We start from the raw sequence: 57,671 nt of genomic DNA, 5'->3' as shown, positions 1-57,671 counted from the left end.
ATCGTTGTCGTTGTCGTTGTTGGCCACGAAGTAGATGTGGGTCAGGTAGCGCCGCACCGGCACCAGGGTTCCGGCGTTGGTGGCGCTGCAGTCGCGCCCGTGGCGGGTCAGGCCGCTTTCCCTGGTATCGAGGTCGAACGATTTGAGCGGGTCGGCCGAGGCCAGCTCGTCCGGATTATCGAAGCACAGCGAGGCCTGGAAAAAGGCGCCGCCCTCGCTCACCGGATCGCAGCTGAGCTCGCCTGGCAAGCAGGTTTCGACGCGGCGGATCACCAGCACGTCGGTGCCCACCTTCAGGTCGCTGATGCACGAGAGCTGGGTCGCCGTGGCATTGTCTAAGCCCTGCACCGGCACCGGCAGGGCGGCGCGCACCAGGGTCAGATCGGTGGCGCACGGGTCGGGCATGGTCGCAGGACTGATCAGGCGGCCCGGATCGAATTCGCCGAAATAGCCGGCATTGCGGATATCGCCGGCCAGCGTCTGCACGCCATAGCGCCCATTTTCGATCTTGCGGTTGGACGCTTCGATGTCGATCTGGCTGCGGCTGTTTTGGACGAACAGGCCGGCCATGCCGGCCAGCAGTATCAGGCTGATGGTCATGGCGATCATCAGTTCAACCAGCGTGAAACCGCGGCTGTGCAGTATTGGGGTGCGGTTCATGGTGGCCACCTCAATTCACGGGTGTAGGGTTGCACAAAGGCAGGCCAACCGTGATCTGCACCGCGATGGCGCGGCGGTGGGTGTCGGCGCCATACCGGTCCTTGCCGCACGCCAGGCTAGGAGCCTTGATCGGATGTAACCCCTGCCACGCCACGCTGACCATATAGATGCCCGGGCTGCACACGCCGCGCGCGTTGTTCATCGCCTGGACCTCGGTCACGCAACCGCGCGCGCCGGTCATGGCGCCGATATTCGACGAGCCGCTCGAACCCGTCTTGACCTCGGCCGCGCCCTTGAGCGCACGGCTCCACTCGCAGCGGTCGCGGTTCGCGCCCACCGCCTCCAAGCTGCAATCGACATCGGCCGCGAAGTCGTCGCCGGTGCCAAGCGGGGTGGTGGTGACGAACAGCGGCACGTCGGCTAAGGTGCTGCCGTGCATGCGCCCCTGGATGTCTTCCAGCAGCACCACGGCCTGGGCGCGGTGGTATGCTTCGATCGAGCCGACCTGGGCTTTCGTTTGAAAGGCGCCCAGGCCGAGCAGGCCAAAGGCCAGCATGAGCAAGGTGACCAGCACTTCGATGAGGGTAGTGCCGCTCTGGCGGCGCGGGGAGGAGGTGGTGTTCATGATTTGCAGGCGGTTTTTTTCTGGACCGGGCGGCCGCTCAGGTCGAGCTGCAGGCACAGGTGCGAGGCAACCCCGTTGGCCGAAAATTCGAAGCTCGGCCTCTGGCCGGGGCGCAGGCGGCCGTTGGCCTTGAAGGTCACGCTGGCCGGTCCGCTGATGGTGGCGTTGACCACCGGCTTGTACGATTCGATCAGGCCGCCCGGCTTGCTCGGATCGGAAATCGACCAGCCGCTGTGCCAGGCGCCTTCGGTCGTGGCGCGTACCGTCACATCGACCCGGCGGTCGATCGCCTCGCTGCGCGCACGCAGCATGGCGGTAAACAAGTCGGAGCTGGCACTGCGCAAACGGCTCTTGCCCAGCATTTCGCTGAAGGCGGGCGCGGCTATCGCACTAAGTACCGCAAGCATGGATATCACGGCCATTAACTCGAGCACAGTAAAGCCGCCTTGGCGCGGCTGCGCCCGGGCTACCATTTGTCGTTCGGCGTTTTGGCGCCGCTGCTGGTGAGGGTTAAGACTACGTCGTTCGCCTGCGTACCGCCGACCTTGGGGGTGGCGGTGATGGTATAGCCTGGCGGCGGGCCATCGCTCAGGGTCACGCTCAGGGTGTAGCGCGTGGCCACGGCCGGCGGTACCTCCACCAGTGCGGTGATCTCGGCCAATGTGCCGAAGGTTCTGCTGGAGGCGAGGTAATCGGTCTGTTTGGCGGCCATCTGCAGCAGATGGGTCTGGGCTGCGCTGCGCTGGGCGGCCACCACGTGCCGCGTGTACGAAGGATAGGCGATGGCGGACAGGATGCCGATCACCACCACGCAAATCATCAGTTCAATCAGGGTAAACCCGTCGCTGCTGCGTTTCCCAGGCTTGCTTGGTGAGGTCATTTTCGGCTCCTCTGAAGTGAATAAGCACTCTGAGGTTGCTGAGTATAGACCTTGATTCTCTTCCATTGAAGAAATATCCGCTGACAGTTTGCTGACAATCGCACAGATAAAGTTGCTTTTGGTGCAATTGTATTTTGGCTAATTTTTCCCTTGATTAAACAATTCAGGCTCATGCGCGCGGGCCCGAAGGCACTGAAAAGGGAGGGGCGCGCGCGGGCGTCGGTGGCCGGTGCCCCGGGGTGCCGGTCCAGACCCGCATATGCGGCGCGGCCGGCATCGGCCGTGCCGCTGAACGCAGGCGTCTTGCGCAGCTGGTTGAGCGCGATATGCAGCCATGAGCCAGCGCCGAATCGCACGCTGTCGGAGAGGGTCGCGCACGAGCGGACGCAAGCGGCATGTGTGGTCGAGCCAGTCGATGCCGCTCTCGTTCAGATTGGTAAAGAAATGGTTGCCGGCGTGCTCGGTGGCGGCGCCATCGGAGACTGGTTTGCCCCCCATCAGGCGCACCCCGCGCGGTGCCCTCGCTGGTCACGGCCCTTCGCGCAGCAGCGCCGTGGCCAGCGCGTGCCATTCATGGCGCCGTAATGAACTGTGTCGCCTCTTTTTTTGACAGGGTTAGCGGATTGAGGCCGGTGCTGGTCGGCTTGCAGTGGGAATGTGTGAGTATTCCATCGACCCGCATGCGCGCGTCCGGCTCGGCCTGCAGCGACGGTTGGCCGCTGAAGTGGCGCACCTTGCCGCTGTCGATATGCACCGACAGAATCGTGGCGGAGGCCACATCGGTCAGGTAAACCCTGCCGCGCTCGGCGTCGACCACCAGGTCTGGCACAACGCTGCCCTTGGGCACTGGCGACTATCCTGAGCAGTCCCGATCAGACTGTCGATGCGCCGTGTCGCTGGAACTTGCAAGCGCCCAATGGAAGATCGCCCTGAACGATGGCAGGCGCGACAAGCGGCCGTGAACACCGTGAGCGGCATCGCTCCAGGGCTGCGGCTGCAACACGTTGTCGACAAGATCTTAGAGCCTACTGGAATGGCGCTTAGTGGAAGAACAGCGCCGCGGCGTACTCGTTCAATACATCGGTGGAGCACAGCAGATACGTGGCGGCGCTGGCCAGGCCGACGTGCAGGGCAGCCCAAGTCAGTGGAAATAAGCGCATCATGATGTCCTCCGGTCGTGCGTTAGATAAATTGCTACTGGTATGTGATCATCTTAGCCAAGGTTCTCGATAGTAACTATCGGCAAAACGTCCGACGCCATGTAGGACGTTGGCTCGCCACCTCGGCTGTTGTCTTCCTCCTACGAAAAATGTAGGCGGCGTCCTATGGCGCACCCTGTGCGTGCGTCTTAAAGTTGTGACATGACTACTCACAACCGACAACTCCTCAACAACGGCGCCCGCGCCGCCCGCCGCCACACCATCAAGAAACTGCTGCGCTCGATTTTCGGGGTGGAGAGTCTGCGCGATGGCCAGCAACAAGTGATCGACAGCGTCCTCGACGGCAAGGACACGCTGGCGATCATGCCGACCGGCAGCGGTAAATCGCTGTGCTACCAAATTCCGGCGCGGATCCTGGAAGGGACCACGATCGTGGTCTCGCCACTGATCTCCCTGATGAAAGACCAGCTCGAAAAGCTCGATGCGCTTGGCGTGCGCGCCGTGCAGGTCAACAGCAGCCTGACACGCGAGGAGGAAGACGCCGCCATCGAGGGCATCGGCAGCGGTTTTTACGAGATCGTGTTCTGCACGCCGGAGCGCTTGTCGATGCCGTCCTTCCTCGACACCCTCAAGGAAATCAAGATCGCGCTGGTGGTGATCGATGAAGCGCACTGCATCTCGCAGTGGGGTCACGATTTCCGCCCGGCCTACCTGGAAATGGCGGCCGCCATCGATGCCTTGAAACGTCCGCCCGTGCTGGCGCTGACCGCTACCGCGACCGATGACGTGATGACCGATATCGCCCGCCAGCTTGGGCGCGCGCGCATGAACGTCGTCAATACGGGCATCTATCGCCCCAATCTGCACTACCGCGTGGCCCAGGTCACCAACAACGACGAGCGCTATGCGCGCGCGCTGGAATACGTGCAGTCGGCGCAGGGCGTGGGCATCGTCTACGCCGCCACCGTCAAGGCGGCCGAAGAGATGCTCGCCATTCTCGTCGGCGCGGGCGAGAGCGCCACGATCTATCACGGCAAGCTGCCCGCAGCTGAACGCAAGCGCAACCAGGATGACTTCATGTCGGGCGAGAAGCGCGTCATGGTCGCCACCAACGCCTTCGGCATGGGCATCGACAAGCCGGACACCCGCTTCGTGCTGCACCTGCAGCTGCCCGCCAACCTCGAAGCCTACTACCAGGAGTCCGGCCGCGCCGGGCGCGATGGCCTCGACGCCGAATGCACGCTGCTGTACTTCCAGGACGACAAACGCCTGCAGCAGTTCTTCCTCGTCAAGCACTACCCGACCGCCAACGACCTGAAAGCGATTTATGACGCCATTTGCGCCATGGCCGAGGAAGAGAAGGTGGTGTTTGACCGCCTCGACGACCAGCTGCCGGATCTCGCCTCGGGCAAGCTGAAAATCTGCCTCAAGCTGCTCAAGGACGGCAAGCTGCTGCGCCAGAACCGCAAGCTCGAATACATCGTCACGTCCAAAGAGGCCAGCGCCGACCTGTTCGAAGAGCTTTCCTCCATCTACGCGCGCAAGCAGGAGCGCGACCGTGAATGCCTGGAACAGATGGTATCGTACGCAGTGAGCGGCTTTTGCCGCTGGAAGGTGCTGCTCGATTATTTCAAGGACGAAGTCGAGGGTTTCGACAAGTGCTGCCGCTGCGATAACTGCAAAAATCCCCCGGCGGTGGCCGAGATCGAAATCCGCGACGACGAATTCGAACGCGACCCCGAACCGGCGCCGGCGGACCCGCACTTCGAGCCCGGCGCCCAGGTGCGCGTGCCCAAGTTCGACGTCGGCACCGTGGTGTCGATGGCGGGCGACCAGGTCACCATCGCCTTCCCCGAACATGGCGAAAAGACCTTCCTGGCGGATTACGTCGAAGCGGTCTAGGAGAGCACGCATGTCGGACATGGTAGTGGTACGCAAGGAGGGACTGTTTTGCGTCCCGGGTCAGTTCTACATCGACCCGTGGCGCCCGGTGGATCGCGCCGTGATCACCCACGCGCACGGCGACCACGCGCGCGTCGGCCACGGCCACTATCTGTCGGCGGCGAGCGGCGTGAACGTGCTGCGTTCGCGCCTGGGTGACATCCACATCGACGGCCTCGAATACGGCGAGCGCATCGTGCATAACGGCGTGACGGTCTCGCTGCACCCGGCCGGCCATGTGCTCGGCTCGGCCCAGGTGCGCATGGAGCATCGCGGCGAAGTGTGGGTGGCGTCGGGCGACTACAAGGTCGAACCCGACCGCACCTGCGTGCCGTTCGAGCCGGTGCGCTGCGACACCTTCATCACCGAATCAACGTTCGGCCTGCCGATCTACCGCTGGCAGCCGGAGCAGGAGATTTTCGACGACATCAACGCCTGGTGGCGCAAGAACGCCGATGAAGGCCGCGCCAGCGTGGTCTTCGCCTACTCCTTCGGCAAGGCGCAGCGCATCCTGTCGGGCCTCGATCCCTCGATCGGCACCATCATCTGCCACGGCGCGGCCGAGCCGATCAACCGCGTCTACCGCCAAGGTGGGGTGGCGCTGCCGCCCACCGTGCTGGTGACCGATGTCGACAAGGCTGCCATCAGGCGCGCGATCGTAATCGCGCCGCCGTCGGCGGGCAATTCCACCTGGATGAAGCGCTTCGGCGACTACAGCGATGCCTTTGCCAGCGGCTGGATGCAGCTGCGCGGCGCGCGCCGCCGGCGCGGCGTGGACCGTGGCTTCGTCTTGTCCGATCACGCCGACTGGCCGGGTCTGATGACCGCCATCCGCGCCACCGAAGCGCCGCGCGTCATCGTCACGCACGGCTCGATTCCGATCATGGTGCGCTGGCTGCGCCAGGTCGGGCTGGACGCCTCCGGTTTCGACACCGAATACGGCGACGAGGATGAAGCCGTGGAAGCTGCCGCTGCGCCGGCGCCCGATGGCACCCCCGAGGTGACGGATGCGTGAGTTTGCCCGCCTGTACACCGAGCTCGATGAAACCACCGCCACCAACCGCAAGCTCGAAGCGCTGCAATCCTATTTCGGCAGCGCGGCGCCCGACAACGCCGCCTGGGCGGTCTACTTCCTGGCCGGCGGCAAGCCGCGCCAGGCGGTGCCGACCAAGCTGCTGCGCCAGTACGCCATCGAATACGCCCAGCTCGACGAATGGCTGTTCGACGAGTCCTACAACGCCGTCGGCGACCTGGCCGAAACCATCGCCCACATCCTGCCGCCGCCCGAACAGCAAAGCGACATCGGCCTGGCCGAGTGGATGCAGGAGCGGATCGGCCCCTTGCGCGGTGCCGATCCGGCCGCCATCCGCGCTGCCTTGTTCGGGTTCTGGAACGAACTCGATTGGCGCGAGCGCTTCTTGCTGACCAAATTGATCGGCGGCGGCTTTCGGGTCGGCGTGTCGAAACTGCTGGTCACGCGCGCGTTGTCGTCGCTGTCGGCGGTCGACAGCAAGCTCATTGCCCAGCGCCTGATGGGCTGGACCGACGGCAGCGTGCGGCCCACGGCGGCCGGCTTCCTGCAATTGATCGCGGCCCAGTCGGACGAAGAACACAAGCTGCGCGGGGGCCATCCGTACCCGTTCTTCCTGGCGCACCAGTTGCAGGGCGAGCCGGAAGGGCTGGGCGAGGTGGGCCACTGGCAGGTGGAATGGAAGTACGACGGCATTCGCGCGCAGCTGGTGCGGCGCGGTGCGCAAAACTATCTGTGGTCGCGCGGCGAAGACCTGATCACCGAACGTTTTCCCGAACTGGCGGCGCTGCATCTGCCAGAAGGCACCGTGGTCGATGGCGAAGTGCTGATCTGGACCGAGGACGACACGCCGGCCGCCTTTGCGGACCTGCAAAAGCGCATCGGCCGCAAGACCTTGTCCGCCAAGCTGCTGGCCGAACTGCCGGCGGTGCTGGTGGCGTACGACTTGCTCGAGCAGGACGGCGTGGACCTGCGCGCAGTGCCGCAGCACGAGCGCCGCGCCCTGCTGGAGGTGCTGGTGCGCGAGACCGATAAACCCCAGCTGAAATTGTCGCCCTTGATTCATGCCGCCACCTGGCATGAGCTGGCCACCGTGCGCACCGAGGCGCGTGCGCGCGGGGTCGAGGGCATGATGGTCAAGGCGCGCGACGCCCAGTACGGCGTGGGCCGCACCAAGAATGTGGGCACCTGGTGGAAGTGGAAGGTCGACCCGTACACCATCGACGCGGTGCTGATCTACGCGCAGGCGGGCCACGGCCGGCGCGCCTCGCTCTACACCGACTACACTTTTGCGGTGTGGGACGGCGAGGGCGGGGAGCGCAAGCTGGTGCCCTTCGCCAAAGCGTATTCGGGTTTGACCGACGCCGAAATTACGGTGGTCGACAACGCGATCCGCAAGACCACCATCGAAAAATTCGGCCCGGTGCGCTCGGTGAAACCGACCATGGTGTTCGAGATCGGCTTCGAAGGCATTGCGCTGTCGAGCCGTCACAAGGCCGGCATCGCGGTGCGCTTTCCGCGCATCCTGCGCAAGCGCGACGACAAAACCATCGACGACGCCGACACGCTCGATACCTTGAAAGGCCTGCTGGCCGCCGCCGGCGCATGAGAAAGAGCCAATGAGCAAAAGCCAGATGGCGCAGGCCATCGACGACTGGTTCGCCGCTCGCAAATGGAAGGTGTTCCCCTTCCAGCGGGCGGTGTGGCGCGCCGCGCTGGCCGGCGAATCGGGCCTGCTGCACGCCAACACCGGCGCCGGCAAGACCTACGCGGTGTGGCTGGCGGCGCTGCTGCGCGGCGCCCTGGCCGGCAAGCGCCGCGCCTCCGGCCTGCGGGTGCTGTGGATTACGCCGATGCGCGCCCTGGCGGCGGACACCCAGCGCGCGCTGGAAGAGTCGGGCGCGGTGCTGGCCCCCGGCTGGACGGTCGGCGCGCGCACCGGCGATACTGGCTCGGCCGAGCGCGCGCGCCAGTCACGCGCCATGCCCTCGGCGCTCATCACCACGCCGGAAAGCCTGTCGCTGCTGCTTAGCCATGCGGCGGCGCAGACCCAGTTCGCCAGCCTCGACATGATCATCATCGACGAGTGGCATGAACTCATGGGCAGCAAGCGCGGGGTGCAGGTGCAGCTGGCGCTGGCCCGCCTGCGCCACTGGAAAGCGCAACTGGTGGTGTGGGGCCTGTCGGCCACGATGGGCAACCTGGTAGAGGCGCAGGAGGCGCTGCTCGGCGAGGGCAAGGGTACGCTGGTCGAGGGCGACCTGAAAAAGGAAATCCGGGTCGATACCCTGATTCCGGCCAATGTGTCGCGCTTTCCGTGGGGCGGGCATCTCGGCATCGCCATGCTGCAACCGGTGATTCAGGAAATCGAGGACTATAACGCCACCCTGGTGTTTACCAATACCCGCTCGCAGTCGGAGCTGTGGTACCAGAACATCCTGGAAGCGCGGCCCGACTGGGCTGGCGTGATCGCGCTGCATCACGGCTCCCTGGCGCGCGAGGTGCGCGAGTGGGTCGAAAATGGCCTGAAGAAGGGCGAGCTGAAAGCAGTGATCTGCACCGCCAGCCTGGATCTGGGTGTGGATTTTTTGCCGGTCGAGCGGGTGCTGCAGATCGGCAGCGCCAAGGGCATCGCGCGACTGTTGCAGCGCGCCGGGCGCAGCGGCCACGCGCCGGGACGGGTCTCGCGCGTGACCCTGGTGCCGACCAACAGCATGGAATTGCTGGAAGCGGCCGGAGCGAAACAGGCGGTGGCCGCGCGCCGCATCGAAGGGCGGCTGGTGCCCAACAAACCGTTCGACGTGCTGGTGCAGCACCTGGTAACGGTGGCGCTGGGCGGGGGCTTTCGCTCCGGGCAGCTGTATGAGGAAGTGCGCAGCGCCTGGTCGTACCGCGCGCTCACGCCCGAAGAATGGCAATGGGCGCTCGACTTTGTGGCGCGCGGCGGGCAAAGCTTGACCGCGTATCCGGAATACCAGCGCGTGATTGCCGACGAGGAGGGCGTGTACCGCGTGCCGAGCGTGGCGCTGGGGCGGCGCCACCGCATGGGCATCGGCACCATCGTGTCCGATTCGACGATGCAGGTGAAGTACATGAGCGGAGGGCGCATCGGCAGCGTCGAGGAATCGTTCATTTCGCGCTTGAAGGCCGGCGACCATTTCCTGTTCGGCGGGCGGATACTCGAATTCATCCGGGTGCACGAGATGACCGCTTTTGTAAAGCGCGCCACCGGTGCCCGCGGGGCGGTCACGCGCTGGCAGGGCGCCAAGATGCCGATGTCGTCGGAACTGGCGCACGCCGCGCTGGACGAATTGCGCCACGCCGCGCGCGGCGAGTATCGTGGTCCCGAAATGGAAGCGATCCGCCCTTTGCTGGAGATCCAGCAGCGCTGGTCCGCGCTGCCGACCATCGACACGCTGGTGGTCGAAGCGATGACCAGCCGCGAGGGCTATCACCTGTTCATGTACCCGTTCGCGGGCCGTTCGGTGCACATGGGACTGGCCTCGCTGTTCGCCTACCGGATCGCGCGCGTGCAGCCGATAACGTTTTCGATTGCGATCAACGATTACGGTTTCGAATTGCTGTCGGCCGAACCGGTGGACTGGGCGCGCGCCTTCCTGGCCGCCTCCAGTGATGTGACAGGGATCGATGTGCCGCTGTTTTCGACCGAACCACTGCTCGAAGACGTGCTGGCCAGCCTGAACGCGACCCAATTGTCGCAGCAGCGCTTTCGCGAGGTGGCGCGCATCGCCGGGCTGGTGTTCCAGGGGTATCCGGGCCAGCCGAAAAGCACGCGCCAGATCCAGGCGTCGTCGTCGCTGTTTTTCGAGGTGTTCCGCAAACACGACGCCGCCAACCTGCTGCTCACGCAGGCGCAGCGCGAGGTGATGGAGCAGGAGCTCGAACTGACGCGCCTGCGCGAGACGCTGGTCGAGCTGCATGCGCGCGGCGTAGCCTATCATGAGGTCAAACGCGCCACGCCGTTCGGCTTTGCGCTGATGGTCGAGCGCTTCCGCGAAAAACTCAGTACCGAAAAATTGTCCGACCGCGTGGCGCGCATGCTGCGCGAACTGGAGAAGGCAGCCCTTCCATGACGTACCGCGAAATGCGGCTGGCCGATGAAGCGGTCCTGCTGCTGCCTGAAAAGGCCTTGTATTGGCCGGCGCGGCAGATGCTGGTCATCGCCGACATCCACTTCGGCAAAGCCGCATCGTTCCGTGCGCAGGGCGTGCCGGTGCCGCGCGGGACCACCAGCGACAACCTCGCCGCGCTCGACGCGCTGCTGGCCGCGCACCCGACCCGCGAGATCGTCTTCCTGGGCGACTTTTTGCATGCGCGCGCCGCCCACGCCTCGGCCACGCTCGCCACCATGCTGGCCTGGCGCGCGCGCCATCCGAACCTGATATTGACGCTGGTGCGCGGGAACCACGACAAGCACGCCGGCGACCCGGCCGCATCGCTGGCGATCGGCATGGTCGACGAGCCGCACACGGTGGGGCCGTTCGCGTTTTGCCACCATCCCGACATCGGCGCGCCGGGCTACGTGCTGGCCGGGCACGTGCATCCGGTGTACCGGCTCTCGACCCGGCTCGATTCGCTGCGCCTGCCGTGTTTTTTGATCGGACCGACGCGCATGGTGCTGCCCTCGTTCGGGGCGTTTACGGGCGGCTTCGCGGTCACGCCCGGGCCTGGGGAGCATGTGTGCGTGAGCTCGGGTGAGGCTGTGCACTGCGTACGCTAGCGCACCGACGCCCACGGGCGGTCAGCGTAACTTGACATGACTGCTGGAAATATCCGGCGCCGCTGTCCAACCTCCAAGGAGATCATCATCAAAACTACAACAATGCTTGGCGTTGCGTCGCGCGCCGCGTTCCTGGCTGCGATGCCACTGTTTACCCTGACCATGGCCGCACCTGCCCACGCGCAGCAATACAACAACAATGCCGCCGCCTACAACCCGGTCATCCGCGGTTTCGACGTGGAAGAAGTGCGCAAGCTGCGCCCGGGCGTGGAACTGAACTTCAACCTGTACGGCACTCCGGGCGGCCGCGCCACCCTCAGCATTGCCGGCGCCAACCGCAACCTGAACCTGACCGAAACCGAACCGGGCCAGTACGAAGGCACCTACACCCTCGGCAGCCGCGACAACATCACCGGCCGCAGCGCCGTGACCGCCAACCTGCGTGTCGGCAACCAGGTCACCAGCGGCGTGCTCAGCGAATCGCTGCTGCGCGACGTCGGCCATCATCCACGCGACAACCAGGGGCGCGAGCGCGCCGCTGACGTGCCGCGCATCGCGCGCTTCGACGTCCAGGCCAACGATGACCTGACGCCGGGCAACGAACTGGTGTTTTCCGTGTACGGTACGCCGGGCGCCAAGGTCGACATGGCCATTGCCGGCACGCGCGGCGTGTTCTTCCTGCCGGAAGTCAATCCAGGCGAATACACGGGCGGTTATACCATCCGCCGCGCCGACCGCATCGCGCCGAACAGCGCCGTGACGGCCAATATGCGCGTGGGTAACCGCGTCTCGACCGCCACCCTGAACAAGCCGCTGCGCATCGCGGCCGCCACGCCGACGCCGACGCCGCGCGAAGTGCGTTATTGCACCAACTGCGCCACGGTGGACGCGATCAACGTGGTCGAAGTCAATGGCGACGGCAACTACCTCGGCACCATCGGTGGCGGCGTGGTTGGCGCGGTGCTGGGCAGCCAGGTCGGCAAGGGCAGCGGCCGTACCGCCGCGCAGATCGCCGGCGCGCTGGGCGGCGCCTACGTGGGCCGCAATATCGAGCGCAATGCCAAGAAAACCCAGCATTACGAAGTGGTGATCCGCTTTGCCAACGGTGGCACCCAGACCGTGACGTACGAAAACGATCCGGGCCTGCGCGTGGGCGAAAAGGTCAAGATCAGCGATGGCGTGTTGTCGCGCGATCAGTAAGCTGGTGTGAACAAGCAAAAACGGCGCCCCGCGGGGCGCCGTTTTTGCTTGCTGAAAACGTTCAGACGGTGGTCGTGGCCAGCACTTTGGCGTCGGCCGCTTGCCCGGCTTCGGCTTCGGCCTTGGCTTTGGCGGCGGCGCTGTTTTGCTTGGCGCGCGAACGCGACGGCGGCAGGCGGCGCAGGGTTTTCAGGGCGTCGGCGTCCTTGATGCCGATGGTGCGCTGGTCGACCGTGATCAGGCCGATTTCGTTGAACGCCGACAGGGTGCGGCTGACCGTTTCCAGGGTCAGGCCCAGGTAGCTGCCGATTTCGTGACGCGTCATGCGCAGGTTGAACAGCTTGCTCGAATAGCCCATGGCGGCAAAGCGGTCGGCCAGCGACACCAGGAAGCGCGCCACGCGGGCTTCGGCGCTGAGCGCGCCGAGCATGCCGATCATGGCTTGTTCGCGCACCAGTTCGCGGCTCATTACGCCGTACATCACGTTTTCGAGTTCCAGGTGCACGCGGCCGAGCGCGGTCAGCTTTTTGAACGGCAGCAGGATCAGGTCGCAGTCGGACAGGGCCACCGCTTCCGAGGCGTAATGGCGGGTGTGGATGCCGTCGACGCCGAGCATGTCGCCCTTCATGGGGAAGCTGAGCACTTGTTCGTTGCCGAATTCGTCGATGAGCACGGTTTTGAGGAAGCCGGAGTTGACGATGTAGAGGGTGTCGAAGGCCTGGCCGATGGTGTGGACGCGCTGGCCGGTCTTGAATTGCACATGCTGGAACAGCAGTTCTTCGCTGTTGATCGAGACCGCCGCGCTGATGTGCAGCAGGTCGCAGACTTCCTTGAGGTTGGACCAGAGACGGCCCTGACGCTGCCGGCCAGCTTCCATTGGCGAGGAATGCATGGTCGAGGTGGTGGTGTTGCGGGTGTCTTGCGGGGGCGTGGTCAGCATGCTCATCTCCAGGGGTAGGAAAATTCGAAGTTTCAGGCTGCGGGTATCAGGCTTGAACAACGATCTGATCAACCTGCGACCGGAGCTTCAAAAGTGATGTACAGCACGGCTGGCTAGCTTGCGTAAGAACAATTTGTGAACCGCAGGAAAGCCGAATCGCTGGATTTAAGTATGCCAACACGAGTCCGGCATTGATATCAGCGAACGCTGAATCTGGGAGTAGGATTGGGCGCGCTCTTGTAGGACTATTCCTAGTCGAAGCGCCGTCCTACAGAGTGAAAACAGGGGTGCGGCGGGGTGGTGCGGCGAGTGCTACTGATGGGTACAGAATCTATCTACTTGAGGTTTCTCGGCACGAAACCGGCGCACCGGTGTCTAAAACTTTTCACCCTCGCCAGCGTGAGCTCAGGTCTTGAATGGCGACAGCAGGCGATGGGCCACGGCGTACTGCACCATTTCCGACAGCGACGTCATGCCCATCTTTTGCATGATCCGCGTTTTATGGGTGCTGACGGTCTTCACGCTCAGGTGCAGGCTGTTGGCGATCTCGGTAATCGACTTGCCGCCCACCAAGAGCGAAAACACTTCGAATTCACGGTCCGACAATTGCTTGTGCAATAACTGCTCATTGGGCGTCATGATGTTCAGCGCCAGTTGCTCGGCCACTTCGGTACTGATGTACGGCCGGCCCGAGGCCACCTTGCGGATCGCCCCCACCAGCTGGGTGCCGGCGCTCTCTTTGGTCAGGTAGCCCTGGGCCCCGGCCCGGATCGCGCGCACGGCGTACTGCTCTTCCTCGTGCATGGTGAGGATCAGGATGGCAAGCTTGGGCGCTTCGCTGCGGATCTGGCGGATCAGGTCGACGCCGCTGCGTCCCGGCATCGACAAGTCCAGCAGCAACAGGTCGAAACCGCCCTGGCGCACGTGCGACAGGACTTCAAAGCCGTTGATGGCTTCCCCGACGATATCGATGTCGAGGGCGCCGTCGAGGATGCGCTTGAGGCCCTCGCGCATGATCGTGTGGTCGTCGGCTACAACAATGCGTATCATAAAATTGCAATCAAATAAGTAGGCGGTAAGTCGATGGACGGCCGAAGCAGCGCTGAAACAAACAGGCGGCAAGCAAGCCGCGCCGCACCGGCGCGAACGCCCCGCGGTCCATCCAAGGGTACGGCAAAATTGTCAGTAGCGCCATATTCAGAACTGCTAGGTGCCAGCTAGGTTCCTGGCTCCGCGATCAGCCGGTGCACCAGGACCGGCTTGCTGGTGTGCGACAGCACCTTGTTCGTCACACTGCCCAGCAGCAACTGGCCCCAGCCGCTGCGGCCGTGCGAGCCCATGAAGATCAGGTCGCACTGGCGCTGTTCGGCCACCGCGACGATTTTCAGCGCGGCGGCGTCGGCAAACTCGGTCAGGCACTCGCAACGCACCCCCGCCGCCTGCGCCGCCTGCAGGATCGAGGCCAGGTGCTCGTTTCCGATGCGCTTCATCTGCGCCACGTATTCCTCTTCGCTGGGGTAGGAGGGCGGGACGATTTCCACGTACACCGGGTATTGATAGTCGGGCGCCACATACAGGGCCAGCACGTCCGCCCCCATCTGGCGGGCAAACTTAACGCCGGCACAGGCTGTGTGCTTCGATATCGCCGAGCCATCCGTCGTAATCAGAATTTTCCGATACATGATGAGTTCTCCCACGCAGCAGGTCGTATTCTGTATTGTAGTGCGGGATTTCACGATTGATAGATCGCAAACCTTTGATCTTGATCAAACCGCAGGTCGAGCCGGCGTCCGGTCCGATCGCGATTTTTAACCTTTTGGTTTTCGCCTGCCCGCCTGCGCCGCGCCCTGCTTACGAAATACAACACTCCACAGTATCAATTGCACATCAAAGACGCGTTTTAATTATCGATGGCACAAGTTTCGCGTGCCATTTTGCCGCGCACCATGCACAGTGATTTACCAAGGGCACTTCACACTGCTAAACTCGCGTAAACCCGGCGATGTTGCCGCGCATCATGCTTTGCCCCGAACTTGCATGGCAGGACCAGACACCAGCAACTTGATTGCGAACACCTTACAAACATGGAGAAGCAGGGACTATGACCGACGCCGCTGATGATTTCGACGCACTATTCGATGAAGTGTCCGCGCAGCGCAGCAGCGAACCGGCGCCCGCAGTTGCGCCGGCGCCCGCCGCCGCTGCCGAAGACGACATGGAAGCACTGTTCGACCAGGTCGCTTCGACCCGTCCGCCCGAGCCAGCGCCCGCCGCCGCGCCGCTTGTCGCCGCCGTCGCCGCCGCCGCACCGGTTGCGGAAGGCAGCGCCGTCGAAACCGACGAGCACGGCAAACCCATGTTCGAACGCCTCGGCGGCATCGTGCGCCTGCTGCACGACTCGCTGCGCGAACTGGGCTACGACAAGGCCCTGTCGGAAGCATCGACCCAGATCGTCGACGCCCAGGACCGCCTGGAATACGTCGCCAGCCTGACCGAGCAGGCCGCCAACAAGGTCCTCAACACGCTCGACGAAGGCATGCCGGCGCAGGACGTGCTGTCCAAGAAAGCCAAGGCGATGGACACGCGCTGGGCCGACCTGTTCGCGGGCAAGCTCAGCATCGACGAATTCAAGACCCTGGCCGGCGACTCGCGCGCCTTCGCCCAGACCGTCACCGACGCCACCGAAGCCGAAAAAGCGCGCCTGCTCGACATCATGATGGCGCAGGACTTCCAGGACATCACCGGGCAGCTGATCAAGAAAGTCGTGCTCATCACCAAGACCGTGGAACACGAACTGGCCGAGCTGCTGCGCGACAACGCGCCGCCGGCGGTGCGCGAAAAACTGCTGCACAAGCCAGCGCTGATGTCGGGCCCGTCGGTTCCCTCCGTCGCACTCGATCAAGACAATGTTGACGACCTACTTGCCGATCTGGGATTCTAATGGACGATATGCTCAAGGATTTCGTCGTCGAGGCGATGGATCTTGCAGTCAACGTAGAAGAACACCTGCTCGCCCTCGAGCGCGATCCGAACAACAAGGAAACGCTCAATGCGGTGTTCCGCTCGTTCCACACGATCAAGGGCGGGGCCGGTTTCATGGGCTTGCCGGCCCTGGTGGCCGCCTGCCACCTGACCGAGAACCTGTTTGACGCGCTGCGCACCGGCGCCGCCCCGGTCACGCCGATCGCCATCGAAGCGGCGCTGCAAGCGTCCGGTTTCGTGGCCGACCAGCTGACCGACCTGTCGAACGGCGCCCGGCCCGAACAATTGGCCTCGATGCCCGACTCGCTCGAACGCATCCTGGTCAACGCCATCGAAGGCAAGGGCGATGCCCCGGCCAAGGTGGCTCCCGCGGCCGCTGCGGCGCCCGCGCCGGTAGTGGCGGCGCCAGTGGTCGCCGCGCCGGCCGCCGCCGTTTCCGCCAGCGCCCCCGGCGCCGATGGACTTGACTGGGAAGCGATGTACGTCTCGGTGATCCCGCCCGGGACCTACACGCCGGCCGAAAAACCGGCCGCCGCTCCCGCCGCCGCCGCCGCCGCCGATCATGCAGCCGCGCCCGCAGCCGTCGCCCAGGCCGCCGCCCCCGCCGCCAAGCCGGCCGCCGACGCCGGCGCCGACCGGCGCGAAGAAAAGGTGCAGGAATTCCGCGCCGCCTCCGCGCCCGCCAAGGAAGACAGCATCCGGGTCGACGCCGTCAAGCTCGACGCGCTGCTCGAAGTGGCCGGCGAATCGGTGCAGGCCGCCAACCAGGCCGCCGTGCTGCTCGAACGCCTGCTGCAATTCAAATTCGAAGGCCCGGCCGCCACCCTGATGGCGACCCTGACCGAAACGCTGGAACGCGCCTCGCGTTATTCGGCCGAACTGCAACGCGCCACCCTGGCCACGCGCATGCAGCCGGTCGGGCGATTGTTCCAGAAATTCCCGCGCCTGGTGCGCGAGCTGGCCAAGGACCTGGGCAAGGACGTCGAACTGACCATCGAAGGCGCCGAGACGGAAGTCGACCGCGTGGTGGTCGACAGCCTGTACGACCCGCTGGTGCACATGCTGCGCAACGCGCTCGATCACGGCGTCGAGTCGCCCGAAGACCGCCTCGCCGCCGGCAAGCCGTCCAAGGCCTTCATTTCGCTCAAGGCCTGGCAGGAAGCGAACAGCGTCATGATCGTGCTGCAGGATGACGGCAAGGGCATGGACCCGCACGCGCTGCGCCGCAAGGCCGTGCAAAAAGGCCTGATCGGCGAAAACGGCGCCCCGACCGACGAAGAAGCTTACCAGCTGGTGTTTTTGCCGGGCTTCTCGACCAAGGAAGTGGCGTCCTCGGTGTCCGGGCGCGGAGTCGGCATGGACGTGGTCAAGACCGCTGTGGAAAAGAACCGTGGCGCGATCCACATCGATTCCTCGCTCGGCCACGGCACCAAGTTCGCGATCCGCCTGCCGATCGAACTGTCGATCGTGCCGACCATGCTGGTGTCGACCTCCGGCGCCGCCCTGGCGCTGCCGATGGCGGTGGTCCAGCGCGTGGTCGAATTGCCCGACAATTTCATGAACGTCGGCGGCGCGCCGGTGCTCAAGGACCAGGGACGCCCGCTGCCGGTGCGCTCGCTGGCCAGTGCGCTCGGTTACGAAGCCTGTTCCGAAAAAGTCGGCATCGTGGTCGCCGCTCCCCAGCCCTACATCCTCGCGGTGGAAGCGGTCGACGGCACCGCCGACTTGGTGATCAAGCCGATGACGGCCATCAGCGTGGACGGCATCACCGGCACCGCCCGTTCGGCCGAGGGCGAACTGGTGCTGGTCGTCGGCCTGTCCTTCCTCATGGACGGCTGTCGCGGCACCCTCAAGGTCGCCGCCTGATCTTCCTCACGACGCGCCGTCCCGGAGCTACTTCCGGGCGGCGCGGCTCGCCTTGTTTCTCTTCTCATATTTACAACAGTCAAGTTGTGTTGCCAGTCAATACATGGCACGATGGCGGGCACTGTTCTTGCAAAATGAAAACTTATATTGAGAATTGTTAATAATGGCATTGGAAACATTCGAGCAGGTGCTCGGCGCCGTGCAGGCGGGCGAATCAATGAACGCGGCATGGAAAAAATTTGTCAATACGACGTTCTTCGTCCCGGTCGCCCAGCCTGGCGGTGCGGGCGGCGTCACGCTGCGCACGCGCGACATCCAGGGCGACGGTAGCCGCGCCATCATGATTGCGGAAGTGCGTGAAGCGGCCCATGATGGCCAGGGCAGCTTGCTGGTCGCGCTCCTGGGCGCCGACGTGGTGTGCCTGCTGCAGCCCGACGCCGCCATCGTGGTGGCCTTGAGCGAGCGCACGTTCGAGATCGCCCACGACCGCGTGGCGTGGCTCAGGAAGAGCATCGAAGTGGCGCGCGCCAAGAGCGCGATGGCGCGCGACGCCGCGCCGGCACCTGCGCCGGCGCCCGCACCGGTCGCCACGGCCAAGGCGGCGCCGCCACGGCGTCCCTCCAACGCCCCGCTCGACGTCGCCGCGCTCAAGCCACGCAACGTCGTCATCTCCGACATCTGCCTCGAGTTCTTCGTGCCGTCCGCATGGCGCGAGTCGGGCATGCCGCGCGGCTTGCGCTATCACGACGACAGCGGCACCGTGCTGGAAGCGAGCGGCCATCTGCGTCCCGACGTCCCGCTCGGCAAATGGGTCGAGATGCGCCTGGCCCTGGTCAAGCACGAAATGCGCTACCTGACCCTGGTCGGCGAGCCGACCGACATCCACGGCGACGACTGGCGCGACCGGGTCAAGGGCAGGACGATCGAATTTAGCGGCACCATTCCGGGCGACGACTTCGAGAGCCGCTACCTGCTCGCTTGCGTGCGCACCGACGATGTGGTGGCCGTGATCGCGATTCGCGCCCCGGCCGACGTTTTCGAGCGCGACCGTTCGCTGTACAAGTGGTTCCTGAGCCGGGTCAACCTCAGGCCGATGAGCGCACCCGCGCCGTACCGCGCGCCCGGCGCCAGCGCCGGCTTCGGCTCGGGCAACGCGACGCCGTTCGAGCCTGGCGTGTTCGGCATGTCCATGGAAGGGCGCATCGGCCGCCTGCGCGCGCTCGCCTATTCCTTGCCGTTGCTGCTGGCCATGGTCTTGCTCGGCATCGCCGCCGCCGTCATCATGCCCAAGGCCAAAATACTCGGGGGTGGCTTGTTCCTGGTCGGTGGGCTGTATGCCATCTATTCCAGCGTGCGGCTGATGGTCTTGCGCCTGCACGACATCAATGTGAGCGGCAAGTGGCTGCTCGGGTTCCTGCTGCTGATCGGCCTTGCCGGGGCGCTGCGCAACAGCAATTTCGTCATGATCGCGGCGGGTATTTTTTGGATCGGAACGATGCTCATTTATTGCCTGGTTCCAGGCACCGGCGGCGACAACGATTATGGCGCCGCGCCCGGCCCGAATTCCACCATGGTCAAGATCGGTGCGACCCTGGTCATCATCGGCCAGCTCGGTTCGATCGGCGGGCAGTCGCAGATGCAGGGCATGGGCACTGGCATGGGCACGGGCGCGGGCGCCCACAAGCCCATTCGCGCCGACCCAAGCGCATGGCATTCGCCCGATGACGGCCTGTTCATCCGCTTTCCCGGCAAGCCGGTGGAAGATCCGAATCCGGGCACGATGTCGAGCGGCACGGGCAGCATGCGGCAGTTCAGCGCCGAAGTGGCGGGGGCGGCCTACGTGGTGCAGGTGTACAGCCTGGGCGTGATGCCGGAAGACGAAACCGCGGTCCTCGACAGCGTGCAGGCAGCGCTCATCGGCAGCGACGGCAAGCTGCTGTCGGGCAGGATGGCGATGCAGTTCGACGGCCATCGCGGACGCGATATGCGCATCGGCATACCGGGTAACATGACGCGCTCGGCCAAGTTCGCCGTGGCCGGCTCCAAGGTATATGTGGCGATGGCGGTATCGGATTCCAGCCCGGCCTCCGAACAGGCGGTCGAAGCTTTCCTTGAGTCGTACAGGGTGACCCGTTAACATGAAATTTGTAGAAGGTTGTCGAACATGATGTCCGAAACATTCGAGCAAGTGCTCACCGCCGCGCAAGCGGGGGAATCGCTCAATCCAGCGTGGAGCAAGTTCGTCAAGACGACCTTCTTCGTCCCCGTGCTCGCACCCGCCGGCGGCGCAGGCCACGCCCTGCGCGCGCTCGCCGGCAAGCCAACGATCCGCATTTCCGAAGTGCGCGCGCAGGTCGACGGCGACGGCGGCGTGCTCGCCGCGCTGTCCGGCGCCGACGTGGTGCGCCTGGTGCAGGGCGACGCCGCCATCGAAGTGGTCTTGAGCGATCGCAGCTTCGACATCACCGGCCAGCGCGTCGCCTGGCTCAGGAAGAGCATCGAGGCATCGCTGGCCAAAGCGGCGCAGGCGCGCGCCGCCGCTGCCGCCACCCCGGCCGCCGCCACGGCGGCCGCTCCCGCCCGCGCAGCAGTCGTTCTCGACAAGCCCGCTCCGGTGCGGCGTCCCGCCGGCGGTCCGCTCGATGTCGCCGCGCTCAAGCCGCGCAACGTCAGCATTGAGAAGATCGGCTTGCAATTTTTTGTGCCGGCCGAATGGCGCGAATCGCCCATGTCGAACGGCTTGCGCTTTCACGACGACAGCACCGGCACGGTGCTTGAAGCGGTCGGTTATGTGCGTCCCGACGTCTCGCTCAACAAGTGGGTGGAAACGCGCCTGGCCGTGGTCAAGCACGAAATGCGCTACCTCAAGCAAGCCGGCGAAGCCTACGCCATCGACGGCGCCGAGTGGGGCGACCGGGTCACCGGCAGGGCCATCGAATTTACCGGCACCGTTCCCGGCGACGCGTTCGAGAGCCGCTGCCTGGTCGCCTTCGTGCGCGCCGAGGGTATCGTGGTGGCGATCACGATCCGTGCGCCGGCCGACGATTTCGAACACAACCGCGCCATGTACAAGTGGTTCCTGACCCGCGTCGAACTCGATGAGATGGCCGCGCCCGAGCCTTACAGCGCGCCCGCATCGGGGCGTGGCTACGCCGACCTGGACCAGCCGCGCGACGAACCGGGCGTGTTCGGCTTTTCGATGCAAGGCCGTATCGGCCGCCTGCGCGCGCTGGCGTATTCGCTGATGGTGTTCATGCCGATGATCGTGCTCGCCGTTGCGTTGCCCATCTTGTCGCCGAAAGGTAAGTTCGGTGCGCTGTGGCTGGTCGGCGCCGGTGTCCTGGTCTCGATGTTTTTCTGCCTGCGGCTGATGGTGCTGCGCATGCACGACGTGAACCTGAGCGGCAAGTGGATTCTCGGCTTCATGCTGGCCGTTGGCGCGGGCGGCGCCGCCGGCGGCCCCAATTTCACCACTATCGGCTCGATCATTTTCTGGCTCGGCCTGATGATCATCTACTGCTTCATTCCCGGCACCGATGGCGATAACGAGTTCGGCGAGGCCCCCGGCCCGGATTCCACCCTGGTCAAGGTCGGCGCCGGCCTGTTCATCGTCGCCCAGGTCTTCTCGCTGGTGGGGCAGTCGAAGATGCGTAGCATGGACACGCGCAAGGGCCCGGACGTGCCGTCGACAGCCACGTCCGGGCGCGGCACGCCGGTGGCGAACAAGGTGTGGACCTCGCCCGATGGCGGCATGACGATCGAGTTTCCCATCAAGCCGGACGAAGAAATCGTGCGCACCCATGTGCGCGAGCGCATGGGCGCGGCCACCATGCGCCAGTTCGGCGCGTGGTCCACAAATAGCGAAAACTACCGCATCCAGGTGCTCGACATCGGCTTGCCGCCCCTCGATCCGGACAAGACCATGGTCGATCTGCAGGCGGCGCTGCTGGACCATAACGCCGTGCTGACCGTTCCGCCGACGGCGCTGGTGTTCAAGGGCTATCCGGGACGCGATATCAAGGCTGGCCGGCGTTTGATCAGGATGGCCGTGGTGGGCTCCACGGTGTATATCGCCATGGCCGACGCCAGCGCCACGGCGGAGTCGATGCAGCGCGCCAGCGCCTTCGTCGAATCGCTGGCGCTGACCCAGTGACAATCGGTTCGTTCGCCAATGCGATACGTTCAGTGAATAAACTTCAGTAAAGGCGTATCGAAAGCGGCAAAAGTATCAAAATGGCGCGAGGCTTACTGCGGTGCACAAATATGGCATAATCAAATGCGGTACTTGATTCATGCAGTCGCCCACTACCCACCATCATGATAAAAACGCTCTACGACAAACTCTGGGAGTCGCACATCGTGCGCTCCGACGACGACGGAACGACGGTGCTGTACATCGACCGCCACCTGCTGCATGAAGTAACCAGCCCGCAGGCCTTCGATGGCCTGCGCGCCGCCAACCGCAAGCTATGGCGCAATTCGGCCAACCTGGCGGTGGCCGACCACAACGTGCCGACCACCGACCGCAAGGACGGCATCCTTGACCCCACCTCGCGCCTGCAGGTCGAAACGCTCGACGCCAACTCGAAGAGTTACGGCCTGACGTACTTCAACATGAACGACAAGCGCCAGGGCATCGTGCACGTGATCGGCCCGGAGCAGGGCGCGACCCTGCCCGGCATGACGGTGGTGTGCGGCGACTCGCACACATCGACCCACGGCGCGTTCGGGTGCCTGGCGCACGGCATCGGCACCTCCGAAGTCGAACACGTGCTGGCCACGCAAACCTTGCTGGCCAAAAAATCGAAATCGATGCTGGTGCAGGTCGACGGCGCGCTGCCGTTGGGCGTGACCGCCAAGGACATCGTGCTGGCCGTGATCGGCAAGATCGGCACCGCCGGCGGCACCGGCTACGCCATCGAATTTGGCGGCTCCGCGATCCGCGCGCTGTCGATGGAAGGGCGCATGACGGTCTGTAACATGGCGATCGAAGCGGGTGCGCGCGCCGGCATGATTGGCGTGGACGACACCACCATCAATTACGTCAAGGGCCGCCCGTACGCGCCCGCCGGCCCGCACTGGGACCGCGCGGTCGATTACTGGCGCACCCTGCACACCGACCAGGGCGCCCAGTTCGACATGGTGGTGCTGCTCGACGCCGCCGGGATCAGCCCGCAGGTCACCTGGGGCACCTCGCCCGAAATGGTCACCTCGATCGACGGCCGCGTGCCCGATCCCGACCTCGAAAAAGACGCCGTGCGGCGCGACGCCATGGAAAAGGCGCTGGTCTACATGAACCTCAAGCCGAACACCCCGATCGCCGACATCCGCATCGACAAGGTGTTCATCGGTTCGTGCACCAATTCGCGCATCGAAGACTTGCGCGCCGCCGCCGCCGTGGTGCGCGGCAAGCACCGGGCCTCGAACGTGCGCCTGGCGCTGGTGGTGCCCGGTTCGGGACTGGTGAAAGACCAGGCCGAGCGTGAAGGGCTGGACAAGATTTTCAAGGACGCGGGCTTCGAATGGCGCGAGCCGGGATGCTCGATGTGCCTTGCCATGAATGCCGACCGGCTTGAGCCGGGCGAGCGCTGCGCCTCGACCTCGAACCGCAATTTCGAAGGTCGCCAGGGGCAGGGCGGGCGTACCCACCTGGTATCGCCCGCCATGGCGGCGGCGGCCGGCATCACCGGCCATTTCGTCGACGTGCGCGCACTGCGCTAACATTCATCGTCTGTGAGTTTGCAATGAAAAAGCTGTTTGCCCTGTTCGCCATCGCCCTGCTGCTTGCCGGTTGCAACACCGTCTCGGGCTTTGGCAAGGACATTCAAAAAGTCGGCCAGAAGATAGACGGCGCCGGCAAAAAATAACAGGCGGTCCGCAAACCGCCGCGCAGCCCACGCCCCGGCGCGGGCTGCGCCCACACTGCTAGAGACCATGGATAAATTTACGATATACGAAGGCCTGGTGGCCCCGCTCGACCGCGCCAACGTCGACACGGACGCGATCATTCCCAAGCAGTTCCTCAAGTCGATCCTGCGCACCGGCTTCGGCCCCAATCTGTTCGACGAATGGCGCTATCTCGATCACGGCGAGCCGGGCAAGGACAACAGCGCCCGCCCGCTCAATCCCGACTTCGTCCTCAACGAGGCGCGCTACCAGGGCGCCTCGATCCTGCTGACCCGCAAGAACTTCGGCTGCGGCTCCTCGCGCGAACACGCGCCGTGGGCGCTCGACCAGTACGGTTTTCGGGCCGTCATCGCGCCCAGTTTCGCCGATATCTTCTTCAATAATTGCTACAAGAGCGGCTTGCTGCCGATCGTCCTGACCGAAGCGCAGGTCGAGCACCTGTTCAATGAAGTCAAGGCCTTCCCGGGTTTCCGCCTGGTGGTGGACCTGGAGCAGCAGCGCATCTCCACCGCGGGCGGCGCGCTGAGCTACGAATTCCAGATCGACCCGTTCCGCAAGTACTGCCTGTTAAATGGCCTGGACGACATCGGCCTGACCTTGCGCCACGCCGACGAGATCCGCGCCTTCGAAGAGCGCCACCTGGCGGCCCAGCCCTGGCTGGCCAACGTCATCTGAATACAATAGAAGAAAAAGAGAGCACATGAAGATTGCAATCCTGCCCGGCGACGGCATCGGCCCCGAAATCATGGCGCAAGCGGTCAAGGTATTGAACGTCCTTGGCGAACAGTTCGAGATGGAGAGCGCCGACGTCGGCGGCGCCGGCTACGCGGCCCACGGCCACCCGCTGCCGCCGGCCACGCTGGCGCTGGCCAAGAGCGCCGACGCGGTGCTGTTCGGCGCCGTCGGCGACTTTAAATACGACACCCTGGAGCGCTCGCTGCGCCCGGAACAGGCCATCCTCGGCTTGCGCCGCGAGCTGGCGCTGTTCGCCAACCTGCGCCCGGCGATCCTGTACCCAGAACTGGCCGGTGCGTCCACGCTCAAGCCCGAAGTGGTGTCCGGCCTGGACATCCTGATCATCCGCGAACTGACCGGCGATATCTATTTCGGCAAGCCGCGCGGCGTGCGCGAATGCCCGGACGGCCCGTTCAAGGGCGAGCGCGAAGGCTTCGACACGATGCGCTACGCCGAAACCGAAATCCGCCGCATCGCGCACGTGGCTTTCCAGGCGGCGCAAAAGCGCAGCAAGCGCGTCACCAGCGTGGACAAGGCCAACGTGCTCGAAACGTTTCAGTTCTGGCGCGACATCGTCACCGACGTCCACAAAGAGTATCCGGACATCGAACTCGATCACATGTATGTCGATAACGCCGCCATGCAGCTGGTGCGCGCGCCGAAAAAATTCGACGTCATGGTCACCGGGAATATGTTCGGCGATATCTTGTCCGACTGCGCGGCCATGCTCACCGGTTCGATCGGCATGCTGCCATCGGCCTCGCTCGATGCGGCCAACAAGGGTCTGTACGAGCCCTCGCACGGCTCCGCGCCCGACATCGCCGGCAAGGGCATCGCCAATCCGCTGGCGACGATCCTGTCGGCCGCGATGATGCTGCGCTTTTCACTGAACAAGGTGGAGCAGGCGGACCGCATCGAAAACGCGGTCAAGAAGGTGCTGGCGCAAGGCTTGCGCACGGCGGATATTTTTGAAGCCGGTACCACCAAGGTCGGTACCGAGGAAATGGGCAATGCAGTGGTCAAGGCGCTTGGTTAAAGCGGTCAATTAACGTTACATGTAGAAAGCACTGAGGAAAGAAGATGAAATTAGTTGGCTTGGTAGGTTGGCGCGGTATGGTTGGTTCGGTCCTGATGCAGCGCATGCGGGACGAGGGCGATTTCGCCCACATCGAACCGGTGTTCTTCACAACGTCGAACGCGGGCGGTACAGCGCCTGCGATGGCGAAGAACGAGACTACCCTGAAAGACGCAACCGACATTACCGAGCTGTCGAAATGCGAGATCATCATTTCCTGCCAGGGCGGCGACTACACCAGCGAGGTGTTCCCGAAGCTGCGCGCGGCCGGCTGGAACGGCTACTGGATCGACGCCGCTTCGACCCTGCGCATGAACGACGACGCCGTTATCGTGCTCGACCCGGTCAACCTCGATGTGATCAAGAACGCCATGACAAAAGGCGTAAAGAACTACATCGGTGGCAATTGCACGGTGTCGTGCATGCTGATGGGATTGGGCGGCCTGTTCCAGCACAATCTGGTCGACTGGATGAGTTCCATGACCTACCAGGCCGCGTCCGGCGGCGGCGCGCAGCACATGCGCGAGCTGCTGACCCAGTTCGGCACCATCAACCAATCGGTCAAGGCGCTGCTGGACAACCCGGCTGCCGCCATCCTTGAAATCGACCGCACCGTGCTGGCCACCCAACATGGCATGTCGGCTGACGAAACCCGCCAATTCGGCGTGCCGCTGGCCGGCAACCTGATTCCATGGATCGACAAGGACCTGGGCAATGGCCAGTCGAAGGAAGAGTGGAAGGCCGGCGCCGAAACCAACAAGATCCTGGGTCTGGGCGAAGCCTTCGGCAGCAAGGAGATCCCGGTTGACGGCCTGTGCGTGCGCGTGGGCGCGATGCGCTGCCACTCGCAGGCGCTGACCATCAAGCTGAAAAAGGATGTGCCGCTCGACGAAATCAACGACATCATCGCCGCCAACAACCAGTGGGTGAAGGTGGTGCCGAACACGCGCGAAGCATCGATGCGCGACCTGTCGCCGGCGGCGGTCACGGGCAGCCTGACCATCCCGGTCGGCCGCCTGCGCAAAATGTCGATGGGCGGCGAGTACCTGTCCGCGTTTACGGTCGGCGACCAGCTGCTGTGGGGCGCGGCCGAACCGTTGCGCCGCATGCTGCGCATTATCCTCGATAAGTAATTCGGATAAGTAAACACGTGTAGAATTGCGTGTTGTGCATGCATTCTATGCACCACAACGGCAGCGGTGGCCGGCGCAGCGATGCGTTTTTGGCCACCGTTTCCCGGGTTTTCCATATCCTTCTTGATAATTCAGTTGTTATTTCTTGCATGGTAGTTGACATAGCGGCATGAATGGGGTTCTGAGTGAGCTGTTACAGAAAGCGCGAAATTGCGTATTTAGTGAGCAGCTTCCCTACATAGTTGCTCCAAAAACTTGCATGCTCTAGAGCATGATGATATGTTGAGACCTCCGGGAAACCAGCCTTCTCCCCCGTCAACTCAAGATGCCGCCAACTATGCATTTAAACACTCGCTCCAAGCTCACTTCGTTCGCGTTGAAAACCCTCACAGGCGCGGTCGCCAGTGCTGTGTTTCTTTCTTCCTCAGCATACGCGGCGGGTCTCGGTAAACTGACCGTCCTGTCCGCGCTTGGCCAACCCCTGAACGCAGAGATCGAACTGACCTCGGTTGCCAATGATGAAGCGAGCGGTTTGGTCGCCAAGCTGGCCCCGGCGGAAGCCTTCCGTCAAGCCAATATCGATTTCAATCCCGCCTTGCTGTCGCTGCGTTTCAGCGTCGAGCAGCGTGGCGGGCGCCAGTTCATCAAAGTCACCTCGTCGCAGCCGGTTAACGAACCGTTCGTCGACATGCTGCTCGAATTGAGCTGGGGTTCGTCGGGCCGCCTGGTGCGCGAATACACCTTCCTGCTCGATCCTGTCGAAATGCGCTCGACCCAGACCGCGCAAGTATCCGCGCCGGTCGACGTGCTCTCGCAGGGTAGCCGCGCCACTGGCGCCAAACCGAATTCCAAGGCCGACAAGGCTGCCGCCAAAGCCGCAGCCGCCGCTTCCGCAGCCGCCGCCAAGGCGGATGCCAAGGCAGACGCCAAGGCGGAGCAAAAAGCCGACGCCGCCCCGGCCGAGCCAAAATCGCAGGAGCCGCGCCGTGCAGGCGGCGGCGCCGGCAAGAATGCGGGCGACAGCGAATACCAGGTCAAGCGCGGCGACACGCTGGGCAAGATCGCAGCGCAGATCAAGCCGGCCGATATTTCGCTCGACATGATGCTGGTCGCACTGTACCGCGCCAATCCGGACGCGTTTGCAGGCAGTAATATGAACCGCCTGAAATCGGGCCAGATCCTGTCGGTGCCGGAAGCGGCCGCGATCAAGGGTTCGGACGGCGAAGCGCGTGGTGTCGTGGTGGCCCATGCCGCCGACTTCAACGCCTACCGCAACAAGCTGGCCGGCCAGGTCGCCAGCGGCGCCGCCGACAAGCAAGCTGAAAAGACCCAGAGCGCGACCGGCAAGATCACCGCCAAGGTGGCCGAGCGCCCGACCGCCGCCAACGAATCGAAAGACCAGCTCAAGCTGTCGAAAGCGACCGGCCCGGCCGACGCCGCCGCCGGCAAAACCGGCGTGCTCACGCCGGAAGACAAGATCGCCAAAGAGCGCGCCATGGCCGAAGCGACCAAGCGCGTCAAGGAACTTGAAAAGAACGTTGGCGACCTCGAAAAGATCGTGACCGTCAAGAGCAAGAACGGCGCCGCCGCCACTACCCCGGCTGTTCCGGCTACGCCGGCTGTTGCGCCAAAACCGTCGATCACCGAAGCGGTCAGCACCAAGCCGCCGGTCACCCCGCCAGCGGTCGCCACGCCGCCAGCGGTCGTCACGCCGCCAGCGGCGCCGGTGCCAGCGGTCACGCCACCCGTGGCCAGCACGCCAGTAGCCAGCACGCCCGCGGTCACCCCGCCGGTGGCGGCCGACACGCCGCCGGCAGTCGCCCCGGTTGCGCCGGTCGCCAAGCCGGTCGTCAAGCCGGCGCCGCCGCCGGACGATCCAAGCTTCTTCGATATGCTGATGGAGAACATCGTCCTCGTTGGCGCTGTCATCGTCGCCCTGCTCGCGGGCCTGTTCGGCCTGTCGAAATGGCGCGAGCGCAAGCAGGTCGAGCGCAATCCGTCGGAGCCGTCTATCCTCGGCGCGCCGACCGACCAGGCGCACTCCCTGTTCGCCGAAACCGGCGGCCAGAGCGTCGACACCAACAACAGCGTGTTCAACTCCAGCTTCGCCCCATCGGCCAGCCAGCTCGACACCAATGAAGTCGATCCGGTCGCCGAAGCCGACGTCTACATCGCCTACGGCCGCGACGCCCAGGCTGAAGAGATCCTCAAGGAAGCGCTGCGCACCCATCCCGACCGCTACCCGGTCCGTCTGAAACTGCTCGAAATCTACGCTGCCCGCAAGGACCAGCGCGCATTCGAAAGCCAGGCCAGCGAACTGTATGGCATGACCAAGGGCCAGGGCGACGAGTGGGCGCAAGCTGCCGCACTGGGCCTGTCGATCGACGCCATGAATCCGCTGTACGCCAGCGCCGGCAGCAACGCGCCGGCCGGCGATGCGGGCCAGCCAGTGGTCCTGGCCGACCAGTTCGACGCCTCGGCGATCGACAACGGTCCGCACAGCGCACTGATGGACCTCGACCTCGACCTGGGCAAGGACGACACCGTGACCCCGGCGCCAGTCGTCGCTGCCGCGCCAGTGGCCAAGGCGCAAGAAGAGCACACGCTCGACTTCGACCTCGGTGGCCTGAGCTTCGAGCCAGTGACCAATACCGCGCCAGCGGCCACGCCGGCGGCGGAAGTGCTGGACGAGCATCACCTGTCGTTCGACACGCCGACGGCAGCCCCGGCCCGCGTCGACCTGGTCAAGGAACAAACGCCGGACATGGACTTCAACATGGACTTCAATGCGCCATCGACCAGCGCACCGGCGGCCAGCACGGTCAGCCAGTCCAAGCCGGCGGCCGATGATTTCGACCTCGATGGCATGAACTTCGAGTTGCCGCAGGACACGCCTGGCGCTGCGCCAAGCCTGGCCAACGGCGATCCTTTTGCGGCCGACCGGGCTACCAGGGCCGAAGCCGCGCCGGACTTCGACATGCATTCGCTTGACCTCGACCTGCCGGCCAACGCCAGCGCCGAAGCGACCGCACTGCCTGACTTCGACGATATCGGCAGCGCCGGCAATGCACCAGCGGGCGAACTGACGCCGGTCCAGATGGAGATGGAGACCAAGCTTGACCTGGCCATCGCCTATCAGGAGATCGGCGACAAGGAAGGTGCGCGCGAACTGCTCGACGAAGTCATCAAAGGCGGTAGTGCCGCCCAGGTGGCGAAGGCGAACGACATGCGTATCAAACTGGCATAATCGCTGTCTTGATGAACCACGGCTGTTACTGGACTTAGATTGAAGCGAATAGCACTGGGAGTCCAGTACGACGGTACCGCCTTCAACGGCTACCAGAAGCAGCCAGAGCGCAACACGGTGCAGGACCGGCTCGAAATCGCGCTCGAAAAATTCGCGCGCGTCGAGCTCGGTACCACCTGCGCCGGCCGTACCGATACCGGCGTGCACGCGCTCGAGCAGGTGGTCCACTTCGACACCGACCTTTCGCGCGGCATGCAGTCCTGGGTGCGCGGCGTGAACGCCTTTTTGCCCGACGCGATTGCCGTGCGTTGGGCCACCGAAGTGCCCGAGCATCCGGGGCAGGAATTCCACGCCCGCTTCGCCGCCTTTGCGCGCACCTATCACTACGTCCTGTACAATAATCCGATCCGCTCGCCGCTGCTGGTGGGCCGTGCCGGCTGGGTGTTTCGCCCGCTCGATGTGGACCTGATGCGCGCCGCCGCGCAATGCCTGGTCGGCACGCACGATTTTTCCGCCTTCCGTTCCTCGCAGTGCCAGGCCAAGTCGCCGGTCAAGCAGATGCACGCGGTAAACATCGAGCGCCATGGTGAAGTCATCGTGTTCACCCTGCGCGCCAGCGCCTTCCTGCACCATATGGTGCGCAACCTGATCGGCTCCCTGATCTATGTCGGCCAGGGCCGCCACGCGCCAGCATGGATGCGCGATGTGCTCGAAGGGCGCGACCGCAACGACGCCGCGCCCACCTTCATGCCCGATGGCCTGTACCTGGCCAAGATCGATTACGATCCTAAATGGGACTTGCCGCATGAGGCGGCCCGTCCACTGCCCTGGTTCTGAGGTCGCTCATGCAACGCACACGCATCAAGATTTGCGGGCTCACGCGCCCGCAGGACGTCCAGGCCGCGGTCGCCGCGGGCGCGGACGCACTCGGCTTCGTGTTCTACGCAAAAAGCCCGCGCTACGTGACGGCGGCGCACGCCGGCGCCTTGATGTCCGCCGTGCCGCCGTTTGTCTCCACCGTGGCGCTGTTCGTCAACGCCAGCATCGACGAGGTGAGGGCGGTGGCCGCCGTGGCGCCGTTCGCGCAATTGCAGTTCCATGGCGACGAAACGGTGGAACAGTGCGCGGCCATTGCCGCCGCCGTGGGCAAGCCGTTCATGCGCGTGTTCCGCGTGCGCCCTGAGACCACCGGCGCCGACCTGCTGGCCGAAGAAGCGCTGTGCCGCGCCGCCAGCCCGCTGTTTTCAAGCCTGCTGCTCGATACCTTTGTCGACGCCTACGGCGGCGCCGGGAAGGTGTTCGACTGGGCAGTCATTGCGCCCGAACTGGCGCCGCGCGTGGTCTTGAGCGGTGGCCTGGCGGTCGACACGGTGGCCGGCGCGGTGCGCCAGGTGCGCCCGTACGCGGTCGATATCAGCAGTGGTGTGGAACAGGCCAAGGGCATCAAGGATGGCGCTAAAATCGACGCCTTCACGGCCGCCGTGCGGATGGGCGACGAACAGGGCTGATAACAGGCTTGAAGCAGGGGCCTTACCCGCCTGATGCGTGGGCGCCACCACACGCGGCGCCAATTTGCTAGAATACGTTCAACAATACCGCACCACCCGTCGCCCGCATCCGGCTTTTGCCCCGGAGCACGTGACCTCCACGGTGGTGCAGGAAAGGCTGCGATGGTTTCTCATACCAAAAGAACGCGCGCCTCGGGTCGTTTTGTGTGGTGGCTCGGGCGTACCAAACGCGATTGACGCGGGGCAAGTTGCGTCCCGTGTTTTACCAGCCATGACCGCCGCCTTTGCGCCGCGGTCTGTCAGCCGATATCACCTTCGAAAGCGAGTACCCCATGAAAGACGCACCTGCGCGCGCTGCGGCAGCCCCGATTTTCCAGACCACCGACTACCAGCTGCCCGATGCGCGCGGCCACTTCGGCCCCTACGGCGGTTCGTTTGTCGCCGAAACGCTGAGCCAAGCACTGGCCGAGCTGAAAGAAGCCTACGCCAAATACAGCCACGATCCCGAATTTCTCGACGAATTCCGCTATGAGCTCAAGCACTTCGTCGGCCGTCCGTCGCCGGTCTACCACGCCAAGCGCTGGTCCGAGCAGCAGGGCGGGGCGCAGATTTTCTTCAAGCGCGAAGACTTGAACCACACCGGCGCGCACAAGATCAATAACGTCATCGGCCAGGCATTGCTGGCCAAGCGCATGGGCAAGCCGCGCATCATCGCCGAAACCGGGGCTGGCCAGCACGGCGTGGCCACGGCCACCATCTGCGCCCGTTTCGGCCTCGAATGCGTGGTCTACATGGGCAGCGAAGACGTCAAGCGCCAGGCCCAGAACGTGTACCGCATGAAGCTCCTCGGCGCGACCGTGGTGCCGGTGGAATCAGGCTCGAAGACGCTCAAGGACGCGCTCAACGAAGCCATGCGCGACTGGGTCACCAACATTGAAAACACCTTCTACATCATCGGCACGGTGGCCGGCCCGCACCCGTACCCGATGATGGTGCGCGACTTCCAGTCGGTGATCGGCGAGGAATGCCTGGTGCAGATGCCGGAACTGACCGGACGCCAGCCCGACTACGTGCTGGCCTGTATCGGCGGCGGCTCGAACGCGATGGGGATTTTTTATCCTTACATCGACGACAAGAACGTCAAGTTGATCGGGGTTGAAGCGGCCGGCGAAGGGCTCGACTCGGGCAAGCATTCGGCCTCGCTCACGGCCGGCATTCCGGGCGTCTTGCACGGCAACCGCACTTACCTGCTGCAGGATGAAAATGGCCAGATCATCGAGACGCACTCGGTGTCGGCCGGCCTCGATTATCCGGGCGTGGGACCGGAGCACGCGTGGTTGAAGGACCTGGGGCGCGCGCAGTATGTGTCGGTGACCGACGACGAAGCGCTGCAGGCGTTCCACGACTGCTGCCATATCGAAGGCATCATCCCGGCGCTCGAATCGGCGCACGCGCTGGCATATGCGGCCAAGCTGGCGGCGACCTTGCCCAAGGACCAGCTGATCCTGGTGAACCTGTCGGGCCGCGGCGACAAGGACATGCACACCGTGGCGGAGCGGATGGGGCTCGATTTCAGCTGAGTTTTTGCTGCTATCCGACCTTTTCGACCACCCTACAAGAAAGCATCGCCATGTCCAGAATCGCACCAACCTTTGCCGCTTTGGCGGCCAGTAAAAAAACCGCGCTCGTCACCTTTATCACGGCCGGCGACCCAGGCCCCGAGATGACCGTGCCGCTGATGCACGCCCTGGTTGCCGGCGGCGCCGACATCCTCGAACTGGGGGTGCCGTTTTCCGATCCAATGGCCGAAGGGCCGGTGATCCAGCGCGCCTGCGAGCGCGCGCTCAAGTTCAACGTCGGCCTCGGTGACGTGTTCGGCTACGTGCGCGAGTTCCGCAAGACCAACCAGGGCACGCCGGTGGTGCTGATGGGGTATGCCAATCCGATCGAGCGGATCGGGCCCGATGCGTTTATCGCCAGGGCCAAGGAAGCCGGCGCGGACGGCGCCATCGTGGTCGATTATCCGCCCGAGGAGTGCGAAGAATTCGCCACGGCGATGCGCGCTTCCGACCTCGATCTGATCTTCCTGCTGGCGCCGACGTCGACCCCGGAGCGCATCGCGCAGGTGGCCAAATTCGGCAGCGGGTTCAGCTATTACGTCTCGCTCAAGGGGGTGACGGGCGCCGGCAACATTGACGTCGACGACGTGGCGCGCCGCCTGGCGCCGATTCGCGAGCACGTCAAGCTGCCGATCGGCGTGGGCTTCGGGATTCGCGATGGCGAGACTGCAAGAGCGGTGGCCCAGGTGGCCGATGCGGTGGTGATCGGCAGCCGCATCATCCAGGAGATCGAAGCCACGCCGAAAGAGCAGGCCGTGGAGGCCGTGCAGCGTTTCGTCGCGGGCATCCGCAGCGCGCTCGATCGCTGACTTCGGCCCGAAGCGCGCTGCCTGCTTTTTAGCGGCCTGGCAGCCGCTTCCTCAGGCAACCGCTTCAGGTCGGCCAGGGCCCGGTGTCAGCGGCGGCGGCGCGCCGTTGCCGCCAGCAGCCCAAGGCCGGCCAGCAGCATCCCGTAGGTAGCTGGTTCCGGCACCGGCGAGGTGGCCAGGGTCTGGGCCGAGGCGAACGCGCTGAAGGTCATCATGTTGGTGATCGAGGCGCTCGAACGGTTGTTGATCATATAGTCCACATGGGTGGCCTGGAACAGACTGGTGGTGCTCTCGCCAGGCATGTAGGTGGCGGCGAAGAACCCGTCCGGTCGGGGATAGCTGGTCGACTCGGGAACGTCCGGGAAAATCAGGAAATTCACGTCGGCATACGAGCCGCCGTCGATCAGGCCCGGGGCGCGCGCCGCAGTTGCATACAGGTCGGCCGTGATGCGCACCGCGGTGTTAGGGGACAGGATGAAATGAACGTGGCCCGACGTGGCCAGACTGCTCGCCTCGGCCTCGCCACCGGCGCTGCTGGCTTGCGCTTGCATCGCCAGGCCGTCGAACAAGCGGCCGGTCACGCTTGCCGAGGCGTTCAGCGCCGTGCCGGCGGAGGGTGCATACGATGCGCTGCGCTGGTACGGTTCAGACATTGTCTCGTTTTGCCGCTGCGTGTTGTGGTAGCCGCTGCGCTGGTCGGCCAGCTTCAACTCCGTGTACGGATCTTCAAAATAATAGCCGCCGGTGACGTTGAAATTGAGCGAAGGGGTGATGCCGTCGTTCAGATCGAGATCGATCAGCTCGAAACCGATATTGCTGACCGTGCCACTTGCGGTCGTCGCGGCGTACGAGGGCGCAGCTGCGGCCAGACTGAGAACGGCCGACAGGATAGCTGTGCGGTAGGTGTTCATGAACTCTCCGTTAAAAAAAATGCAATCTTAATCGAAGAGATAGCACAGCGCACGTGTTCTTTTTGCTTTCGTGTCGATCGTTTCCGCGTCAGACCTGGCAGAGCGCCGTGCAGGCAAAAGCGAACAGGCAAGTGCCCGGATGGTCGCCTTGGTCGTCGCCTTTTTCCACGCAATCATCTCTTGCTTATGGACTGTATTTTTTGCTTGTAAACCATGCTAATTCGTCCATTGTTTTGTCGAATGCTTTCAAAATAAAGATTGGACACCCGTACATACGGGGCATAGGATGGCCTCCGAGAACATATGAAAACGTTTTCATCCTTAACGCCACCAAGAAAAGCGAATCCCATGACCCTTTTGCACCGACTCTCGACGATTGCAGCCGCGTGCGCTCTCTGCGCCGCCGCTTCCGCACCGGCCTCGGCCGCATCTGAAACCTACCAATGGAATAGTGTCTCCATGGGCGGCGGCGGTTTCGTCTCGGCGGTGATCCCGAGCAAGACGCAAAAGGGCCTGGCCTACGCCCGCACCGATGTCGGCGGCGCCTACCGCTGGGACAGCACTAGCGCGCGCTGGGTGCCGCTGCTGGACTGGGCGTCGGAAGAGGAGACGGGCCTGCTGGGCGTGGAGTCGATCGCGCTCGACCCTAAAAATCCCGCCAAGCTGTACATGCTGGCCGGCATCAGCTACTTCAACAACGGCAAGACCATGATCCTGCGTTCTTCGGATTACGGCAAAACCTTCATCAAGACCGATGTGTCGGCGCTGTTCAAGGCGCACGGCAACGGCATGGGCCGCCAGACCGGCGAACGCCTGCAGGTCGATCCCGGTTCGAGCAACATCCTGTACGTGGGCACGCGCGCCAACGGCCTGTTCAAGAGCACCGACAGCGGCGCCACCTGGGCCCGCCTGTCCAGCCTGAACGTGAGCACCACGCCGAACGAAAACGGCATCAACTTCGTCGCGCTCGATCCGTCCAGCGTGGTGGGTGGCGCGGCCCAGCGCATCGTGGTCGGCGTGTCGCGCTTCGGCTACGTGGCCCCCAACCTGTACCGCAGCAACGATGGCGGCCAGACCTTTGCGCCAGTCGCCGGCGCCCCGACCGACCTGATGCCGCAACGCGCGGCGCGCGCCAGCGACGGCAACCTGTATGTCACCTACGCCAACGGCGCCGGTCCGCACGGTCACTGGGCGCAGCCGGAACCGATGGACCGCGGCCAGATCTGGAAATACAACGTGGGCACCGGCGCCTGGACCAATGTGACGCCGGCCGGTGTGGGCTCGGCGTTCAGCGGCATCAGCGTGGCGCCCGATAATCCGAACAAGCTGGTGGCCTCGACCGTCAACACCTACCAACAGCAGGGCAACGCCTGGGGCGACCGCATCTACACCTCGACCAACGGCGGCGCCAGCTGGACCGACGTGATCGCACGCGGCTTCGCCAAGGATAGCGCGGGCGTGTCCTGGGTCGGCGACAAGGCGATCCACTGGGCTGGAACGGTCGAGCTCGATCCATTCGATACCAAGGCGGCGTGGGTATCGTCCGGTAACGGTATCTTTAAAACGGCCAACATCAACGCCACCCCGGCCACCTGGACCTTCAATGTGGCCGGACTGGAAGAAACGGTGCCGCTCAACCTGGTCAGCATTCCGGGCGGGCCGCTGGTGTCGGCCATTGGCGACTACGATGGCTTCCGCCACACCGACACCACCCGCTACGCGCCGATCCACACGCCGTCGATGGGCACCACGACCGGCCTCGACTTCGCCGCGCGCAAGACCTCGGTACTGGCGCGTGCCGGCGGCAACGATGCGCCGGGCATGTATTACTCGACCGACACGGGCGTCACCTGGAAGAAAAGTGCGGTGATGAACGGCAAGAATGGCCAGGTCGCGCTCTCGTCGGACGGCGCCGTGCTGCTGCACAGCCCCGACAATTCGGCCACCAGCTACCGCTCGACCGACTTCGGCGCCAGTTGGACCAGCGTTAGTGGCTTGAACGCGAGCAGCGCCCGCCCGGTGGCCGACGCTGTTAACCCGCGCAAGTTTTATGCGTATGACAATGGCCGCGTGTTCGTCAGTACCGATGGCGGCGTGTCCTTCGCACCAAAAGCGAGCTTGCAATCGGGCGGCTCGAAAGTCATCCGCGCCGTACCGAACCGCGAAGGCGAGCTGTGGGTGCCCTTGAACGGCGCGGGTCTTGCACGCTCGACCGATTCGGGCGCGACTTTCAGCAGCATCGGCAGCGTCAGCTACGCGGGCGCGGTCGGCTTCGGCGCCGCGGCTGCGGGCGCAAGCTTCCCGGCGGTATATATATGGGGTACGGTGGGCGGCGTGAAGGGCGTGCACCGATCAAGCGACGCCGGCGCGACCTGGGTACGGGTCAATGACGATGCCCACCAGTACGGCGGCCCGGCCAACGGCCAGTTTGTCGTCGGCGACATGAACCGTTACGGCGTGGTGTATATGAGTACCGCCGGACGCGGCATCGCCATGGGCGTGCCTGGCGGCGCCACCACGCCGCCGGTCGATCCACCGCCACCGGTCGAACCACCGCCAACGCCGACGCCAACGGGTCAGTGCGTCTACCAGGTGCGCAGCCAATGGCCGGGGGGATTTAACGGGGCAGTGCAGATCACCAACCGCGGCAGCGCCGCCATGAACGGCTGGAGCGTGAGCTGGACTTATTCGGATGGCTCGAAAGTGGCGAGTATGTGGAATGCGGTCTTGAGCGGCAGCAATCCGTACACCGCGAGCAATGTCGGCTGGAACCCGGTGATCCAGCCTGGTCAGACAGTCGAGTTCGGCTTCCAGGGGACCAGCGGCAGCACCGGTAGCCAGGTGCCGGTGCTGGGCGGTTCGGCCTGTGCCAAGGCAAAAAAGTAAGCGCTTACTCCGGGTCACGCGTGTGCGATGTGAATACTCACTAGCGCCGCAACGCAGCCGGATCGATGATTCGGCTGTTTCTTCCTATACCCAGCCCTGGCACCACAGCGTGTCGTCGCGCAGGGTTTCCCATGCGATGCGCCGCGTTTGCCGGCTGTGCACGGCATCGATATCGACCCATTCCACAGGGCCGCCCGGCGCCTCGGGCTCGACCACCTTGATCACGAGAAAATGCTTCTCCTTGTTGACAGGGGCCAGAGCCGTCCATTTCGAAAGCAGTAATTTTTTAGGATGCAAGGGATTCATGCCCGGAGCATAGCGCATCGCATGAGTTCGCGCCGCACGGGGAACCCTTCGACACCTTACGCGTCGAACAGCAGTACCAGTAGTGAAAACAATGTCAGATAAGCAATTTCCATCCCGTTGTGTTCGACAAGCAGTGTCTTACCGGCTAAACTACCGACCACTAAGATGCCGCAGAAGGAGAATGTATGAGTTGGTTAGAGAAACTACTGCCCCCACGAATCCAGCGTTCCGACGCTGCCGCGCGCAAGACCATGCCCGAAGGCCTGTGGGTCAAGTGCCCTTCCTGCGAAGCCGTTTTGTACCGTACCGACCTCGAATCGAATCTTCACGTCTGCCCGAAATGCAGCCACCACATGCGCATCCGCGCACGCGAGCGCCTTGACGGCTTGCTCGACGAAGGCGGCCGCTACGAAATCGGCCAGGAAACCCTGCCGGTCGACACGCTCAAGTTCAAAGACAGCAAAAAATACCCTGAGCGCCTGAAAGCGGCGATGGAAGCGACCGGCGAGACCGATGCGCTGATCGTCATGGGCGGCGCCATCATGAGCCTGCCGGTGGTCGTGGCCGCCTTCGAATTCGAATTCATGGGCGGCTCCATGGGTTCCGTGGTCGGCGAGCGCTTCGTGCGCGGCGCCCAGATCGCGATCGAGCAAAAAGTGCCGTTCATCTGCATCACCGCCACCGGCGGCGCGCGCATGCAAGAGGGTTTGCTGTCGCTGATGCAAATGGCAAAAACCACCGCCATGCTGACCAAGCTGTCCGAGAAGAAGCTGCCGTTCATCAGCGTGCTGACCGACCCGACCATGGGCGGCGTGTCGGCCTCGTTCGCCTTCATGGGCGACGTGGTCATCGCCGAACCGAAGGCGCTGATCGGCTTTGCCGGCCCGCGCGTGATCGAGAACACCGTGCGCGAAAAGCTGCCTGAAGGCTTCCAGCGCGCCGAATTCCTGGTCACCAAGGGCGCTGTCGACATGATCGTCGACCGCCGCAAGATGCGCGAAGAAATCGCGCGCCTGCTGGCGCTGCTGCAAGACCAGGCGGTTGAAGTCCTGGCTTGATCGCCTTTCCTGGCCGGGACTAGTCTGACTGGCTCACGCCAGTCGTTTCATCGCGGTTCATGGCGGACGGGCAGGCTTGCCCGGCTCCCATGAGCCGCCGCCGTTTTTACAGGTTCACTCCATGTCCACACTCCCCACCACCTTGCCCGCCTGGCTGGCCCTGCTCGAATCGCGCCACGCCGAAATCCACATCAACATGGGTCTCGACCGTGTGCGCCAGGTCAAGCAGCGCATGGGTCTCGCGTTCAGCTGCCCGGTCATCATGGTGGCCGGTACCAACGGCAAGGGCTCGACCTGCTCGATGCTGGAAGCGATCCTGCTGCGCGCCGGCTACAAGGTGGGCCTGTACATCAAGCCGCACTTCCTCGACTTTAACGAGCGCGCCCGCATCAACGGCGACCTGGCATCCGACGAGGCCCTGATCGCCAGCTTCAACGCGGTCGAAGCGCAGCGCGGCGAGACCGACCTGACGTACTTCGAATTCACCACCCTGGCCATCATGCACCTGCTGGCCGGCTCGAAGCTCGACGTGGCCATCCTCGAAGTGGGCCTGGGCGGGCGCCTGGACGCGGTCAACGTGATCGACGCCGATGTGGCCATCGTCACCTCGATCGATATCGACCATACCGACTTCCTGGGCACCACGCGCGACGAAATCGGCTTTGAGAAAGCCGGCATTTTCCGCCCCGGTAAAGCGGCCATCTGCAGCGACCCGGTGCCGCCGGCGTCGCTGGTGGCGCACGCCGAAGCGATCGGCGCCGACCTGTGGCTGCTGGGCCGCGACTTCAATTATTCCGGCGACAAGCAGCAGTGGAACTACGGCGGGCGCGAACAGCGCCGCAATTCGCTGGCCTACCCGAGCCTGCGCGGCGCCAACCAGCTGCTCAACGCCGCGGCCGCGCTGGCCGCGCTCGAAGTGCTGCGCCTGGTGCTGCCGGTAGGCGCCCAGGAAGTGCGCACCGGGCTGGTGGTGGTCGAGCTGCCGGGGCGCTTCCAGGTGCTGCCGGGACGCCCGACCGTCATCCTCGACGTCGCCCACAACCCGCACGCGGCGGCGGCGCTGGCCCAGAACCTCGGCAACATGGGCTTCCATCCCTACACCTACGCCGTGTTCGGCATCATGCAGGACAAGGACATCGACGGCGTGATCGCCCCGATGGCCCAATACGTCGACCACTGGTGCGTTGCCAACTTGCCATCGCCGCGCGCGGCCGACCCGGAAACACTGGCCGCTACCCTGGCGGCGCTGCCGCCTGGTGACGCCAAACCGGGCGAGCGCAGCGTCAATACCTTCGCCGATCCGGCCGCAGCTTTTGCAAATGCAATGAGTCGAGCCGGGGAGAATGATAGAATTGTGGTCTTTGGCTCCTTCTACACCGTCGCCGGTGTGATGGCTGCCCGAAAATCCTCACATCACTGAAGAAAAACGCATGGGCTTGTTCTCGTTCCTCAATAAAAACAAGCAAGAATCCACGGAAGATAGTGGCTATTATTCCAAGTCGGACGACGACACCGTCGCCGCCCGTGCCCGTTCCAAACGCGCATCCAGCGCCAACGAACCCGCAGCGCGCCGCAGCAAGGAAGCGCGCGCCGCCGCCGATCCTGTTTTGCCCGAGAAGAAGCGCGCGCGCCGCCGCCTGGTAGGCGCTGTTGCGCTGGCGCTCGGCGTGGCGGTCGGCTTGCCGATGGTGCTCGACTCCGAACCGAAGCCGCTGGCCGGCGATATCGATATCCGCATTCCTTCCAAAGACAAGGTCGCACCGCAGGCCCAGCCGCGCGCCGTGGCCGCCGCCGATGCGCTCGACAAGCGCGAAGAAATCGTCGAGCCGCCGCCGACCCCGCTGGTGACGCTGCCGAAAGAGCGGCCCGTCCCAAAGGAAGCAAAGGAAGTGGCCAGGCCCGTGGTCAAGGCGGAACCGAAGCCGGAACCGAAGCCGGAACCGAAGCCTGAACCGAAGCCGGTTATCAAGCCCGAGCCGAAAGTCGTCGCCAAGGTCGAGAAGCCGAAACCCGAGCATAAGGTAGAGCACAAAGTCGAACCGAAGGTCGAGCCCAAGCCCGAACCGAAGCCGGAGCCGAAAGTCGCCGAGGTCAAGCGCGTCGAAAAACCGGTCGAAAAAGCCGTCGAGAAGCCGCTTGAAAAACCGGTCGCCAAGGCGCCGCCCAAGGTCGAGGAAAAGGAAAAGCCGGCCGTCAAGCCGCCGGTGCCGGACGCCCAGCGCGCCATGTCCATCCTCGAAGGCAAGGCGCCCGAGAAAGCGGCCGACGACAACCAGCGCTTCGTGGTGCAGGTTGCGGCGCTCGCCACCCAGGAAAAAGTCAACGAATTGCAGGCCAAGCTGGCTGGCGCGGGCATCCGCTCGTTCACGCACAAGACCTCGACCCAGTCGGGCGACCGGATTCGCGTGCAGGTGGGACCGTTCAACAGAGATGAAGCCGAAAAAGTGCGCGCCAAGTTAAGCAAGATGGGACTGTCGGGCATCATGGTTCCGGGCTGATGGCGCGGATGCGGGCGGACGCAAGGTGACCGAGTTCGATTACGTGGTGCTGGTAATCCTGGTGCCATCATGCGTCATCGGCATCCTGCGCGGCCTGGTCAAGGAAATCCTGTCGTTGATCAGCTGGGTGGTGGCCTTCGTCGTCGCCAACGCCTTCGGCGCCCAACTCGCGCCGATGTTGTCCATGATTCCGGGCGAGACGGTGCGCCTGATGGTGGCCTTCGTGGCGCTGTTCCTCGGCGCCCGCATCGTGATGGGACTGATCATGATGGCGGTCGACCTGATGGTCAAGGCCACCGGATTAAGTCCGGTGAACCGCTTGCTGGGCGCCGTGTTCGGGCTCGCGCGCGGGATTGTGATCGTGCTGGCCGCCGTGATCTTGTGCGGCATGACCGATCTGCCCAAGCAGGCATTCTGGACCGGCGCGCTATCGAGCCCCATGGCGGAACAGGGCGCGCGCTTGGTAAAGACATTTTTGCCGCCCGAGTTGGCGCGGCATGTACAGTTTTGACATTTTTTAAAATCAGTAGTCTCTAGGAGCGCTTCATGTGTGGCATCGTCGGCGTCGTCTCGAATAACCCCGTCAATCAAGTGCTGTATGACGCTTTGCTGCTGTTGCAGCACCGCGGTCAGGATGCGGCGGGGATCGCAACCAGTCATTCCAATATGTTTTCCATGCACAAGGCCAATGGCCTGGTGCGTGACGTTTTCCGCACGCGGAACATGCGTTCGTTGCAAGGTAATTCGGGCATCGGCCACTGCCGCTATCCGACCGCCGGTTCGTCCAGCGAGGAAGAAGCGCAACCGTTCTACGTGAATGCGCCGTTCGGCATCACCCTCGCGCACAACGGCAACCTGACCAACCAGGAACAGCTCAAGTCCGAGATGTTCCGCAACGACCGTCGCCACATCAACACCGATTCCGACTCGGAAGTGCTGCTCAACGTGCTGGCGCATGAAATCCAGGAATCGACCACCGGCTTCACGCTCGATCCCGATTCGATCTTCAAGGCGGTGGCCGCGGTGCACCGACGCGTGCGCGGCGCTTACGCCGTCGTCGCCCAGATCGCCGGCCATGGTCTGCTGGCGTTCCGTGATCCGTTCGGCATCCGTCCGCTGTGCATCGGCACCAACGAAACCGACAACGGCACCGAATACCTGGTCGCCAGCGAATCGGTGGCGCTCGAAGGCATGGGCTTCCGCTTCCTGCGCGATATCGCGCCGGGCGAAGCGGTTTTCATCGACATGGACATGAAGCTGCACGAGCGCCAGTGCGCCGACAATCCGTCGCTCAATCCATGCGCGTTCGAGTACGTGTACCTGGCCCGCCCGGATTCGATCCTCGACGGCGCCTCGGTCTACGCCACGCGCCTGAAAATGGGCGAGTACCTGGCCGACAAAGTACGCCAGCAATTCAAGTCGGGCGAGATCGACGTGGTCATGCCGATTCCCGATTCCTCGCGTCCGGCCGCGATCCAGCTGGCGCTCAAACTGGGCGTGGAGTACCGCGAAGGCTTCATCAAGAACCGCTACATCGGCCGCACCTTCCTGATGCCGGGCCAGGCGATCCGCCGCAAGTCGGTACGCCAGAAGCTCAACGCCATCGGTTCCGAATTCAAGGGCAAGAACGTGCTGCTGGTCGACGATTCCATCGTGCGCGGCACCACCAGCCAGGAAATCGTGCAGATGGCGCGTGAAGCGGGGGCACGCAACGTGTTCTTCGCATCGGCCGCGCCGCCGGTGCTGTTCCCGAACGTGTACGGGATCGACATGCCGACCCGCGATGAACTGATCGCCTACGGCCGCAGCACCGAGGAAGTCTGCCGCGAGATCACGGCCGACGCCCTGGTCTACCAGGATGTCGATGCGCTCAAGCGCGCGATCTCGGACGTCAATCCGGCCTTGACCAGCTTCGAGGCGTCCTGCTTCGACGGCGTGTACGTGACCGGCGACGTGACGCCCGCCTACCTGGACCGGCTGGAATTTGCGCGCCACAATCCGAAAGCCGCACCGGCCGAAGACGCGGCGCGCACCCAGCTGAACCTGAACCTGGCGAACGCCGAGTAACGGATGAGCGAGAAGAAAAGCTACGGCTTCACCACGACCATCCTGCACAACGACCGGCAAAAGCCGATCGAGCATGGGTCGCTGCACAAGCCGATCCACACCTCGGTCACCTTCGGCTACGACGACGCGCGCCAACTGGCGTCGGTGTTCCAGGGGAAGGAAGCGGGCTTTCGCTACGGCCGCCAGGGCAATCCGACCATCTCCGCGCTCGAAGACAAGATCACGAAGATGGAAGACGGCGTGTCCACCTTGTGTTTTGCGACCGGCATGGGGGCCATCGGGGCGGTGTTCCAGGCGCTGCTGCGCGCCGGCGACCATATCGTGTCGTCGTCGTTCTTGTTCGGGAACACCAACAGCCTGTGGCAAACCGCCGCGGGGCAGGGCGTGGAGGTGGCGTTCGCCGACGCGACCGACGTGGCCAACGTGGAAGCTGCGCTCACGCCGGCCACGCGCCTGGTGTTTTTAGAGACCATCGCCAACCCGCGTACGCAGGTGGCGGACCTGGCGCGCATCGGCCAGCTGTGCAAGGAACGCGGCATTTTGTTCGTGGTCGATAACACCATGACCTCGCCCTACCTGTTCCGGCCTAAAACGGTCGGTGCGGGACTGGTGGTGAACGCGCTGACCAAGTCGATCGGAGGCCACGGCAATGCGCTCGGCGGCAGCCTGACCGACACCGGCGCGTACGACTGGAGCGCTTTCCCGAACATCGCGGCGAACTACAAGCGCAACCCGCCGGCGCAGTGGGGCATGGCGCAGTTGCGCGCCAAGGCCCTGCGCGACTTCGGGGCCTCGCTCGCGCCGGAAGCGGCGCACCATATCGCGGTGGGGGCCGAAACGCTGGCGCTGCGCATGGAGCGTGCATCAAGCAATGCGCTGGCGGTCACGCGCATGTTAGAGGCCGACGAGCGCGTGGTGGCGGTGTACTACCCCGGCCTGGCCTCGCACCCGCAGCATGCGCTGGCGACCGATCTGTTCAAGGCCTATGGCTCGCTGTTCAGCTTTGAACTGAAAGACGGCATCGACTGCTTCGACTACCTCAATCGCCTCAAGCTCGGCATCTCGGCCAGTAACCTGGGCGATACGCGCACCCTGGTCATTCCGGTCTCGCACACCATCTTCTACGAGATGGGCGCCGAGCGGCGCGCCAGCATGGGTATTGCCGAATCGCTGATCCGGGTGTCGGTCGGCATCGAAGACACTGCCGACTTGCTCGACGATTTTCAGTCGGCGCTGGCCGGCTAGCTTTCATTCCCCAGGGTGTGCAGCAGCGCATACAGCGCTGCCAGCCGCTCCGGCAGCATCGTCGGGTCGCTGCTTTTCACGCTCTCCATTGCCGCGGCCAGGGCGTCGGCGCAACGCGCCAGGCCCGCCGCGCGCAGGGCTGACGCCTGTTCCGTGGCGCGCGCCACGGCGCCGTCGCCCTGATGCCGCACTCCCTGGCGCAGGCTTTGCGCCAGCAGGTTCATCGTCCCTTCCAATAAGGCGTGCAGCGCGCTCTTGTCGTCGCCCTGGCCCCGCGCCAGGTTCACGGGCGTGCCTTGCGCCGCCAGTTGCGGCACCTGCAAGCCTTGCGCCGTCAACACCGCCAGCGGCGTCATGCTGAGCTGCCCGGCCTCGCTCGACACGCTTCCCGCCACCGCCAGCGGATCATCGGCCAGAGCGCGCGCCAGCGCATCGATGGCGCCCGGCGTGGCGGCGTCGTGCCGCAGGCGCAACAGCAACAGATTGTCATCCCCGGCGGCCAGCTGCACGCGTGCGCACAAGGTCTGGCTGGCGGCATCCCACAGGCAGTCGACCAGCGCCGCCACCGGCACCACATGCACATGCTCGATCGCGTGCAGCGGACGCACGAAATCGGGCGGCAGGGAGCGCAGGTGCGCGCGCAGGCTGGCCACGTCCGGCTGGCGCAGCGGGCTTGCCAGCGTGTCCCAGGCGCCGCCGGAGAGCGGCAGCGCCGACGTCTGCGTCGCGCCGGTGCCGACCGTCAGCAAGCCGTTGGCGCGCCGCTTGGCCGCGCGCGTGATGATCTGGCTGGCCGCCAGCCGGTGCAGCGGCATGCCGACCAGGCGCCGGTCGCGCAGGGCGACCGGGGTGGCGCCGCTGTCGGCGCGCGGCCAGGTTTTTTCCATGACGGTGACGGCCAGGGTGTCGGGATCGGCCCAGATCATGCGCACGCCGTCGACCGCCTCGTCGGACCAGCACTGGCTACCCATCGGCACCAGGCGCAGGTGGTCGAGCGCCACTTCGCCGGAAACGCCCATGCCGAGGATCTGGCTGGCCGGCAGCGGGGTGCGGGCACGCGCCGCGCCAAGGCGCGCCATCAGCATCGACACCAGGTGCAGCAGGGTGGCCGGATCGGCATTGCTGGCGCGCGCGTGCTGGCCGGCGACGGCCTGGCGTAGCTGGGTCAGTGCTTCGACCACCCAGCGCCATCCGAGCTGGCTGGCTTCCTGCAGCGCCTTTTCGAAGCGCGTATCCAGGATCAGGGGATTCTGGCTGGTGCCATCGAGCCAGAGCTGGGAGGCCAGCGCCACGATCGCCTCGACCGCGCTGGCGCCGTCCTGCACCGGCGTTGGCGCCGCGTCGGCGGCCAGGTCCAGCTCCACCGTCATGCTGGAAAAGCCCGGTTGCTGGCGCTCGCCCTGGGCAAACGCCCACACGGCCAGCGCGATGTGGGCGCAGTTCTCGGCCTGCTTGCAATCGCAGCGCGCCAGCGCCAGGCTGGTACGCGACAAAAAGCGCACGTCGCACATCGGCAGGCGGGCATTCGGCGTGGACCCGGCCGTGAGCCTGATCGCCGGGCGTGCGCCGGCCATGCGGCGCGCCTGGTCAAGCGTCACGCGCGGGAGCAGGTCCACCGCGCCGGCCAGGGTCGACGGGCACCACGGCACGGCGTCGGCGACTGCCTCGCTGGCGCCGCCGGCGTATTTCGACTGATAAGCCAGCACCAGGGTCACCCGGTGCCGGCACAGGCCCGTGGCGGGGCAACTGCAACGCGCCTCGCGCAGCGGCAGGCCCGGGGGCAGGGTGGTGGTGATGCCGTCGGGGTAGCGCGCCAGCACGGCGCCGTCGGGCTGCTGCTCGATCTCGGGCAGCTTGCCTTCGAAGACATCTTTCTGCGCGCGCTTCACAAAGCCCGCGTTCGACAGGGCGGTCAGCGCGTCCACGCTCAGTTCCAGCAAATCGGTACGGGTGCTCATTGCGCTATTTTCTCCGCCAGCCAGGCGGCCAACTGGCCCGGCGTCATGGCGGCGATGTGGGCGCCAACGCGCACCAGGCGCGCCGCCGTCTCGCGGTCGTAACTCGGATTGGCGGCCGAATCGAGCGCCGCCAGGCCCAGCACGGTGGCCCCGGCCGACACCAGCGCCTGCACGCGCCGCACCAGTTCCGTGTCATGGCCACCTTCGTAAAAATCGCTGACCAGCACCACCACCGTGCGTTGCGGATTAACTACCAGCGACTGCGCATACGCCACCGCGCCGGCGATATTGGTGCCGCCGCCAAGCTGCACTTTCATCAGCAGTTCGACCGGGTCGGATACATCGGCCGTCAGATCCACCACCTCGGTGTCGAAGGCGATCAGCGAAGTGCGCATGCCGGGCAGCTGCCACAGGCAGGCCGCCATCACCGCCGAGTGGATCACCGAATCGACCATCGAGCCGCTCTGGTCGATCAGCAGGATGATGTCCCAGCGCTCGGCATGGCGCCTGACGCGGCTGATAAAGGCCGGCCGCCTGATGTACAGTTTGCGCCGCTCCGGGTCCCAGTGTTTCAGGTTGCTCACAACGGTACGCTTGAAATCGAAATTGGCGGCCGCCGCGATGCGCGCCGGGCGGCGCCGGTCGCGGCTGCCCCCAAACGCCTGGCGCACTTCGGTCGCCAGTTTTTCCATGATGCGGCGCACCACTTCCGCCACCAGGCGGCGCGCCGCCGACAGCACCTCGGGGTTCATCAGGTGCTTGGTATGCAGCACGGCGCGCAGCAGCGCTTCGGATGGTTCGATCCGTTCCAGCACCTCCAGATTGGTCACCACGTCATCGATGCCGAAGCGCTCGACCGCGTCGCGTTCGAGACGCTCGATCACCTCTTGCGGGAATAATTCGTGGATGGCGTTGATCCAGTCGGGCGTGCTCAGTACCGACGCGCCGTCCGGCGAGCCGGTACGGTCCTGCGATTGCTGGCGTTCGCCGCGCGCCAGGCGGTCCGGGTCGCGCCCGTAGAGCCACTCCAGGGCATCATCGGCGGCGCTGGCCGCTCCAGGCGGGCAAGGGATGCAGCTTTCGGCGGCTTCGCCCAGCAGCAGGCGCCAGCGCACCAGCGGATCGGGCAGCGTCAATGATCCGCTCATGGTGCGATTCCCCAAATGGCCAGGCGCAAGGTGGCGGCGCGTTCGAGCGCATCGTGCCGCGCCAGCAGCTCGGGTGCCACGGCGAGAGGGCCGGTCAGCGAACGCTGCGAGCGATGGCCGGCGTCGTTCAGCTTGAGCACATCGACGGCCAGCGCGCCGCGCTCCTGGGTCGGCAGCCAGGTAAAGGCGGCGCGCATCGCCGGCATCGCCAGCACAAAATCGGCGTCGTCGAGCGCGCGCACCAGCGCGTCGAGCGCCTTGACGAAGCGCGCGTCGTCGCACAGTGACTGGCGCGCCAGTGCCAGCAGGCCGGCCAGCGCGTCGCCCACCAAGGCAGGGGGCAGGGACGCGAGCAGGTCGCTGGCCAGGGCGCCGGCATCGGGGTCGGCATCGCTGGCCAGCACCAGGCCGAGCGCCGCGCCACGGCTGACCGGCGCCGCATCCATGCTGGCGGCGACGCGCCGGCACACGGCCAGCGCGCGCAAGCCTTCGACGCCCGGCAGCATGGCGGCACGTGCTTCGCGCACCAGCATGGCGATGGCGCTGTAGGTGCCGATGTGGGCATTCTGCTCCATCGGCGCCACGCCACCGGCCGCTTCCGCCAGCCACAGGGCGCGGTCGAACGCGGCGCCGATGGCCGTTTGCAGCACCGCACTGCCGCTCACGCCGAGCGCGTCGCCGTGGCGGTACAGCGCAAACAGCACCTGCATCGGCGTACCGAGCTCGCCGAAGTGCGCTTCCTGGCCGATGGCGTCGTGCAGTTCATCGAGCAGGCGCTCGCTTACATCGGCAAGGCCGGCGAAGGCGGCGCGATTCAGGGCGCCGGTAATGGCGCCGATGCGGCTGCCGCCGGCGGGACGCTGGCGCAGGATTTCTTCGAGGCGCGCGCGCGCCGCGTCATGCAGGGTGGCGCCGTAGGTGGCCGCTTCGATCAGCGCGGCGCGCTGTTCGAGCGGTGCGCGCACGTCCCACGTTTCTTGCTGGCCGCGCCCGAGCGCCAGCTTGGGTCCGGCCGTGCGTACGATGCCAGGAATGTCGAGCAGGGCGAGGCGGTGCAGGGCGCGGCTGCGCGGACGCTGGGCCGGGTCGAGCAGGTCGATCGTGACCTGGCTTGGGATAACGATGCCGAGCGCCGCCAGTTCGACGTCGACGGCGGCCACCAGCGGCGGCTGCGGCGTGCCGGGCGCCAGTTCGCCGACGGCGTCGTCGGCCAGTACCGCCATCACTTCCACCAGCGCCGCATCGGTGCCCGCGCGCACGCGGCCCCGGTAAGTCCAGGGCAGCGGCACGTCCAGCGCCTGGCTGACCAGGCTGCCGGCCAGCGCATCGAGCCAGTCGCTGCGCAGCGGCGTCGGGTGCGCGCGCATGCGTGCCAGGCCCATTGCGCGGCTGTGGATCGCAATCACGTCGGCGGTGGAGGCGGGCAGTTTTTTCGCGCGCAGGCGCGCCAGCACGGTGCGCAGCAGTTCCTTGCCGGCGCCGGCCAGGCCGAGTGTCCACGCCCATTCGTACCAGGCGGGCGAGGACATGCCCGAGGCATAGCCGTCGTAGGCATCGAGGCGCTTGAAGTGGTAGGGCACCAGGTAGGAACCGTAGCGCAGGCCGGGTGCGTCGGGGGGCAGCGGCGTGGCCGGCTCGCTGGCGCAGTCGGCGGCCGGAATAGTGCGCCACAGCGCCGCCAGTGCCGGCGCATGGTAGCCGCCGCAGACCACCAGCACCGGGCCGTCGTCCTGGTGCATGGCCCAGGCGACATGGCGCGCCATCATCGCCTCGCGCGCCTGGTTGCCCGGCGAGCCGGGGTCGCCCGCGCGCAGGTTGGCGAAGTGCGCATCGAGCCGGGCCGACAGTTCATCGGGGGCCAGCTCAGCTTCGAACAGATGGTCCCACAGGGCGTCGCGGCCGTCGATCGCCATTGCGCGGCACAATGCATCTTCGTAGGCCTCGGCAGCGTCCGGCGCGTCGTCATCGTAGCGGTTCATGATGTGCGCAAAGGCGTCGTGCCAGGCCGGCAGGTCGATGAAGCGCAACTGTGCGCCACAGACGCGCGCGGCCTGCATGGCTTGCCATTCTGGCGAATGCAGCGCGAACGGCGACCACGAGGCGCGCCGCTCGATCGCGTCGTCGGCGGCCGAAAAATAGCTGTAGATCGCCAGCGGCAGCTTGTGCGGCAGCGCCAGTTCGCCAAGGCGCGTGTTGAAGTCGGCCGGGCCTTCGATCAGCACGTGGCGCGGACGCAGTTCGGCAATGCGCTGCACCACCAGGCGCGCGCAGGCGGGGCTGAAGTGGCGCACGCCGATGATCAGCGGCGCGCGTTGAGGCACGCGTGTCACGGCAGGCGGTGGCGCGCGTTGAAGTAGTCGCGCCAGTGATCGCCCTCGCGGCGCGCGACGCGCTGCTCGAAGTAGCGGCGAAGCTTGGCGCGGTCGTCCGGATTATCCTTGACCACGGTGCCGGCGATGCAGTCGACCAGGTCGGCCGCGTTGCCGGCGCGCTGTTCCAGGAACCAGGCGCGCACGCCGACCGCATGCGCCACGTTGACCGCTTCGGCGGTCGACATGACCGCCGCCAGCTTGTCCATACCGTCCGGCGCGCCCTTGCCGCCACCGGAACGCAGGTCACGGAAGGTCGACACCAGCAGGTCGAGGATCGGGCCAGGCACGCGATGCGGAATGCCGCTGCGTTCCAGCAGGCGGGCCGACGCCTGCTCCACCAACGCCAGTTCGTGCCCGAAGTCGAGGATCGGGAACACGGTCTCGAAGTCGAAGCGACGTTTGAGCGCGGCGCTCATTTCGTTGACGCCGCGGTCGCGCGTATTGGCGGTGGCGATGATGTTAAAGCCTTCGCGCGCGTACAGCATGGCGTGCTCGTTTTCCAGTTCGGGCACCGCCATGACCCGGTCCGACAGCATGCCGAGCAGGCAATCCTGCACCTCCAGCGGGGCGCGCGTGATTTCTTCGAAGCGCACGATCAGGCCGTCGCGCATGCCGTGGTACAGCGGCGCCGGGACCAGCGCGCGCGGGCTCGGTCCTTCGTTGATCAGGAGCGCGTAGTTCCACGAATACTTGATCTGGTCTTCGGTGATCGAGGCGCCGCCCTGGATGGTCAGGGTCGACTGCCCGCATACGGCGGCGGCCAGCAACTCCGACAGCATGGACTTGGCGGTACCCGGTTCGCCGACCAGCATCAATCCGCGCCCGGTGGCCAGCGTCACCAGCATGCGCTCGATGGCGGCGACCGGCGCCACCACCTTGCGTTCGATGCCGAGGGCCTCGTCGCCGCTGATGAAAGCGCGCGCCGCGTTCAGGCTCAGGGCCCAGCCGGGCGGGCGCGGCGCCTTGTCGGACTTGGCCAGTTTGGCCAGCTCGCCCGCGTACTGGATTTCGGCCGGTGGGCGCTGCATCGCTGCGGTTTTGGTTTTGCTCATTGCTGTGGTCCGACTCATGGATGGTTGTCGTGCGCCGTTTTTGGATTTGCCGAGATGATAACGTCTTTTCTCATGCGCGCAAAAATTCGAGATCGCGAATCAGCTCACTGGCGGCAATCGGATCGAGCACCGACAGCGGCTGCGGCGTGCCGATGTCGCCCCATGGGTTCATGCTGCCGACCTTGACCGCCTGTAAGGTCTGTTCCGAGTAGTCGTTGAGGTTATTCACGTCCAGGCCCGGATAGATCCCCAGCTCCACGGTCCGTCCCGCGCCGATATCCTTGTTGTAGGCCCAGATGCCCCCTGCGTCGCGCGCTTTTCCCCGGTGCCAGCCTTTGTTCGTCAAGCCCATCAGGCGGTCGGCCGGCATTTCCAGGTGCACCCAGCGCAGCAGTTCATCGGCAGCCAGTTCGTCCTGCGTCAAGGCATACGTCTCGCGGCCGATCTGGGGGAAGGGCTGCAGCAGTTCGTAGTCGGCGAACAGCTTGCCGAATGCATCCGCATCGCTGGCCGGGAGTTCGAGCGCATGCACGATGCCGACGCGCGCGCCGGCCGGCAGTATGTAGTTGTCGTCGGCGGCGTCGGTCAGCGCGCCGTCGGGGCCGACCCGGAAGCAGCCGGCCAAGCGAGCGCCGCCCGACGAATCGGTTTGGTAGACGCCCCATACCAGGCGCTGCACCAGGTGCCGCACCAGCGGATGCCTGGCCAGCAGTGCGAGAAAGGCGTCGCCGTCCCAGCGGCGGCGCGTGCACATCGCCACCTCCAGCCGTTTTACCTGCTGCGTGGCGATGGTGCGGGCATCTTTCTTGAGCAGTTTGTAGGTGTCGACAGCGCTCGCCGCCAGGCCTGCATCGTCGCTCTTGTTCGGTTTTGGCAGGTCGGCCAGGCGCGCGCCGCCGGCGTCGCGTACATACGGTTTCAGTGCTTCGTCGAAGCCGACGCGGAACTGGCGTGGACCGAAATCGAGCAGCAGCGAGCCTTGGTCGTCCAGTCCCAGCGTGGGCGCCAGGCGGTCTTCCAGTTCCTCCGGCGTCAGGCCGCGCGCGTCGGCGATCTGCTTGATCTTTTCGCGCGCGCTGTCCTGCAGGGCCTTGAACTTGAGCTTGAGCGCAACGCCGTTCAAGAGCATCAGCGCCAGGTCGGTCCCGATGCCGGCCAACACATCGAGTCCGGTCACGGCGCGCGCGTGCAGGCTTTCGCCCGGCCATGCGCGAATCAGCGGTGTGAGCTTGCGCGCGCTGTTGTCGTTGCCGAAAACGCCGAGGGCGGTAAACGCCCATTTTTCGGACGGGTCGCCGCCAAGGTCGTGCCAGGCGCGGAACAGGTCCCATGCAAAGGCGTCCAGCGACGCCGGCGTGCAGGCTCGCCGCACCTGTTCGAGCCCGGCATACACGCCCTCGCCGCGCGGGAATTGCAGCATGATGCCGATCAGGCCGAGCGCCTCGTCGGACAATGGCTTGCCGTTGCCGCGCAGGCGCGGACGGTGCCAGCTGCGCGGTGTCCACAGGCTTGGCAGGGTGGGGATCCTGGCGGGGTGAAGGTCCAGCGGATCTTCATCGAGCATGGCTTGCACCGCGCTGTCGACAGCGGCCACGCCGTAACGGCGCGCGACGTCCTTCAATACGTCGCCGTGGCCATTTGTGGCAAGCAGGCGCAGGGCGGCCGCTGCGGCGTCGCGTGTTTTGCCGGCCTTGCCAAGAGCGGGTGCGAGCAGGCCACAGGCGCTGTGTTCCGGGTTGGCCAGCAGCCAGCGGCGCGCGATGGCGCGCGCAGGCTTGTTTTTCAGCGTTGCCATTGCATGCGCGACCGGGAACGCCAGCTCCACGGCGCCGAAATGCAGCGCGTAGCACAAGTCTTCTTCCGGCCGCAGTTCACACATGGTGACCAGGCCGGGCAGGCAATCGATGCCGAGCGTGGCGATCGCATATCCGGGGGAATTGAACTCGTGCTTCGCCAACGCCGCCCATACAGCCTTGTTGAAGGGCGGCGGCAGATCGGCGATCAGCCGCACCTCGGCGTGAAGGTTCATGCGTGGGTTCTGGCGCGTTTTCCACAGCGCGACGACCGCGTCGACATCGCCAGCCGCGATCAGGTCGGCGGGTGTGACAAAGGTGGTCTGTTCATATGGATTGTATTTGTGGCGTTTCTCGTTGAGGACAAACTGGCGCTCGGCGGCGCTCCAGCGTTCGACCGCTGCCAGCGGCAAGGGCGCCAGATCGAGCGCCTTGGGTCGCGCTTGGCGCGGCGCCGTCCATGGCGGGTTTTGCAGCACCGGAGGCAGGTCGGCGCTGGCGGCCATCTCGCCCGGGGCGCAGAAACGCGCAGCCATATCGTCCAGTACCTTGAGCGCGGCGGGCGAGAGCCAGGGGCGCAACGACGGCAGTGTGGCGATGTGATCGGGTACCAGCCGGGTCAGGGTCGCACGCGCAACATCCGGGGCTTGCTTGTCGTGCCCTAGCAGTTCGCTCAAGCCGGCGATGGCGGCCCACGGCCAGCGCCTGACCGCCGCTTCCAGGCGCGAGGGGCTGCCGTTGCGCATGCCGCATGCCAGCGCCAGTGCGCCGATTGCGTCGGGCGTACCGATGCAGGCAAGTGCATCGGCAGTGATCTTCTCGGTGACGCCGTGTTTGAGCACTGCAACGGCATCGACGCCACGGTCCCTGATGGCGGTGGCGACGAACGCTGGTTTGTCGTAAAAGAGATAATACGCATCCCTGACGCTGTCGAGCAGGGCCAGGCTTTCGGGGTCGCGCACGCTCATGCGCAACCAGCCCGTCATGTCATGCAGATAGCCGCCGCCCTGGACCAGGGCGTCGGACAGCTCGGGAGCGTCCGGCAGGAGCACGCCGAACAAGGGTTGCCGATTGCGCGGAATAGCGTCCAGGTTTTCGCGCACCATCTCTACGCATGCCAGCCACACGTCCTGCGGTGCGTGAACGAGATGGGTGCGCAGCGCCAGTTCGACGTTCGTGTATGCGCCATGCGATCCATCAAACCAGTCAGTGTCGATGTCGTCAATGCAGACCCGCTGCTCGTATGCATAACGCCGGTCGACGTTGGCTTTTTGCAGATCGATCAGGATGCCCAGAGCGTACGGAAGTCCTTTTTCCGCAACCAGGAAGTCGAGGAAGCTGGTGTCTGTGGCGACAGCGTTGGTCTTGTCGAAAACGGTCGACACAGCCAGCATCACCATATCGGAGGCCGCTGAACCGCTGCGCAAACCCTGTTTGATACGGCTTGTCGCTTCATCGATTGCCGTCTTCCACGATGCGCCGGAGTATTTTGCCTCGACGCCTCGCACCTCGCGCGCGCGTTTCAGGAATAGTGTCCAGCTCTTGTCGGCATCGACAACCGGTGGCGTTCCAGGAAACTGGCGCGTCGGCAGGGCCAGCGCCATCAATGCGGGCGGCACGTCGATCAAGGGCGACACGGCAAGCCATGGCGCGATGCCGGCCGCTGGCGCGACTGGCACTTCAGGCGAAGGCGCCACCGAGGGCGCTGGCTCGGGCGGAACTGCTTGCGCATCGCTCCCGGCGCCGGTTTCGACGTAGCCCTTGGCGGTCTTCTCGCGTATCAGTTTATTCATCGCCGCATGCGCGGCGGCTGCGTCGGAATGGTTTTTGGTTTGCGCCTTGCCGGCGCTGCCGATCTTGCCGAAGCAAACCGTGACATCGCTGCCATCTTGCGTGACTTCCCAAAATTTGCTGGAGACGCTGTCGTTCAATTCAAATCGTCGCATGTTCTCGTCATTGTTGTTATCAGGGGTGCCGCCGCATCAGGCGCGCAGGTTTTCCAGGTCGCGGATCAGTTCACTGGCGGCGATCGGATCGCGCGTGGCAAGGGCGCCGACGACGACCTTCTGCAAGGTCTGCTGCGGAAATTCGTTAACCAAGCCCGCGATGATACCGGGTGTGATGCGCAGCTCGGCCACCCGGCCGTCGGCGAGCGGCTTGTTGAAGGTGACAATGCTGCCGCCATCCTGCGCCGCGCCACGGCGCCATCCCTTGTTGGCCAATCCAAGCACACGCCCGGTCGGCACCACCACCCCTTGCCAGCGCAGCAGCGATGTGGCCGAGGCTTCCTTTTTGCTCAAGGTATAGGTAGCGCGCCCGATCTGGGCAAACGGCTGCAGCAGCTCGTAGTCGGTAAACAGTTGGCCGAAGGCCGCCGCATCCACCGGCGGCAGCTCGAGCGCATGCGGAATGCCGATGTGGAGATTGCTGCACGCAGGTGGCATGAATTCATCGTCGTCGGCGGTGGTTGTGGCGCCATCCGGTCCGACCCGAAAGCACGCGAGAAGACGCCCGCCATCGCTGGCGCCCGGTTCGAGTTCGTACACGCCCAGTACCAGCCGCCGCACCAGATGGCGCACCAGCGGATGGCAGGCCAACAGGCGCACGAATACGTCCGGCTGCCAGCGCCGCCGCGCGCACATTGCCAACTCGAGCCGCGTGACCTGCTGCGCGGCGATGGTGCGGGCATCGTGCTTGAGTACCTTGAAGCGCGCTTGCGCCGCCCTGGCCAACGCCGCCTTGTCTTTTCGGTTTGGCTTGGGCAGGGCCGGCAGGCGCGTGCCGCCCGCGTCCAGTACGTACGGCTTGAGAGCTTCGTCAAAGCCGACGCGGAACTGGCGCGCACCGAAGTCCAGCAGCAGGGTGCCCTGCTCATCGAGTCCCAGGTCGGGCGCGATTCGGTCTTCCAGCTCGTCGGCGGTGAGCCGGCGCGCTGTGGCGACCTGTATTATTTGTTCGCGCGCCTTGTCCTGCAGCGCCTTGAATCGGACCTTCTGCGCAATCCCGTTGAGGAGCATCAGCGCGGTGTCGGTGCCGATTGCGGCTAACAGGCCCACGCCGATCGCCGCGCGCCCGTGCTGGTTCTGGCCCGGCCAGGTCCGGATCAGCGGTGTCAGTTTGCGCGCCACGGCGTCGTTGCCGAGGATGCCCAAGGCAGTAAAGGCCCAGTTATCCTTGATGTCGCCGCCGGCGCGCAGCCATGCGTCGAACAAGTCCCAGGCGAAATCGGCCAGCGACGCCGGTGTGCAGGCTTGCCGCACCTGGACGATGCCTGGGTAGACGCCGTCCGAGCGCGGAAACCGCAACATGATGCCGAGCCGGTCGAGCGCTTCATCCGGCAGAGCCTTGCCGTTACTTGCCAGGCACGGGCGGGCCGGACCGCGCTTTTTCCAGAATCCGGGCAGCGCTGCGATCGTGCCGAAAAAGCGTTCGAACGGGTCTTCCTTCAGCATGGCATCCAGGGCCGCGCTCACCGCGTCGTCTGCGTAACGGCCCGCCACATTCATCAGCAAGGCGGCGTGGCCGCTGGCGGCGAGCATGCGCAGCGCCCTGGCGGCGTTATCGTGCGCCTTCCCGGCCTTGCCAAGGGCGGGCGCGATTAGCGCGTACGCGGCGCGTTCCGGGTTGGCCAGCAGCCAGCGCTGCGCCATGTCGTGGTCGGCCTTGCCGTTGGCGTAGATGCGTGCCGCCAGCGCCGCGTCCCCGGCGTTGATAAGGTCTTCATTGCTTGGTCTGACGACGCGTACCGCCGATGGCCGGCGCTTGGGAATCTGCATTTTCTTCGTCACAGGCTGGCGTTGTACATCCAGGGGATGGGCCAGTCGCGCGAGTGGCAGCGGCCTGGCTAGCGCCGTGCGCGGCATCATCCACGGTGGGCTCACCAGTACTGCGGGCAGGTCGATCGGCTCAGCGGCGGCTAAGCTCGGAGTGACGGTCATGTGCACAGCGCCTCCATGTCGCGAATCAGTTCACTGGCGGCGATGGCGCTTAACGTCGATAGCGGCTGGGCCTTCTCGACGCCGCCCCAGGCGCTGCGACGGCCAACGCTGATCTGCTCAATGACCTGGTCATCCGAATCCATGATCGAACCGAGCATCAGGCCCGGGCCAAAATGCAGTTCCACCATGCGAGTGTCGCCCAGCTGCCGGCAGAAGTCGAAGACGAAGCCGGCATCCTGCGCATCGCCACGGTTCCATCCCTTGTGCGCCAGGCCCAGAAGGCGCCCGACAGGCACCACGATACCTTCCCAGCGTGTGAGCGCGCTCGCGGCCAATTCTTCGCTGGTCAGCGCGTAGGTGTCGCGTCCGAGCTGCGCAAAC

Annotated in this window: 45 protein-coding genes (2 of these 45 cut by a window edge); 27 read left to right on the top strand and 18 right to left on the bottom strand. The window is 65.0% G+C overall.

Translation table 11 applies throughout. The features are described from left to right. The 6 genes from F2P46_RS16710 to F2P46_RS38270 all read right to left on the bottom strand — a co-directional run. Positions 1 to 660, bottom strand: partial view of a PilW family protein gene (locus F2P46_RS16710; protein ID WP_166891848.1) — the 5' portion only. Its footprint begins 456 nt before the window's first position; only the first 660 of its 1,116 coding nucleotides appear in the window; its start codon is at positions 658 to 660; its stop codon lies beyond the left edge, outside the window. A gap of 10 nt (positions 661 to 670) precedes the next feature. Further along, positions 671 to 1,285 (bottom strand): prepilin-type N-terminal cleavage/methylation domain-containing protein, encoded by a 615-nt coding sequence (locus F2P46_RS16705; RefSeq protein WP_166891782.1) that lies wholly within the window; start codon positions 1,283 to 1,285, stop codon positions 671 to 673. Beyond that, the gene (locus tag F2P46_RS16700; protein ID WP_267875868.1) at positions 1,282 to 1,758 is read right to left on the bottom strand and encodes a GspH/FimT family pseudopilin; all 477 of its coding nucleotides are present in this window, start codon (positions 1,756 to 1,758) and stop codon (positions 1,282 to 1,284) included. The genes F2P46_RS16705 and F2P46_RS16700 overlap by 4 nt, the downstream gene beginning before the upstream one ends. After that, positions 1,752 to 2,165, bottom strand: a complete 414-nt coding sequence (locus F2P46_RS16695) for a type IV pilin protein (protein ID WP_166891845.1) — start codon at positions 2,163 to 2,165, stop codon at positions 1,752 to 1,754. Before F2P46_RS16695 ends, F2P46_RS16700 begins: the two co-directional genes overlap by 7 nt. A 571-nt stretch (positions 2,166 to 2,736) precedes the next feature. After that, positions 2,737 to 3,012 carry a hypothetical protein gene (locus F2P46_RS16690; RefSeq protein ID WP_166891775.1) on the bottom strand — a complete coding sequence of 92 codons (276 nt, stop codon included), beginning with the start codon at positions 3,010 to 3,012 and terminating at the stop codon, positions 2,737 to 2,739. Positions 3,013 to 3,205: 193 nt separating this feature from the next. Continuing rightward, entirely contained in the window at positions 3,206 to 3,328 is a 123-nt protein-coding gene (locus tag F2P46_RS38270) for a hypothetical protein (RefSeq protein ID WP_267875867.1), read from the bottom strand. Between the two features lie 198 nt (positions 3,329 to 3,526). On the opposite strand from F2P46_RS38270, the gene F2P46_RS16685 reads away from it, so the two are divergent. From F2P46_RS16685 to F2P46_RS16660, 6 genes are all read left to right on the top strand, one after another. Next, positions 3,527 to 5,227 (top strand): RecQ family ATP-dependent DNA helicase, encoded by a 1,701-nt coding sequence (locus F2P46_RS16685; RefSeq protein WP_166891772.1) that lies wholly within the window; start codon positions 3,527 to 3,529, stop codon positions 5,225 to 5,227. A gap of 10 nt (positions 5,228 to 5,237) precedes the next feature. Continuing rightward, positions 5,238 to 6,281: a ligase-associated DNA damage response exonuclease gene (locus F2P46_RS16680; RefSeq protein ID WP_166891769.1), complete on the top strand. Its 1,044-nt coding sequence runs from the start codon at positions 5,238 to 5,240 to the stop codon at positions 6,279 to 6,281. Continuing rightward, the gene (locus F2P46_RS16675; RefSeq protein WP_166891766.1) at positions 6,274 to 7,905 is read left to right on the top strand and encodes an ATP-dependent DNA ligase; all 1,632 of its coding nucleotides are present in this window, start codon (positions 6,274 to 6,276) and stop codon (positions 7,903 to 7,905) included. The genes F2P46_RS16680 and F2P46_RS16675 overlap by 8 nt, the downstream gene beginning before the upstream one ends. 10 nt (positions 7,906 to 7,915) lie before the next feature. Next, the gene (locus tag F2P46_RS16670; RefSeq protein ID WP_166891764.1) at positions 7,916 to 10,390 is read left to right on the top strand and encodes a ligase-associated DNA damage response DEXH box helicase; all 2,475 of its coding nucleotides are present in this window, start codon (positions 7,916 to 7,918) and stop codon (positions 10,388 to 10,390) included. Beyond that, entirely contained in the window at positions 10,387 to 11,037 is a 651-nt protein-coding gene (gene pdeM, locus F2P46_RS16665; protein ID WP_166891762.1) for a ligase-associated DNA damage response endonuclease PdeM, read from the top strand. Before F2P46_RS16670 ends, pdeM begins: the two co-directional genes overlap by 4 nt. Before the next feature lie 141 nt (positions 11,038 to 11,178). Then, a complete protein-coding gene (locus tag F2P46_RS16660; RefSeq protein ID WP_166891760.1) occupies positions 11,179 to 12,237 on the top strand; it encodes a glycine zipper 2TM domain-containing protein in 1,059 nt (352 codons plus the stop codon). A gap of 61 nt (positions 12,238 to 12,298) precedes the next feature. Here F2P46_RS16660 and F2P46_RS16655 read toward each other — a convergent pair whose 3' ends face one another. From F2P46_RS16655 to F2P46_RS16645, 3 genes are all read right to left on the bottom strand, one after another. Then, positions 12,299 to 13,114 (bottom strand): Crp/Fnr family transcriptional regulator, encoded by an 816-nt coding sequence (locus F2P46_RS16655; RefSeq protein ID WP_166891842.1) that lies wholly within the window; start codon positions 13,112 to 13,114, stop codon positions 12,299 to 12,301. A 468-nt stretch (positions 13,115 to 13,582) separates the two neighbouring features. Beyond that, complete coding sequence (locus F2P46_RS16650) at positions 13,583 to 14,227, bottom strand: response regulator transcription factor (protein WP_054263975.1); 645 nt, start codon at positions 14,225 to 14,227, stop codon at positions 13,583 to 13,585. A 167-nt stretch (positions 14,228 to 14,394) separates the two neighbouring features. After that, positions 14,395 to 14,859: a universal stress protein gene (locus F2P46_RS16645; RefSeq protein ID WP_166891758.1), complete on the bottom strand. Its 465-nt coding sequence runs from the start codon at positions 14,857 to 14,859 to the stop codon at positions 14,395 to 14,397. A 419-nt stretch (positions 14,860 to 15,278) separates the two neighbouring features. Between F2P46_RS16645 and F2P46_RS16640 the strand changes: the two genes are divergently transcribed. The 14 genes from F2P46_RS16640 (at position 15,279) to trpA (ending at position 34,058) form a co-directional block, all read left to right on the top strand. Continuing rightward, on the top strand, positions 15,279 to 16,118 hold the full coding sequence (locus F2P46_RS16640) for a protein phosphatase CheZ (protein ID WP_166891756.1): 840 nt from the start codon (positions 15,279 to 15,281) through the stop codon (positions 16,116 to 16,118). Beyond that, positions 16,118 to 18,025 carry a chemotaxis protein CheA gene (locus F2P46_RS16635; RefSeq protein ID WP_166891754.1) on the top strand — a complete coding sequence of 636 codons (1,908 nt, stop codon included), beginning with the start codon at positions 16,118 to 16,120 and terminating at the stop codon, positions 18,023 to 18,025. The genes F2P46_RS16640 and F2P46_RS16635 overlap by 1 nt, the downstream gene beginning before the upstream one ends. Before the next feature lie 163 nt (positions 18,026 to 18,188). Further along, the gene (locus F2P46_RS16630) at positions 18,189 to 20,162 is read left to right on the top strand and encodes a DUF805 domain-containing protein (protein ID WP_166891752.1); all 1,974 of its coding nucleotides are present in this window, start codon (positions 18,189 to 18,191) and stop codon (positions 20,160 to 20,162) included. 27 nt (positions 20,163 to 20,189) lie between these two features. After that, the gene (locus F2P46_RS16625; RefSeq protein WP_166891750.1) at positions 20,190 to 22,178 is read left to right on the top strand and encodes a DUF805 domain-containing protein; all 1,989 of its coding nucleotides are present in this window, start codon (positions 20,190 to 20,192) and stop codon (positions 22,176 to 22,178) included. Positions 22,179 to 22,342: 164 nt separating this feature from the next. Next, positions 22,343 to 23,746: a 3-isopropylmalate dehydratase large subunit gene (leuC, locus tag F2P46_RS16620; RefSeq protein ID WP_166891748.1), complete on the top strand. Its 1,404-nt coding sequence runs from the start codon at positions 22,343 to 22,345 to the stop codon at positions 23,744 to 23,746. A 23-nt stretch (positions 23,747 to 23,769) separates the two neighbouring features. Next, positions 23,770 to 23,892: an entericidin A/B family lipoprotein gene (locus F2P46_RS16615; RefSeq protein WP_166891746.1), complete on the top strand. Its 123-nt coding sequence runs from the start codon at positions 23,770 to 23,772 to the stop codon at positions 23,890 to 23,892. Between the two features lie 67 nt (positions 23,893 to 23,959). After that, positions 23,960 to 24,607 carry a 3-isopropylmalate dehydratase small subunit gene (leuD, locus tag F2P46_RS16610; protein ID WP_166891744.1) on the top strand — a complete coding sequence of 216 codons (648 nt, stop codon included), beginning with the start codon at positions 23,960 to 23,962 and terminating at the stop codon, positions 24,605 to 24,607. Positions 24,608 to 24,632: 25 nt separating this feature from the next. Further along, positions 24,633 to 25,703, top strand: coding sequence for a 3-isopropylmalate dehydrogenase (gene leuB, locus F2P46_RS16605; protein ID WP_166891742.1), 1,071 nt, complete (start codon positions 24,633 to 24,635; stop codon positions 25,701 to 25,703). A gap of 44 nt (positions 25,704 to 25,747) precedes the next feature. Then, positions 25,748 to 26,875, top strand: a complete 1,128-nt coding sequence (gene asd / locus F2P46_RS16600; RefSeq protein WP_166891740.1) for an aspartate-semialdehyde dehydrogenase — start codon at positions 25,748 to 25,750, stop codon at positions 26,873 to 26,875. Positions 26,876 to 27,212: 337 nt separating this feature from the next. After that, positions 27,213 to 30,122: a FimV/HubP family polar landmark protein gene (locus tag F2P46_RS16595; RefSeq protein ID WP_166891738.1), complete on the top strand. Its 2,910-nt coding sequence runs from the start codon at positions 27,213 to 27,215 to the stop codon at positions 30,120 to 30,122. Positions 30,123 to 30,161: 39 nt separating this feature from the next. Continuing rightward, entirely contained in the window at positions 30,162 to 30,959 is a 798-nt protein-coding gene (gene truA / locus F2P46_RS16590; RefSeq protein WP_166891736.1) for a tRNA pseudouridine(38-40) synthase TruA, read from the top strand. A gap of 8 nt (positions 30,960 to 30,967) precedes the next feature. Further along, positions 30,968 to 31,630, top strand: coding sequence for a phosphoribosylanthranilate isomerase (locus tag F2P46_RS16585; protein ID WP_166891733.1), 663 nt, complete (start codon positions 30,968 to 30,970; stop codon positions 31,628 to 31,630). Positions 31,631 to 31,962: 332 nt separating this feature from the next. Further along, positions 31,963 to 33,210 carry a tryptophan synthase subunit beta gene (trpB, locus tag F2P46_RS16580; RefSeq protein ID WP_166891730.1) on the top strand — a complete coding sequence of 416 codons (1,248 nt, stop codon included), beginning with the start codon at positions 31,963 to 31,965 and terminating at the stop codon, positions 33,208 to 33,210. A gap of 50 nt (positions 33,211 to 33,260) precedes the next feature. Beyond that, positions 33,261 to 34,058: a tryptophan synthase subunit alpha gene (trpA, locus tag F2P46_RS16575; protein WP_166891727.1), complete on the top strand. Its 798-nt coding sequence runs from the start codon at positions 33,261 to 33,263 to the stop codon at positions 34,056 to 34,058. 86 nt (positions 34,059 to 34,144) lie between these two features. On the opposite strand, the gene F2P46_RS37695 is transcribed toward trpA, so the two are convergent. Beyond that, the gene (locus tag F2P46_RS37695; RefSeq protein WP_229509324.1) at positions 34,145 to 34,969 is read right to left on the bottom strand and encodes a PEP-CTERM sorting domain-containing protein; all 825 of its coding nucleotides are present in this window, start codon (positions 34,967 to 34,969) and stop codon (positions 34,145 to 34,147) included. Between the two features lie 348 nt (positions 34,970 to 35,317). Here F2P46_RS37695 and F2P46_RS16565 point away from each other — a divergent pair, with 348 nt between their 5' ends. After that, on the top strand, positions 35,318 to 37,855 hold the full coding sequence (locus F2P46_RS16565; RefSeq protein ID WP_166891724.1) for a cellulose binding domain-containing protein: 2,538 nt from the start codon (positions 35,318 to 35,320) through the stop codon (positions 37,853 to 37,855). An 84-nt stretch (positions 37,856 to 37,939) separates the two neighbouring features. Here the strand turns inward: F2P46_RS16565 and F2P46_RS16560 are convergent, their stop codons facing one another. Continuing rightward, a complete protein-coding gene (locus F2P46_RS16560) occupies positions 37,940 to 38,161 on the bottom strand; it encodes a TIGR02450 family Trp-rich protein (RefSeq protein WP_166891721.1) in 222 nt (73 codons plus the stop codon). A 185-nt stretch (positions 38,162 to 38,346) separates the two neighbouring features. Here F2P46_RS16560 and accD point away from each other — a divergent pair, with 185 nt between their 5' ends. The 6 genes from accD (at position 38,347) to F2P46_RS16530 (ending at position 45,029) form a co-directional block, all read left to right on the top strand. Further along, positions 38,347 to 39,219: an acetyl-CoA carboxylase, carboxyltransferase subunit beta gene (accD, locus tag F2P46_RS16555; RefSeq protein WP_166891718.1), complete on the top strand. Its 873-nt coding sequence runs from the start codon at positions 38,347 to 38,349 to the stop codon at positions 39,217 to 39,219. 121 nt (positions 39,220 to 39,340) lie between these two features. Continuing rightward, positions 39,341 to 40,639, top strand: a complete 1,299-nt coding sequence (gene folC / locus F2P46_RS16550) for a bifunctional tetrahydrofolate synthase/dihydrofolate synthase (protein WP_166891715.1) — start codon at positions 39,341 to 39,343, stop codon at positions 40,637 to 40,639. Between the two features lie 10 nt (positions 40,640 to 40,649). Then, positions 40,650 to 41,717, top strand: coding sequence for an SPOR domain-containing protein (locus tag F2P46_RS16545; RefSeq protein ID WP_166891712.1), 1,068 nt, complete (start codon positions 40,650 to 40,652; stop codon positions 41,715 to 41,717). A gap of 25 nt (positions 41,718 to 41,742) precedes the next feature. Then, the gene (locus F2P46_RS16540; protein ID WP_166891709.1) at positions 41,743 to 42,228 is read left to right on the top strand and encodes a CvpA family protein; all 486 of its coding nucleotides are present in this window, start codon (positions 41,743 to 41,745) and stop codon (positions 42,226 to 42,228) included. Between the two features lie 35 nt (positions 42,229 to 42,263). Next, positions 42,264 to 43,784 (top strand): amidophosphoribosyltransferase, encoded by a 1,521-nt coding sequence (gene purF, locus F2P46_RS16535; protein ID WP_166891707.1) that lies wholly within the window; start codon positions 42,264 to 42,266, stop codon positions 43,782 to 43,784. A gap of 3 nt (positions 43,785 to 43,787) precedes the next feature. Further along, the gene (locus tag F2P46_RS16530; protein WP_166891704.1) at positions 43,788 to 45,029 is read left to right on the top strand and encodes a cystathionine gamma-synthase family protein; all 1,242 of its coding nucleotides are present in this window, start codon (positions 43,788 to 43,790) and stop codon (positions 45,027 to 45,029) included. Here the strand turns inward: F2P46_RS16530 and F2P46_RS16525 are convergent. The 7 genes from F2P46_RS16525 to F2P46_RS16495 all read right to left on the bottom strand — a co-directional run. Next, a complete protein-coding gene (locus F2P46_RS16525) occupies positions 45,026 to 46,987 on the bottom strand; it encodes an SWIM zinc finger family protein (RefSeq protein WP_166891702.1) in 1,962 nt (653 codons plus the stop codon). The two genes, F2P46_RS16530 and F2P46_RS16525, sit on opposite strands and share 4 nt — an antisense overlap. Continuing rightward, entirely contained in the window at positions 46,984 to 48,135 is a 1,152-nt protein-coding gene (locus F2P46_RS16520; RefSeq protein WP_166891700.1) for a VWA domain-containing protein, read from the bottom strand. Before F2P46_RS16520 ends, F2P46_RS16525 begins: the two co-directional genes overlap by 4 nt. Further along, a complete protein-coding gene (locus tag F2P46_RS16515) occupies positions 48,132 to 50,456 on the bottom strand; it encodes a DUF5682 family protein (protein ID WP_166891698.1) in 2,325 nt (774 codons plus the stop codon). Before F2P46_RS16515 ends, F2P46_RS16520 begins: the two co-directional genes overlap by 4 nt. 5 nt (positions 50,457 to 50,461) lie before the next feature. Then, the gene (locus tag F2P46_RS16510; protein ID WP_229477166.1) at positions 50,462 to 51,559 is read right to left on the bottom strand and encodes an AAA family ATPase; all 1,098 of its coding nucleotides are present in this window, start codon (positions 51,557 to 51,559) and stop codon (positions 50,462 to 50,464) included. Positions 51,560 to 51,629: 70 nt separating this feature from the next. Further along, the gene (locus F2P46_RS16505; RefSeq protein ID WP_166891694.1) at positions 51,630 to 55,298 is read right to left on the bottom strand and encodes a DUF4132 domain-containing protein; all 3,669 of its coding nucleotides are present in this window, start codon (positions 55,296 to 55,298) and stop codon (positions 51,630 to 51,632) included. A 36-nt stretch (positions 55,299 to 55,334) separates the two neighbouring features. Further along, the gene (locus F2P46_RS16500) at positions 55,335 to 57,290 is read right to left on the bottom strand and encodes a DUF4132 domain-containing protein (RefSeq protein ID WP_166891692.1); all 1,956 of its coding nucleotides are present in this window, start codon (positions 57,288 to 57,290) and stop codon (positions 55,335 to 55,337) included. Then, positions 57,287 to 57,671, bottom strand: the final stretch of a protein-coding gene (locus F2P46_RS16495) for a DUF4132 domain-containing protein (protein WP_166891690.1). Its footprint extends 3,299 nt past the window's final position; only the last 385 of its 3,684 coding nucleotides appear in the window; its start codon lies beyond the right edge, outside the window; the stop codon is at positions 57,287 to 57,289. Before F2P46_RS16495 ends, F2P46_RS16500 begins: the two co-directional genes overlap by 4 nt.

Source organism: Massilia sp. CCM 8734 (assembly GCF_011682155.1).
Taxonomy (GTDB): Bacteria; Pseudomonadota; Gammaproteobacteria; order Burkholderiales; family Burkholderiaceae_D; genus Telluria_A; species Telluria_A rubra.
Note: the sequence above shows the minus strand (reverse complement) of the source record. Positions and strands in the feature narration are given on the sequence as shown.

What these genes read in the sequence shown, in the direction of transcription:
- F2P46_RS16705 (WP_166891782.1), bottom strand. Translation starts at nt 1,285, where the DNA reads ATGAACACCACCTCCTCCCCGCGCCGCCAGAGCGGCACTACCCTCATC.
- F2P46_RS16700 (WP_267875868.1), bottom strand. Translation starts at nt 1,758, where the DNA reads ATGGTAGCCCGGGCGCAGCCGCGCCAAGGCGGCTTTACTGTGCTCGAG.
- F2P46_RS16695 (WP_166891845.1), bottom strand. Translation starts at nt 2,165, where the DNA reads ATGACCTCACCAAGCAAGCCTGGGAAACGCAGCAGCGACGGGTTTACC.
- F2P46_RS38270 (WP_267875867.1), bottom strand. Translation starts at nt 3,328, where the DNA reads ATGATGCGCTTATTTCCACTGACTTGGGCTGCCCTGCACGTCGGCCTG.
- F2P46_RS16685 (WP_166891772.1), top strand. Translation starts at nt 3,527, where the DNA reads ATGACTACTCACAACCGACAACTCCTCAACAACGGCGCCCGCGCCGCC.
- F2P46_RS16680 (WP_166891769.1), top strand. Translation starts at nt 5,238, where the DNA reads ATGTCGGACATGGTAGTGGTACGCAAGGAGGGACTGTTTTGCGTCCCG.
- F2P46_RS16675 (WP_166891766.1), top strand. Translation starts at nt 6,274, where the DNA reads ATGCGTGAGTTTGCCCGCCTGTACACCGAGCTCGATGAAACCACCGCC.
- F2P46_RS16670 (WP_166891764.1), top strand. Translation starts at nt 7,916, where the DNA reads ATGAGCAAAAGCCAGATGGCGCAGGCCATCGACGACTGGTTCGCCGCT.
- pdeM (WP_166891762.1), top strand. Translation starts at nt 10,387, where the DNA reads ATGACGTACCGCGAAATGCGGCTGGCCGATGAAGCGGTCCTGCTGCTG.
- F2P46_RS16660 (WP_166891760.1), top strand. Translation starts at nt 11,179, where the DNA reads ATGCCACTGTTTACCCTGACCATGGCCGCACCTGCCCACGCGCAGCAA.
- F2P46_RS16655 (WP_166891842.1), bottom strand. Translation starts at nt 13,114, where the DNA reads ATGGAAGCTGGCCGGCAGCGTCAGGGCCGTCTCTGGTCCAACCTCAAG.
- F2P46_RS16650 (WP_054263975.1), bottom strand. Translation starts at nt 14,227, where the DNA reads ATGATACGCATTGTTGTAGCCGACGACCACACGATCATGCGCGAGGGC.
- F2P46_RS16645 (WP_166891758.1), bottom strand. Translation starts at nt 14,859, where the DNA reads ATGTATCGGAAAATTCTGATTACGACGGATGGCTCGGCGATATCGAAG.
- F2P46_RS16640 (WP_166891756.1), top strand. Translation starts at nt 15,279, where the DNA reads ATGACCGACGCCGCTGATGATTTCGACGCACTATTCGATGAAGTGTCC.
- F2P46_RS16635 (WP_166891754.1), top strand. Translation starts at nt 16,118, where the DNA reads ATGGACGATATGCTCAAGGATTTCGTCGTCGAGGCGATGGATCTTGCA.
- F2P46_RS16630 (WP_166891752.1), top strand. Translation starts at nt 18,189, where the DNA reads ATGGCATTGGAAACATTCGAGCAGGTGCTCGGCGCCGTGCAGGCGGGC.
- F2P46_RS16625 (WP_166891750.1), top strand. Translation starts at nt 20,190, where the DNA reads ATGATGTCCGAAACATTCGAGCAAGTGCTCACCGCCGCGCAAGCGGGG.
- leuC (WP_166891748.1), top strand. Translation starts at nt 22,343, where the DNA reads ATGATAAAAACGCTCTACGACAAACTCTGGGAGTCGCACATCGTGCGC.
- F2P46_RS16615 (WP_166891746.1), top strand. Translation starts at nt 23,770, where the DNA reads ATGAAAAAGCTGTTTGCCCTGTTCGCCATCGCCCTGCTGCTTGCCGGT.
- leuD (WP_166891744.1), top strand. Translation starts at nt 23,960, where the DNA reads ATGGATAAATTTACGATATACGAAGGCCTGGTGGCCCCGCTCGACCGC.
- leuB (WP_166891742.1), top strand. Translation starts at nt 24,633, where the DNA reads ATGAAGATTGCAATCCTGCCCGGCGACGGCATCGGCCCCGAAATCATG.
- asd (WP_166891740.1), top strand. Translation starts at nt 25,748, where the DNA reads ATGAAATTAGTTGGCTTGGTAGGTTGGCGCGGTATGGTTGGTTCGGTC.
- F2P46_RS16595 (WP_166891738.1), top strand. Translation starts at nt 27,213, where the DNA reads ATGCATTTAAACACTCGCTCCAAGCTCACTTCGTTCGCGTTGAAAACC.
- F2P46_RS16585 (WP_166891733.1), top strand. Translation starts at nt 30,968, where the DNA reads ATGCAACGCACACGCATCAAGATTTGCGGGCTCACGCGCCCGCAGGAC.
- trpB (WP_166891730.1), top strand. Translation starts at nt 31,963, where the DNA reads ATGAAAGACGCACCTGCGCGCGCTGCGGCAGCCCCGATTTTCCAGACC.
- trpA (WP_166891727.1), top strand. Translation starts at nt 33,261, where the DNA reads ATGTCCAGAATCGCACCAACCTTTGCCGCTTTGGCGGCCAGTAAAAAA.
- F2P46_RS37695 (WP_229509324.1), bottom strand. Translation starts at nt 34,969, where the DNA reads ATGAACACCTACCGCACAGCTATCCTGTCGGCCGTTCTCAGTCTGGCC.
- F2P46_RS16565 (WP_166891724.1), top strand. Translation starts at nt 35,318, where the DNA reads ATGACCCTTTTGCACCGACTCTCGACGATTGCAGCCGCGTGCGCTCTC.
- F2P46_RS16560 (WP_166891721.1), bottom strand. Translation starts at nt 38,161, where the DNA reads ATGAATCCCTTGCATCCTAAAAAATTACTGCTTTCGAAATGGACGGCT.
- accD (WP_166891718.1), top strand. Translation starts at nt 38,347, where the DNA reads ATGAGTTGGTTAGAGAAACTACTGCCCCCACGAATCCAGCGTTCCGAC.
- folC (WP_166891715.1), top strand. Translation starts at nt 39,341, where the DNA reads ATGTCCACACTCCCCACCACCTTGCCCGCCTGGCTGGCCCTGCTCGAA.
- F2P46_RS16545 (WP_166891712.1), top strand. Translation starts at nt 40,650, where the DNA reads ATGGGCTTGTTCTCGTTCCTCAATAAAAACAAGCAAGAATCCACGGAA.
- purF (WP_166891707.1), top strand. Translation starts at nt 42,264, where the DNA reads ATGTGTGGCATCGTCGGCGTCGTCTCGAATAACCCCGTCAATCAAGTG.
- F2P46_RS16530 (WP_166891704.1), top strand. Translation starts at nt 43,788, where the DNA reads ATGAGCGAGAAGAAAAGCTACGGCTTCACCACGACCATCCTGCACAAC.
- F2P46_RS16525 (WP_166891702.1), bottom strand. Translation starts at nt 46,987, where the DNA reads ATGAGCACCCGTACCGATTTGCTGGAACTGAGCGTGGACGCGCTGACC.
- F2P46_RS16520 (WP_166891700.1), bottom strand. Translation starts at nt 48,135, where the DNA reads ATGAGCGGATCATTGACGCTGCCCGATCCGCTGGTGCGCTGGCGCCTG.
- F2P46_RS16510 (WP_229477166.1), bottom strand. Translation starts at nt 51,559, where the DNA reads ATGAGCAAAACCAAAACCGCAGCGATGCAGCGCCCACCGGCCGAAATC.
- F2P46_RS16505 (WP_166891694.1), bottom strand. Translation starts at nt 55,298, where the DNA reads ATGCGACGATTTGAATTGAACGACAGCGTCTCCAGCAAATTTTGGGAA.
- F2P46_RS16500 (WP_166891692.1), bottom strand. Translation starts at nt 57,290, where the DNA reads ATGACCGTCACTCCGAGCTTAGCCGCCGCTGAGCCGATCGACCTGCCC.